46 protein-coding genes and 1 pseudogene (1 of these 47 only partly in view) are annotated in these 45,867 nt (G+C 73.4%); 27 read left to right on the top strand and 20 right to left on the bottom strand.

From position 1 onward, the window contains the following. The first annotated feature begins 1,106 nt into the window (after positions 1 to 1,106). From ACIPXM_RS32190 to ACIPXM_RS32175, 4 genes are all read left to right on the top strand, one after another. Positions 1,107 to 1,814, top strand: a complete 708-nt coding sequence (locus ACIPXM_RS32190) for a hypothetical protein (protein ID WP_401662840.1) — start codon at positions 1,107 to 1,109, stop codon at positions 1,812 to 1,814. After that, complete coding sequence (locus ACIPXM_RS32185) at positions 1,811 to 2,257, top strand: helix-turn-helix domain-containing protein (RefSeq protein WP_401662838.1); 447 nt, start codon at positions 1,811 to 1,813, stop codon at positions 2,255 to 2,257. Before ACIPXM_RS32190 ends, ACIPXM_RS32185 begins: the two co-directional genes overlap by 4 nt. Positions 2,258 to 2,514: 257 nt before the next feature. Next, positions 2,515 to 2,991: a hypothetical protein gene (locus tag ACIPXM_RS32180; protein WP_401662836.1), complete on the top strand. Its 477-nt coding sequence runs from the start codon at positions 2,515 to 2,517 to the stop codon at positions 2,989 to 2,991. 103 nt (positions 2,992 to 3,094) lie between these two features. Next, positions 3,095 to 3,571: a helix-turn-helix transcriptional regulator gene (locus ACIPXM_RS32175; protein WP_401662834.1), complete on the top strand. Its 477-nt coding sequence runs from the start codon at positions 3,095 to 3,097 to the stop codon at positions 3,569 to 3,571. A gap of 23 nt (positions 3,572 to 3,594) precedes the next feature. On the opposite strand, the gene ACIPXM_RS32170 is transcribed toward ACIPXM_RS32175, so the two are convergent. Next, a complete protein-coding gene (locus ACIPXM_RS32170; protein ID WP_401662832.1) occupies positions 3,595 to 4,713 on the bottom strand; it encodes a helix-turn-helix domain-containing protein in 1,119 nt (372 codons plus the stop codon). Positions 4,714 to 4,827: 114 nt separating this feature from the next. On the opposite strand from ACIPXM_RS32170, the gene ACIPXM_RS32165 reads away from it, so the two are divergent. After that, complete coding sequence (locus ACIPXM_RS32165) at positions 4,828 to 5,040, top strand: hypothetical protein (protein ID WP_401662830.1); 213 nt, start codon at positions 4,828 to 4,830, stop codon at positions 5,038 to 5,040. Further along, the gene (locus ACIPXM_RS32160) at positions 5,040 to 5,252 is read left to right on the top strand and encodes a hypothetical protein (protein WP_401662828.1); all 213 of its coding nucleotides are present in this window, start codon (positions 5,040 to 5,042) and stop codon (positions 5,250 to 5,252) included. The genes ACIPXM_RS32165 and ACIPXM_RS32160 overlap by 1 nt, the downstream gene beginning before the upstream one ends. A gap of 224 nt (positions 5,253 to 5,476) precedes the next feature. On the opposite strand, the gene ACIPXM_RS32155 is transcribed toward ACIPXM_RS32160, so the two are convergent. The 4 genes from ACIPXM_RS32155 to ACIPXM_RS32140 all read right to left on the bottom strand — a co-directional run bounded on the left by ACIPXM_RS32155 (position 5,477) and on the right by ACIPXM_RS32140 (position 9,931). Further along, complete coding sequence (locus ACIPXM_RS32155; protein WP_401662826.1) at positions 5,477 to 6,022, bottom strand: NUDIX domain-containing protein; 546 nt, start codon at positions 6,020 to 6,022, stop codon at positions 5,477 to 5,479. Positions 6,023 to 6,099: 77 nt separating this feature from the next. Continuing rightward, on the bottom strand, positions 6,100 to 7,773 hold the full coding sequence (locus ACIPXM_RS32150; RefSeq protein ID WP_401662824.1) for a hypothetical protein: 1,674 nt from the start codon (positions 7,771 to 7,773) through the stop codon (positions 6,100 to 6,102). Then, positions 7,770 to 9,263, bottom strand: coding sequence for a hypothetical protein (locus ACIPXM_RS32145; protein ID WP_401662822.1), 1,494 nt, complete (start codon positions 9,261 to 9,263; stop codon positions 7,770 to 7,772). Before ACIPXM_RS32145 ends, ACIPXM_RS32150 begins: the two co-directional genes overlap by 4 nt. Next, positions 9,260 to 9,931, bottom strand: coding sequence for a hypothetical protein (locus ACIPXM_RS32140; RefSeq protein WP_401662820.1), 672 nt, complete (start codon positions 9,929 to 9,931; stop codon positions 9,260 to 9,262). The genes ACIPXM_RS32145 and ACIPXM_RS32140 overlap by 4 nt, the downstream gene beginning before the upstream one ends. Before the next feature lie 213 nt (positions 9,932 to 10,144). Between ACIPXM_RS32140 and ACIPXM_RS32135 the strand changes: the two genes are divergently transcribed. From ACIPXM_RS32135 to ACIPXM_RS32125, 3 genes and pseudogenes are all read left to right on the top strand, one after another. Then, positions 10,145 to 11,506 carry a transcriptional regulator gene (locus ACIPXM_RS32135; protein ID WP_401662818.1) on the top strand — a complete coding sequence of 454 codons (1,362 nt, stop codon included), beginning with the start codon at positions 10,145 to 10,147 and terminating at the stop codon, positions 11,504 to 11,506. A gap of 314 nt (positions 11,507 to 11,820) precedes the next feature. Continuing rightward, positions 11,821 to 12,711: pseudogene (locus tag ACIPXM_RS32130) on the top strand (RNA polymerase sigma factor); the annotation flags it as partial. Between the two features lie 138 nt (positions 12,712 to 12,849). Continuing rightward, positions 12,850 to 13,140: a DUF4287 domain-containing protein gene (locus ACIPXM_RS32125; RefSeq protein WP_401662816.1), complete on the top strand. Its 291-nt coding sequence runs from the start codon at positions 12,850 to 12,852 to the stop codon at positions 13,138 to 13,140. Between the two features lie 50 nt (positions 13,141 to 13,190). Here ACIPXM_RS32125 and ACIPXM_RS32120 read toward each other — a convergent pair whose 3' ends face one another. From ACIPXM_RS32120 to ACIPXM_RS32080, 9 genes are all read right to left on the bottom strand, one after another. Further along, positions 13,191 to 13,472, bottom strand: coding sequence for a hypothetical protein (locus ACIPXM_RS32120; RefSeq protein WP_401662815.1), 282 nt, complete (start codon positions 13,470 to 13,472; stop codon positions 13,191 to 13,193). After that, positions 13,469 to 14,770, bottom strand: a complete 1,302-nt coding sequence (locus tag ACIPXM_RS32115) for an MFS transporter (protein ID WP_401662813.1) — start codon at positions 14,768 to 14,770, stop codon at positions 13,469 to 13,471. Before ACIPXM_RS32115 ends, ACIPXM_RS32120 begins: the two co-directional genes overlap by 4 nt. A gap of 24 nt (positions 14,771 to 14,794) precedes the next feature. Further along, positions 14,795 to 15,334 carry a carboxymuconolactone decarboxylase family protein gene (locus ACIPXM_RS32110; protein ID WP_401662811.1) on the bottom strand — a complete coding sequence of 180 codons (540 nt, stop codon included), beginning with the start codon at positions 15,332 to 15,334 and terminating at the stop codon, positions 14,795 to 14,797. 134 nt (positions 15,335 to 15,468) lie between these two features. Continuing rightward, positions 15,469 to 16,578, bottom strand: a complete 1,110-nt coding sequence (gene rsgA / locus ACIPXM_RS32105; RefSeq protein ID WP_401662809.1) for a ribosome small subunit-dependent GTPase A — start codon at positions 16,576 to 16,578, stop codon at positions 15,469 to 15,471. Next, positions 16,575 to 17,288 (bottom strand): 2OG-Fe(II) oxygenase, encoded by a 714-nt coding sequence (locus ACIPXM_RS32100; protein ID WP_401662807.1) that lies wholly within the window; start codon positions 17,286 to 17,288, stop codon positions 16,575 to 16,577. Before ACIPXM_RS32100 ends, rsgA begins: the two co-directional genes overlap by 4 nt. Then, positions 17,285 to 18,598: an MFS transporter gene (locus tag ACIPXM_RS32095; RefSeq protein WP_401662805.1), complete on the bottom strand. Its 1,314-nt coding sequence runs from the start codon at positions 18,596 to 18,598 to the stop codon at positions 17,285 to 17,287. The genes ACIPXM_RS32100 and ACIPXM_RS32095 overlap by 4 nt, the downstream gene beginning before the upstream one ends. 8 nt (positions 18,599 to 18,606) lie before the next feature. After that, a complete protein-coding gene (locus tag ACIPXM_RS32090; protein WP_401662803.1) occupies positions 18,607 to 19,824 on the bottom strand; it encodes a JmjC domain-containing protein in 1,218 nt (405 codons plus the stop codon). Then, complete coding sequence (locus ACIPXM_RS32085) at positions 19,821 to 21,269, bottom strand: hypothetical protein (protein ID WP_401662801.1); 1,449 nt, start codon at positions 21,267 to 21,269, stop codon at positions 19,821 to 19,823. The genes ACIPXM_RS32090 and ACIPXM_RS32085 overlap by 4 nt, the downstream gene beginning before the upstream one ends. Positions 21,270 to 21,665: 396 nt before the next feature. Continuing rightward, positions 21,666 to 22,685, bottom strand: a complete 1,020-nt coding sequence (locus tag ACIPXM_RS32080) for a hypothetical protein (RefSeq protein WP_401662799.1) — start codon at positions 22,683 to 22,685, stop codon at positions 21,666 to 21,668. A 110-nt stretch (positions 22,686 to 22,795) separates the two neighbouring features. Between ACIPXM_RS32080 and ACIPXM_RS32075 the strand changes: the two genes are divergently transcribed. The 5 genes from ACIPXM_RS32075 (at position 22,796) to ACIPXM_RS32055 (ending at position 26,694) form a co-directional block, all read left to right on the top strand. After that, positions 22,796 to 23,071: a hypothetical protein gene (locus ACIPXM_RS32075; RefSeq protein ID WP_401662797.1), complete on the top strand. Its 276-nt coding sequence runs from the start codon at positions 22,796 to 22,798 to the stop codon at positions 23,069 to 23,071. 258 nt (positions 23,072 to 23,329) lie between these two features. Further along, on the top strand, positions 23,330 to 23,926 hold the full coding sequence (locus tag ACIPXM_RS32070) for a carboxymuconolactone decarboxylase family protein (RefSeq protein ID WP_401662795.1): 597 nt from the start codon (positions 23,330 to 23,332) through the stop codon (positions 23,924 to 23,926). 126 nt (positions 23,927 to 24,052) lie between these two features. Beyond that, positions 24,053 to 25,063: an oxidoreductase gene (locus ACIPXM_RS32065; RefSeq protein ID WP_401662793.1), complete on the top strand. Its 1,011-nt coding sequence runs from the start codon at positions 24,053 to 24,055 to the stop codon at positions 25,061 to 25,063. Further along, positions 25,060 to 25,392: a hypothetical protein gene (locus ACIPXM_RS32060; RefSeq protein WP_401662791.1), complete on the top strand. Its 333-nt coding sequence runs from the start codon at positions 25,060 to 25,062 to the stop codon at positions 25,390 to 25,392. The genes ACIPXM_RS32065 and ACIPXM_RS32060 overlap by 4 nt, the downstream gene beginning before the upstream one ends. A gap of 255 nt (positions 25,393 to 25,647) precedes the next feature. Beyond that, positions 25,648 to 26,694, top strand: a complete 1,047-nt coding sequence (locus ACIPXM_RS32055; protein ID WP_401662789.1) for a hypothetical protein — start codon at positions 25,648 to 25,650, stop codon at positions 26,692 to 26,694. A gap of 110 nt (positions 26,695 to 26,804) precedes the next feature. Here ACIPXM_RS32055 and ACIPXM_RS32050 read toward each other — a convergent pair whose 3' ends face one another. The 4 genes from ACIPXM_RS32050 to ACIPXM_RS32035 all read right to left on the bottom strand — a co-directional run bounded on the left by ACIPXM_RS32050 (position 26,805) and on the right by ACIPXM_RS32035 (position 29,943). Beyond that, positions 26,805 to 27,188, bottom strand: a complete 384-nt coding sequence (locus ACIPXM_RS32050; protein WP_401662787.1) for a hypothetical protein — start codon at positions 27,186 to 27,188, stop codon at positions 26,805 to 26,807. A gap of 61 nt (positions 27,189 to 27,249) precedes the next feature. Further along, positions 27,250 to 28,473: a methionine adenosyltransferase gene (gene metK, locus ACIPXM_RS32045; RefSeq protein WP_401662785.1), complete on the bottom strand. Its 1,224-nt coding sequence runs from the start codon at positions 28,471 to 28,473 to the stop codon at positions 27,250 to 27,252. Position 28,474: 1 nt separating this feature from the next. Continuing rightward, a complete protein-coding gene (locus tag ACIPXM_RS32040) occupies positions 28,475 to 29,737 on the bottom strand; it encodes an MFS transporter (RefSeq protein ID WP_401662783.1) in 1,263 nt (420 codons plus the stop codon). After that, the gene (locus ACIPXM_RS32035) at positions 29,734 to 29,943 is read right to left on the bottom strand and encodes a 4-oxalocrotonate tautomerase family protein (RefSeq protein WP_401662781.1); all 210 of its coding nucleotides are present in this window, start codon (positions 29,941 to 29,943) and stop codon (positions 29,734 to 29,736) included. Before ACIPXM_RS32035 ends, ACIPXM_RS32040 begins: the two co-directional genes overlap by 4 nt. A 402-nt stretch (positions 29,944 to 30,345) precedes the next feature. On the opposite strand from ACIPXM_RS32035, the gene ACIPXM_RS32030 reads away from it, so the two are divergent. The 13 genes from ACIPXM_RS32030 to ACIPXM_RS31970 all read left to right on the top strand — a co-directional run bounded on the left by ACIPXM_RS32030 (position 30,346) and on the right by ACIPXM_RS31970 (position 44,900). Further along, on the top strand, positions 30,346 to 31,206 hold the full coding sequence (locus ACIPXM_RS32030; RefSeq protein WP_401662779.1) for a TauD/TfdA dioxygenase family protein: 861 nt from the start codon (positions 30,346 to 30,348) through the stop codon (positions 31,204 to 31,206). Further along, complete coding sequence (locus ACIPXM_RS32025) at positions 31,203 to 32,021, top strand: HpcH/HpaI aldolase/citrate lyase family protein (RefSeq protein WP_401662777.1); 819 nt, start codon at positions 31,203 to 31,205, stop codon at positions 32,019 to 32,021. Before ACIPXM_RS32030 ends, ACIPXM_RS32025 begins: the two co-directional genes overlap by 4 nt. A gap of 106 nt (positions 32,022 to 32,127) precedes the next feature. Continuing rightward, positions 32,128 to 33,024, top strand: coding sequence for a PLP-dependent cysteine synthase family protein (locus ACIPXM_RS32020; protein ID WP_401662846.1), 897 nt, complete (start codon positions 32,128 to 32,130; stop codon positions 33,022 to 33,024). A 31-nt stretch (positions 33,025 to 33,055) separates the two neighbouring features. Beyond that, positions 33,056 to 34,897 (top strand): asparagine synthase (glutamine-hydrolyzing), encoded by a 1,842-nt coding sequence (asnB, locus tag ACIPXM_RS32015; protein WP_401662775.1) that lies wholly within the window; start codon positions 33,056 to 33,058, stop codon positions 34,895 to 34,897. Then, positions 34,894 to 35,964, top strand: coding sequence for a PrpF domain-containing protein (locus ACIPXM_RS32010; protein WP_401662772.1), 1,071 nt, complete (start codon positions 34,894 to 34,896; stop codon positions 35,962 to 35,964). Before asnB ends, ACIPXM_RS32010 begins: the two co-directional genes overlap by 4 nt. After that, positions 35,961 to 37,085: an acyl-CoA dehydrogenase family protein gene (locus ACIPXM_RS32005; protein ID WP_401662770.1), complete on the top strand. Its 1,125-nt coding sequence runs from the start codon at positions 35,961 to 35,963 to the stop codon at positions 37,083 to 37,085. The genes ACIPXM_RS32010 and ACIPXM_RS32005 overlap by 4 nt, the downstream gene beginning before the upstream one ends. Beyond that, entirely contained in the window at positions 37,073 to 38,638 is a 1,566-nt protein-coding gene (locus tag ACIPXM_RS32000; RefSeq protein ID WP_401662768.1) for a dihydroorotase family protein, read from the top strand. The genes ACIPXM_RS32005 and ACIPXM_RS32000 overlap by 13 nt, the downstream gene beginning before the upstream one ends. 1 nt (position 38,639) lies before the next feature. Further along, complete coding sequence (locus ACIPXM_RS31995) at positions 38,640 to 40,565, top strand: NAD(P)H-dependent oxidoreductase (RefSeq protein WP_401662766.1); 1,926 nt, start codon at positions 38,640 to 38,642, stop codon at positions 40,563 to 40,565. A 57-nt stretch (positions 40,566 to 40,622) separates the two neighbouring features. Then, positions 40,623 to 40,958 carry a hypothetical protein gene (locus tag ACIPXM_RS31990; RefSeq protein ID WP_401662764.1) on the top strand — a complete coding sequence of 112 codons (336 nt, stop codon included), beginning with the start codon at positions 40,623 to 40,625 and terminating at the stop codon, positions 40,956 to 40,958. A gap of 151 nt (positions 40,959 to 41,109) precedes the next feature. Further along, positions 41,110 to 41,295, top strand: coding sequence for a hypothetical protein (locus tag ACIPXM_RS31985; RefSeq protein WP_401662762.1), 186 nt, complete (start codon positions 41,110 to 41,112; stop codon positions 41,293 to 41,295). Positions 41,296 to 41,434: 139 nt separating this feature from the next. After that, positions 41,435 to 42,412, top strand: coding sequence for a ribonucleotide-diphosphate reductase subunit beta (locus tag ACIPXM_RS31980; protein WP_401662760.1), 978 nt, complete (start codon positions 41,435 to 41,437; stop codon positions 42,410 to 42,412). Between the two features lie 5 nt (positions 42,413 to 42,417). Continuing rightward, complete coding sequence (locus ACIPXM_RS31975) at positions 42,418 to 43,884, top strand: MFS transporter (protein ID WP_401662758.1); 1,467 nt, start codon at positions 42,418 to 42,420, stop codon at positions 43,882 to 43,884. After that, the gene (locus ACIPXM_RS31970) at positions 43,881 to 44,900 is read left to right on the top strand and encodes a hypothetical protein (RefSeq protein WP_401662756.1); all 1,020 of its coding nucleotides are present in this window, start codon (positions 43,881 to 43,883) and stop codon (positions 44,898 to 44,900) included. Before ACIPXM_RS31975 ends, ACIPXM_RS31970 begins: the two co-directional genes overlap by 4 nt. 49 nt (positions 44,901 to 44,949) lie before the next feature. On the opposite strand, the gene ACIPXM_RS31965 is transcribed toward ACIPXM_RS31970, so the two are convergent. Continuing rightward, positions 44,950 to 45,732, bottom strand: a complete 783-nt coding sequence (locus ACIPXM_RS31965) for a glycosyltransferase family 2 protein (RefSeq protein WP_401662754.1) — start codon at positions 45,730 to 45,732, stop codon at positions 44,950 to 44,952. A 25-nt stretch (positions 45,733 to 45,757) separates the two neighbouring features. Next, positions 45,758 to 45,867, bottom strand: partial view of a beta-ketoacyl synthase N-terminal-like domain-containing protein gene (locus ACIPXM_RS31960; protein WP_401662752.1) — the 3' portion only. It continues 1,045 nt past the right edge of the window; only the last 110 of its 1,155 coding nucleotides appear in the window; its start codon lies beyond the right edge, outside the window; the stop codon is at positions 45,758 to 45,760.

Genomic DNA, 45,867 nt, shown 5'->3' with positions numbered 1-45,867 from the left:
GCAGTGCGGCCGGGCCGCGGCGCGGCCCGCAGCGCCGGCGCTGCGCGCCGGCAAGGCTCTTCGCCTACGAGGGGGAAGGAGGGCCTTCGCTGACGCTCCGGCAGCAGCTCTTACCTGTACCGGGCTTCCGCTGCGCTCCAGCCCAGCCCCCTACCCCCACGGGAAAAGTGCAACGGAGGCCGCAGCAACAAGAGGGCCTGGGGGTATCGCGGCTTGGCCCGCCAGCTGAGGCCGCGGTACCCCTACTGGCGGCGACCTCAACCTCGTACAACAGACACACAAACCAAATGCATCATGGCATCTGCTGTGTACGAACTGGGCCCGCCCCCTCAAACCTCCAACACCCCAGCCACAGAACAGCAACCCCCACACACCCGCAGCCAACACCCCGGCGTCCGGAGGCCACCCCAACCACCCACCCACACCAACCACGCCCCCTTCAGCCTGTCCGTCACGGCCCAAGCCACCCGAGACTCAGCACCGCTGCCGCTGTCCACCGGCCCAACACACAAACACCCACCCGCACGCGAAGCGAGCCCAACCACAACACCCACTACAAAAACCCGTCAGGCGCCCCATCAGGCCCGCGAAGCATCGCCCCCGCCTTTCCCCTTTCGATGAGGCATGAAGAAGCGCCTGACGGCCACTCAGGGTCCTTCAGTGGGCCGCTTGTCGGGCAGGGGCACGGCAACAAGGCATCGACTCGCACAGGAAGCCAGCCGGATCACACGGGTCCTGACGGAGAGCCAGACACGGACCCCCGCCTCTTATAGATAGGGGGGACGAAGAAGGTGCAGGTCAAAGACGTGCGACGTGCGAGATGTGTCCCCTCAGCCGGGACATATCTCATCCGATGTGTCCCGGCTGAGGGGACACATCTCCCCTTCTGTGTCAAGCAGAGACGACATCAAAAAGGCTTCATGTCAAGCAGAGGCGACATCTCGACGTACTTCCGTCTCCTCTCAGAGCTCAGGCGATCGACGGCCGAGATATGTCACCCCTGAGGGGACACATCTCGGCCTCATGTCCGGGGAAAGTGACATCAACCTCAAGCAGAGCTGACATGATGCTGCTTGTCACTGGATCAACAGCGTGGGAGCAGCCTCGTGCCGACCCAGCCGAAGCGCCGCCGTACGAACACCACCGATTCACGTCAGCCGAAGCTGCCGTTGGCCGACCCGGCCGATGCCTGGAACAGACCGCTGCAGCCCGTCAAAGACCTAGACGACGTCGCCCGCGCCTACCTCGGGCGCAAGCTCACCCTGGACAGCGAACGCAAGCCGCTTGAGTTCTACGGACCAGCGGCCGAGCCCGGCGCCTTCTCCATGGACAGCCTGGAGTTCTTCTTAATCATCACGCAGTTCTTCCGGGAAGCACTCCCTCTGCGGCTGATCCTCCTCTTGATCGCCTGTCAGAAAGCCGGCGGACGGATCATGCTGACCCAGCACGAGATGGCACACGTCCTGGACGTCGCTCGCAGCAAGGTGAACGAGGCACTGAATCAGGTGATGGGCCACGGGATCGTCTTCCGGGTGCAACGTGGCGTCTACCAGTTCAACCCGCCGTACTCCTACCGGGTAGCAGAGTTCATTCCGGGCACAGAGACCACGACGCCCTCGCAGTACGTCCGGGTCGAACAGCACGAGACCATTGCCAAGATCCGATCGGACGAACGCCTGCCCGAGCTGGTGCGCTTCCCCTCTCTGGAGCAGATGCGTCAGGAGATCCAGCGGCTGCGCGGAGAACGAACGAAAATGCGTGCTGACCGCCGCCAGACGCGGGTACAGCAGGACGAGAAGGAGGCCGAACAATGAACGGACTGCATTTCGCCGCAGTGAACGCGGAAGGCGTCGTCGCGGATCTGAACCTGCTTCCCGCCGCCTACCGCGTGCTGCTGAAGATGCGCGCACACAGCGAGCCCGGCGGACGGATCGAGATCGACCAACACACACTCGCACAGATGCTCGGACTCAGCCGGACAGCGGTGAACACGGCGCTGCGCGATCTGGACCTGGCGCAGTTGGTCAGGAAGAGACGAGCAGGGGTGTACTGGATCAACGCCATGCTCGCCGCCTACAGCTCCCCCCAGGACGCCATCGCCGCCGTCCAGGCCATGCCGAGCCAGGAACGCCTGGACGCACCCGACTTCGTGCAGCGCTACGAGATCGCCGCCGCCGCCTACCAGGACCAGCTCGCCGAGAAGCGCCGTCGCCGAGACGACGTGAAGCGCCGAGAGAACCTCAAAGCCGTCTCCTGACACCCGCGGCGCGATCCGCCGTACTGCCGGAACGACCAAAGCCGGAGAACTGCCCGACCCGGCCTGCGCGCGCAGGGCTCGATAAAGGTCGACCAGCTCTCGCTGTTGGACGCCATCGCCGACAACGAAGACCTCCCGGAAGTCTTCCGGGAGATGCGTAAGCTTCCGAACCCGGACGAGAAGCCGCTTCGGGTGGACAAAGCCCGTGCCCAGGCGCGTGCCACCCACGCCGCACGGTCGGAGAAGGACGGAACCTCATGACGATCGCCGTACACAGCGCAGTCCCCGAGTACGTCTGGACCGCCAACAACGCCCTGGCCTTCATCCCCAGAGGGATGCCGCCCGCCGCGTACCCGATCCTGATCCACCTGCTGGGCCGTCAGGAGCCTGGCGGACGCTGCCTGGTCACCCAGGACACCGTCGCCCAGTTCGTCGGTCTGAGCCGCCCCATGGCCTCCCGCGGCCTGCAGCACCTCGGCTTCGCCCAGATGGTGCGCAAACAAGGAAACGGCATCTACGTGCTCAGCCCCCTCATCGCCGGATACCGCACCCCCGCAGATCAACTCGCCGCGATCGAGGCCATGAACGACGACGACCGCTTCGACCGGCCCGACTTCCAGGAGCGCTACGAGCACCGCGTCACGCAGCACGACGCGAAACGCCAGGAGAAGGCAGCCCGCCGCAGACAGCCGGTGGAACCACCCATCCAGCTCGCCGCACGCCGCAAGCACTGACCATCCGACACCCGGGGTGTCGCCCGCCGCCGTCGCTGTCGTCTTCGACGTACTCCTACGGACACGAGATCACCATCCCTACCGCTAGCAAGGGGGCCACCCGATGAGCGGAACCATCCCCGGATTCCACAATCCGGAGATCTTCGAGGTACTGCCGAACGCGTGCCTGTCACCGACTGCCCGCGACGTCTTCGACGTCCTCACAGCGCGTCAGGAACCGGGCGGCCTGGTCCGTATCCGACAGCAGGAGATCGCCGAACGGCTCGGGCTGACCCAGCCCGTGGTCTCCCGCGCCATCGGCCAACTACGTGACAAGGGAATCATCAGCGAGCGCCAGCGCAGAGGAGCCGTACTCATCCACCCGCTTCTGGCCGGATACGAGTCACTCCCCCACATGGTGAACCACCTCAAGGCCCCCGACACCTTCGTCTGGCCCCTGAACTTTCCCACCAGCGGCATCCGGCCTCCCCGAACCGGTGACGCCCGCACCGGCACCGCCTTCGACCCCGATCCCGACCCCGACGGCGGCGAACACGTCTCCGCACCCGACAGCCGTCCGACGCTCCGACTCGCCGGCTGAAGCGACACACGGCCGACGTGCCGTCAGGCTGCCTCGTCGGTCACGATCTCGGCCATCAGGAGGCGCAGCGTCAGCGAGTGCTTCTCCGGTGGTAGCGCGTCCAGCGCGGACCGTGCGTAGGCGGCTCCGCCGGATCGGTCGCCGGAACGGGCGAGCATCAGGCCGCGGTGCATCTCCAGGTGGGTGGCGAACCGGGGGAGGCTGTCGGGCAGCTCCCGGCGGGCGGCGTCCTGTGCCTCCACCGCCCCTGATTCGTCGCCGAGCCGGGCGGAGAGCAGCGACAGGAAGACGTTCATCCGCCACCACGGCACCGCGTAGTCCGAGGTCTGCTCGTGGGACGCGACCTTGTCGAAGATCCGCCGCCCCTCGTCCGCGAGCCGCCGGGCCGCCTCGTGGTCCCCCCGCAGCGCGGCGGCGTGCGCCTTGCCCATCACCGCGTTCAACAGACCCAGCGACGGCGTGCCGTCGCTGAGGGCGATCGCCTGGTCCGCGAGGAGATCGGCGACACCGAGGGACGCCCCTTCGTAGCCGAGCGCGATGGCGGCCCGGCCACGTACCCACACACGGCTCTGGACGTCCTCGGACCGGTCGGCGGCGTCGGCCGCCATCCGGTACCAGCCCACCGCCTTCGCGCCGTCGCTGCCCGGGAACGTCTTCGCGTACAACGTCATCAGACGGCTCGCGACCGACCACAGTCGAGGGTGGTCGAGCTGCTGCTGTACGGCGACCAGTTCACCCGTGACCCGCCGCTGGATGTCGGCGGCGCCCAGGGACATGTAATCGGCGCCGTAGGCGGCCAGTTTGCCCTCCCACTCCTCCACGGAGGGTCCGCCCCTCAGGCGGGCCGCGAACCCCGAGGCGAGCAGATCCGAGGCCACCACAGGAGCTATGGCCGTGGCCGCGACGTCGGACAGGAACGTACGTCGGTTCACTTCACCTTCAAACACAGCCAGAGGGACATCGAGGACGGCCGAGAGACACGCCAGGTAGTACCGGCCCGGCCGAACACGGCAACGCTCCCAACGGCTCACGTACTCCCGGTCGAGGTTCGTCCCGAACCGGTCGTTGATCGCGTCCGCGAGCCTTCCTTGACTCCAGCCACGCGCGAGCCTCAGCTCCCGGATCAGTTCCCCGACGGCCATGCACCCATCTTGCCCCCACGTCCGGTCACGAAGACCGCACGCAGCTGTCCTCGCGGAACTTGCCCCTCGAAATGCCCCTACCCCAAGGGCCCATGGAGACTCGAAGGTAGGCACATGGCGACGAACAGGCCGAAGACGGCCGAAAACCCCATCAAGGTCGGCAGCCAGGCGGCGGACGCCCTGGCCCAGGCCCTCCGGTCCGCAGGCTTCACCCTCCCGAGTCTGACCGGCGACTACCCCGTCATGGGCTGCCCCATGGTCCAGCTCGGTGGCCTGCGGGCCGACATCGCGATTGAGCTCGCCGAATGGATCCAGGAACGAGCCTGATGGACATCGCGCGACACGGACCGGTGATGACCCTGCGCGTCAGCCGCGACAACGGGCACACCTTCGGCCCCATGGTGACCGTGGACCCCGGCACGCCCCTCCTCGACAACCCGATGGCCTTCCCTCCGTGCGACTGCCCGCTCCACTCAGAAGTTACGAAAACCACCGCCGTCCGTGGCACCGGGCTGTCCGGGGCGGAGAAGGATTCTTGAGCGTGGTCCACCAGCGGCCCGCCCGACGGAGCGTGGTCAGATCGTCCACGCGGAGATCAGCACGTGGGTGATGTCTCCGGACTCATGGACGAGCTGGACGGAGACTGCGTCCGCCAAGCGGTGGCCGTCCTGGTCCTGTAACGCCGGAGTCGTCACCTGGTACGAGCGTCTTCGCGGCACCGTGCCGGGTCGACAGCCCTGTGTCCGCTACCGCCCATCACTCGTCACACCCAGGTGTAGTTGTCGTCGGTGACGGCTTCGAGGGCGGCGTCGGTGACGGCGGCGCGGGGGTCGGTCAGGGCGGCAAGGGCCGGGCCGATGGGCGGGAAGATCGGCAGCTCGGCGGTCTTGCGGTAGTCGATCCACTCGATGACGCCCGTCTCGTGGCTGCAGTCGGGCAGTTCGTCCAGCTCGACCTCCGCGAGGGTGGCCCGGAGCTCAGGGGTGATGTGGAAGCGGTAGATCAGGTGGAGCTTGCGCGGCGGCGGGGTGGGACCGGGGCGGGTGACGCGCTGGTCGACGACCCACATCAGGTCGCCGCCCTCGGCGTGGGTGATGTCGAGGTCGAGTTCCTCGGCGAGTTCGCGGGCGAGGGCCTGGTGGAGGTCTTCGCCGTGTTCGACGTTGCCGCCGGGCGGGGTGTAGTGGGTGGAGTCGGCGCGGTCGCGGCGGATGAGGGCGACGTCGTCGCCGCAGAACACCAGGGCCCCGGTCCGGATCTTGATCCGGGAGAACGGGGCCGCGGCGGGGGTTTCGGGCGTGCTCGTCATGGCGGCAGTATCGCGACCGCCCCGGCGGCCCGGGCGGGCTTTGCCTCTCTTTCACCCGCCCGCCCGGCGCCGGTCGTTCAGGCGGAGGGCAGCCCGGGGAGGGCGAACGCGGCCTTCCCCTCCGCCATGCTGGTGTGCTCGATGAAGCCGTCCGGCAGGGTCAGCACGTGACGGCGCAGGCGGCAGCCGGTGGTCCGCATGACCGGGGAGAGGTGGCAGGGGTCGAGTTCCTCGACGAGCAGGGTCGGGGTGCTCGTGGCCTGGTTCTTCTTCCCTGCAACCGCGATCGGCAGGCGCCCGGTCGGGGTGAGGGGCAGCGGGGTGATCCGCCAGATCGGGCCGCGGACGGTGGACAGGCTCGCCTGGCCGAAGCCGCGTTCCTCTCGCGGGGTCATCGGCTCGCCGTTGGTCCCGGTCAGCCCGCGGAACAGATGCTCGGCCCGGCCCTGGTTGACGATCTGGCCGGTGTCGATGGTGAAGGCGCGGGAGAAGAACAGGCTCGGCGGGCAGCCGGCCCTCTCCAGCGCGGCCGCGTACGCGGCGACCTGCGGATGGGCCTGCTCACGCAGATGGTCGGCCGCCGTGGCGTCGACCGGTTTCAGCTCCTCGGCCCGCGCGGCGAGCGCGTCGAGGACGGCGTCGACGTCCGTGCCGGTGGCGTGCTCGAACTCGTCACGGCGGGCCAGTCCGCGGGCCCGCTTGTGGGCGAGGAGGGTGTTGAGGAAGGGACGGGTGGCGTCGGTGTATCCGGAGTTCGGGCGGATCTCGGTGGCCGGGTAGAGGTGCAGGGCGGTGAACGTGCCGTCCGGGTGGAAATCGGGGTCGGCCGCCCAGTACGGGCCGTCGGCGTTGGAGAAGCGGTGCAGCCGCGCCTCCCGGGCCCGGTGCGGAACGGTCAGGGTGCCGTCGAGCGCGGCCCGCACGGTCGCCGCCGTCGGCTCGGCCCGGTCGGAGGTGACGTGCAGGTACACGGCGCCGGGGCCGGAGTAGACCGGCTGGGTCCGCTCGTCCAGTCGCTCGATCACCGTCTCCGACAACTCGCCGCCGCCGGCATGGCGGGAGATGAGCAGGTGGGGGCCAACGGCGAGGACGTGGTGGCCGTCGATGTGGGTGTCGGTCAGCTCGCCGATGCCGACGAGCGGGGCGAAGCGGAGCTCGCACGCGGCCGTGGCGGCGCCGTGCCCGAGCGCGTCGAGCAGCGGCCGGTAGGTGCGCAGGCCGGCGGCGAGGTCGTCGACGTACGCCTGCCGGTCGGTGCCCGAGCGGCCGGTGAACCCGAGGGTGTACGGGGTGACGGAGAAGCGGACGCCGTCGAAGGAGCCGGCGTGCTCGGCCACCAGGCGCTCGTGCATGGCCACCAGCGGGGCCGAGTGGGAGGAGTAGCCGACGGTGGAGATCCGCAGCTTCACGCCCAGGACGTCGCGGGCGAGCTCGGCGTAACGGTCGAGATGGCGGTAGGAGCCGATGTCGTTGTCCAGGTACGGGAAGACGACACGGGGGCGGTGGATCCGGCCGGAGGCGACGGCCAGGTCCCGCTCGTCGGCGACCTGCCCGAGCGCGGTGAACAGGCCGGTCAGCCCCTCGCGGGTGAGACCCCAGGTGTCGCGGCCGGCAAACTGCGAGCACATGGCGCACCCGTTGAAGCAGCCGACCTGCGGCGCGATGTACTGGACGCGGGTGAAGGCGTCTTCGGGCAGCGCCCGCAGCTGCTCCAGCAGTCCGGGCACCACGGTCGTGGTGGTGGTGGTCATGACGGTGTCACCTCGCTGAGAGTCGGGGCGGGGGTGAGGTGGGCGGCGAGCGCGTCGAGGACGGCGTCGCCGAAGGGGGACAGCTGGTGCGGGGCGGCGAAGGGGGTGCCGGGGCCGGTGGTGAGGGCTTCGGCGGTGCCGAGTTCGGCGCCGGGCAGGCACACGACGTGCTCGGCGGGCAGGTTCGCGAGCAGCACCTCGCCGAGGTCGGCGTTCGCGCACGCCGGGTGGGCGCCGGGCCGCACCCAGGCGAGGCGGCCGTCCTCCACGCGGTAGACGCCGGGCCCGCGCAGCCCGCTGGCCCGGATCGGGCCGGTGCCGCGGTGGCGGAGCTTGAGGTAGTACGGCCCGGGCCCGGGCCGTACGGCGGCCCGGATGGTGGCGTGGTTGAAGACGTCGGCCTCGGGCAGCCAGTCGGGCCGGCCGCTGAGGAGCACGGTGAGGTGGGCGGCGAGGAACGGCGGAAGGCCGCGTAACTGCTGGTTGACCGCGGAGACCTCGGTGGTGCCCTGGTTGCGGCAGTTGATCTCGTTGAACATCACCCGCCCGTCCTCGGTGAGCAGGGCGTCCAGCCCGAACAGGCCCGCCATCCGGTGCTCCGTCCACAGGTGGCGGCCGATCCGGACGGCCGCGTCCACCAGTTCGGCGGCCGCGCGCTCGGGCCAGGGGCGGGACCAGTCGTTCCCGGCGCTCTTGCCCGGCCCGATCCCCGCCGCCGTGACGCCGATGGCCTTGTGCGAGGGCCGGTCCACGTACACCGCCACGCCGCCCGAGGTGTCGGGGACGGACAGGATCGTGGTGTTCGACGACCAGCCCGTGACGAACGCGGCCACCTTGTACGGGCCGGACATGGCCGCCGCCCGCCGGAGATCCTCCTCGCTGTCGACGAAGACGGTTCCCCGGCCGCCGGAGTCCGCCCCGGCCTGCACCACCAGCCGTTCCGATCCCACCTGCCGCCGCAGCTCGGCGAGGGCGGGCAGCGCCCCGTCGACCCGTACGCACGGGATCCGCATCCGCTGCGGCACCCCGGTCTCCTGGAGGAGCGCGTCGAAGGCGGCCTTGTCCTCGATGACGGCCCGCAGCCTGCCGTCGATCGCGGCGACCGTGCCGCCCGGCCCTGCCCAGCGACGCAGGCGGCCGGTGGCGTACCAGGCGGCGATCACCGGCGGCCGATGGAGTTCGGCGAGCTGCCGGACCGCGTCCGCGCCCACGGCCTCCATCCAGGAGTGCCGCTCGGCGGGCCCGCGGCGACCCGTACGGTTCTCGGCGGCCAGGACCGTGCTGGGTGCGGCCGGCTCCCAACCGGGGTAGCAGCCGATCGCGAGGACCGGCCGGGCCGCGGGCAGCGGTCCGGGCCCGGCGTACAGGGTGCGGATCGAGGAGCAGAACCGTTCGGCGGACACCAGCGGCCTGCCGTCGAGCGCGCGGGCCAGGGCGGTTCCGGCGGCCTCGGTGAGCGCGGTGTCGACCGGGCTCATCCAGGCGGTCACGCGGCACGCTCCAGCTCTCCGAGCGCTGCCACCGGTGCGGGCGCCGCGGTGGCCTGGGTGCCGAGAAGGGCGTCGGCGATGGCGGTGGCCATCTCGTGCGGGCTGTGGGCGGAGGTGTCGAAGACGAGGAGCTTCCTGTGGCGGCGGCCCATGCCCCGGGTAAGCATCGCGGTGAAGGTGGCGGCGAACTCGGCGTCCTCGACGCCGCGGATGTCGACGGCGTCCGGTGTCTCCCGTACGCCGAGCCGTACGCGGCGGGCTTCGGCGGGGGCGTGGAGGTAGACGGCGACGTCGAACGGGGCGAACACCCGCGGCCAGCGCAGCGCGAGGACGGCCGCCAGGTAGGGGCCGCCGGCCATACCGAAGGCGACGGTGCGGTCCACGTACCCGTCCTGGACCAGGACGGTGCCCCCGGGCTCGGGAGCGCGGGTCCGCACCAGGAGGGAGTCCAGCACGTAGCCGGCGGTCAGGTAGGCGGTGGTGACGAGCGTGCTGTCGGGCTGCCGTACGAGCGGCAGCTTCTTCAGCAGCCGGCGCGCGGGGTGGCGCTCGGCGAGGAAGCCGCGGTGCACGGTCACGGTACGGCCGCGGGCTTCGAGTTCGGCCGCGAGGGCGGCGGTGAGGGTGGTCTTGCCGGACAGGTCCAGGCCGTCGATGAGGACACGCATCACGTACCTCCGAGAATCCAGTGAGGGGGCCCGCCCTGTTCTCGCGGCGGGGTCCTGTCACGTTCGGGCCGCACCGCCCCGGCCGGGAAGCCGCCGGGTGTTGCTGCGGGTTGCCCCCGGTTGCTCCCCGTTGCCTCACCCCGACGCGCTCTTCCGCCCCGGACCCGAGGGAGCGGAGACTCAGGAGATCTGTTTGGGGGAGGTCGAGCGCCCGTGATCACCACTACCGCCGTACGGCACGCCCATCCGCTGACCACGCTGATGGCCCGGCACGGGCTGACCGCGGCCGCTTACCTCAAGCGGGTGGCCGACCGGCACCAGGCCCTCGGATTCGGCGCAATGGCCCACCGCAAGGAGAAGGCCACCCGGTGGACGCGCGAGGGCGTCACCCCTGAGCGGACCGCGCTGCTGGCCATCGCCAGCCTCCACGGCATCGACTTCGCCGACGTCGACCGCCACGGCTGGCCCGGGTTCCTGCTGCTCGCCCTCGACGACGACAAGGCCGTCCTGGAGTCGCCGTGGACGGTGGCGGGTACGGTCACATCACTGACGGACGTGGGAGGTCCCGTGGACCGGCGCGGCTTTCTGATCGCTTCCACCAGCACGCTGGCCGCTGCCGTCGCGCAGTGGATCACCGCCGAACCGGCTCTCGCCGTCACCGGCCCGGCCCGCCAGGTCGGCGCGGAGGCAGCCGACCTGTTCGACACCCGCCTCGACGCCCTGCGCCACCTCGACGACACCGTCGGCGCCGACCAGGTCTACGACGCCGCCGTCCTGGAGATCCGCCTCATCACCGGCCTCCTCAAAAACGCCTCCTACACCGAGACCACCGGCCGGCGCCTGTTCGCCGCCGGAGCGGAAGCCTCCCGGCTCGCCGGATGGTGCGCGTACGACGCCGGGCGGCACGCCGCCGCCGAACGCCACTTCATCGCCTCCCTGCGCGCCGCCGCCTCCGCGCAGAACCCCACCCTCGGCGCGGTCACCCTCGCCTTCTGGGCCAACCTCCGCTACAACGCCCACGACCCCCACGGAGCCCTCCACCTCCTCGACGGCGCGCTCGCCGACCAGCGCAAGATCTCGTCCCCCAGGGTGATGGCCATGCTCCACGCCCGCGCCGCCCGCGCCCACTCCAAGGCCGGCCAGCCCACTCACGCCTGGCGGCAGATCGACGCCGCGTTCGACGCCTACGGCCGGGCCGACGTCCCCGAGGCGGACCTCGCGTCGATGTACTGGATCAACCACGGCGAACTCCACCAGGTCGCCGCCAGCTCCGCGCTCACCCTGGGCGAGCACCACCGGGCCCTGGAGAACTTCCAGGCCGCCCTCACCCACGAAGACCCCTACGACACCGAACGCGAAACCCGCGGCACCGTCATCTACCAGGCCCGCCAGGCCGAAGCCCACCTCGCGCTCGGCGACATCGACGCCGCCCTCGACATCGGCCACCAGGTCATCGACGCCATGGGCGGCATCGACTCCGCCCGCACCACCGGCACCCTCGCCGACCTCCGCGGCCAGCTCACCGGCCACCAGCACATCCGCGCCGTCGCCGACTTCCTCACCTACGCGTCCTGAACGGCCGGGCGGCTGGTTTCTCCCGCCGGTCTACGGAATCCAGTCGCACGCCATGGTTCCCATGGGACTCGGCCCGGGCGACTGCCCGCTCCACTCAGACACCGCGAAAACCACCGCCGCCCGTGACACCGAGCGGTTGTAAGTTGATCACTGGGGCGCAGGCGGGGGCCGCTGGGCAGGGGCGGAGAAAGATTTCGAAGAAAGTTGTCGTCGGATGTCGAGGGCCCGTCTTCCGCTCCGACTGAGGGGTGACAGCGTGCCGACGGGGCGCGCGGGAACGGGAGGACACCCGAGATGAAGTACGTCGCGATGATCTGACCCTGCGCGCCGTCGGCGGCCTGACCACCGCCCAGATCGCCACTGCCTTCCTGGTCCCCGAGCCGACCATGGCCCAGCGCATCAGCCGCGCCAAGCAGACCCTCAAGACGTCCGGCACCCCCCTCGCCGTCCCCGAGGGCACCGATCTCACCGCGCGGCTGGCCGAGGTGCGGCACGTGCTCTACCTCGTGTTCAACGAGGGATACAGCACCACCGGCGGGACCGACGGCACCGGCCCCGTCGCACCCGAGCTGTCCGACGAGGCGATCCGGCTCACTCGGCTGCTGCACCGCCTGGTCCCCGACGACACCGAGACGGCGGGCCTCCTCGCTCTCATGCTGCTCAGCGACGCGCGCCGCCCCGCCCGCACCGGTCCTTCCGGAGAGCTGGTGGCGCTCGCGGAGCAGGACCACGGCCGGTGGGAACGCCGTGCCATCGCCGAAGGCGTCGACCTCATCAGCCGGACCCTGCCGCTCGGCCGGGTCGGCCCGTACCAGCTCCAGGCCGCCATCGCGGCCGTGCACGACGAGGCCGAGGACACCGACGCCACCGACTGGCCCCAGATCCTCGCCCTGTACGAGATCCTGGAGCGGTTCGGGCCCAACCCGATGGTCACCCTCAACCGCGCGGTGGCCGTCGCCATGGTCCACGGCCCGGCCGCCGGGCTCGACCTGGTCACCGCGCTGGAGAGCGACCCCCGCACCGCCCGCCACCACCGGCTGCTCGCCACCCGCGCCCACCTTCTCGAGCTCCTCGGCGAGCACGACGCCGCGGCCGTCTCGTACCGCGAAGCCGCCCGCCGTACCACCAGCGCCCCCGAACGCCGCCACCTCACCGCCCGCGCGCGCCGCCTGGCGGTGAGGGCTGCCGGACGGCACGCTCCGTAGCCGGAGCGGCCGGGTGGGTGGGGTGACGTGGCTAAGTCGTCGTGAGGGGTGGCGGGGAGACCGGCGCGGGGGGTGGGCGCGTGCAGGCTTGGTGTAGTCGGCCTCCGGCCGGCGCGGATGATGGGAAGCGAGGAGCACATGTCCTTTCAGGCGTACCTGGACAACATCGAGGACAAGACCGGCCTGACCCCCCGACAGTTCATCGAGCTCGCCGAGGCGCGCGGGTTCGTGAGCCCGACGGTGAAGGCGGGCCCTGTCCTGGAGTGGCTCAAGGAGGACTATGGTCTGGGCCGCGGGCACGGGATGGCGCTGGTGCACGTCTTCAAGAACGGCGCGAAGATCTCCGACAAGCACGTCGGCAGCGGCACCGCCCACCACGACGACTCCGACACGCTGTGGCTCGAGGGCAAGAACAACCGGCCTTCCTGACCCGGTCGTGCCACCGGCCCCCCACCTGTGGTGGAGGGCCGGTTTTTCGTTCACGGCCGGGTCAGGAAGCCGTCGCGGGCCCGCCAGGACAGCAGGGACCAGCGGGACCTGGCCGACAGCAGCGAGCCCGTGCTCAGCCACGACGCCGTCGACAGCAGCGAGAGCGCCGAGCCGATCGACCCCGCGGACAGCACGCTCCCGACGGAACCGAACGACAGCACGCTCCCGACCGAACCGATCGACAGGACGCTGCCCACCGACCCGATCGACAGGATCGAGTCCTTCGACCCGACCGACAGGAACGAACCGTGCCCCCGTGTCCGTACCCTCATCGGACCAGGGTCAGGTCGGACCGGTCGAGCGCGGGCGTGCCTTCGCCCTGCGGGCGACGCCGGGCGAGGGCGGCCGCCGGGATCGACATCAGTACGGCGGCCATGACGCCCACGATGAACCAGCCGTTGGCGTTGTGCTCGGCCGAGTACGTCGCCGCCGCCGGGGCCACCCCGCCGAGGACGGCGCTGGTGACGGCGTTCGGCAGGCCCACGCCCAGGGCGCGGTTCGACGGCGGGAAGATGCCGGTGAGCAGCTTCGGCAGCACCGTGGTCGCGCAGACCAGGTAGACCACGCCGGAGCCGTAGGTGAAGAGCAGGCTGGCGAAGGTGCCGGTCATGGTGAGGTACGAGACCGAGCCCGTGACGGCGAACAGGACGCTGGCCACCACCAGGAAGCGGGTGGCGCCGACCCGGTCGGCGAGCATGCCGATGGGCACGTTCAGGACCATCAGCAGCGCCGTGGCGGTCACGATGACCCAGAACATGGTGCCGGGCGGGGCGAGCCGGCCACCGAGCGCCGGGACGACCGCCGTCCACGTACCGCCGACGGCTCCGCTGCCCGCGACGAACAGCACGGCCAGCAGCACCTCGCGGCGGTGGGCGCCGAGGACCTGGCGCAGCGAGCCGCGGTCGCGGCGGGCGCTGGTCTCGCGCTGGAACACCTCGGTCTCGGCGAGGCGGCGGCGCAGCACGAGCAGGACGAGGCCGAGCAGACCGCCGATGAGGAACGGCACCCGCCAGCCCCAGTCGGCCATCACGGCCGGGCCGAGCGCCGCGGTCATCGCGCCGCCGAGCAGCGACGCGGTGAAGGCGCCCGCGCAGGTGGTGAGGGAGAACAGGCTGCCGTACGTGGCCTTGCGGCGTTCGGGAGCGACCTCCATCAGGTACGCCGCCGCCGCGGGCCACTCGCCGCCGTGGGAGATGCCCTGGGCCATCCGGGCCACGAGCAGCAGGATCGGGGCGAACAGACCTATGTGGCTGTACCCCGGGGTGAGGCCGATCAGGAACGAACCGCCCGCCATCAGGGAGACCGCGAGCATCAGGGCCGGGCGGCGGCCGCGGCGGTCGGCGTAGCGGCCGAGCAGGATGCCGCCGAGCGGCCGCATGAGGACGCCGACGCCCAGGACGGCGAAGACGCCGAGGACGGAGGTGAGGCTGTTGCCCGAGGGGAAGAACTGGGCGGCGAACAGCGGGGCGAACAGGCCGTAGCCGAGCCAGTCGAAGGACTCGATGAAGTTGCCGACGACGGTGGCGGTGACCGCGCGGCGATGGGCCTTCTTCGGAGGGTGCGCAGACATGGTGGGCCGTTTCTCGGTCGTCGGTCAGACGGCGGCGGCGTAGCCGTGGGCGGTGATGCGCCGGCCCGCTTCGTCGTAGTAGCCGGGCTCGGTGGGCAGGGCGGTCGCCAGGCCGCTGACGTAGCGGTTGTACATGCAGAACGCGGCGGCGATCAGCACCGTGTCGTGCAGGTGGGTGTCGGTGGCTCCGGCGGCGCGGGCGGCGGCCACCGTCTCGGCGGTCACCGGCACGGCCGCCGTCTGGACCTCGGCGGCGACCCGGAGCAGCGCCCGCACCAGCGGGGTGACGTCGGCGGTGTCGGGGTCGTGCTGGACCGCCTTGACCAGCTCGGTGCCGCCTTCGAGCTGGGCCGCGGCCGCCGCGCCGTGGGTGTCGGCGCAGAAGCGGGTGGCGTTGAGCTCGGAGACGTACGCCGCGATCAGCTCGCGCTCGCCTCGGGTGAGCGGCGAAGGGCCGCGCAGCAGGGTGTCCGCGAGGTCGTTGAGGGGGATGGCCGTGTCGGGGCGGTCGGCCATCAGACCTCGGATGCCCGGGAGGTCGTTGGTGAGGGTGAGGTGCGGCACCGGTGGGTCCTTCGCTGGTCGGGACAGAGGTCGCGGCCTCATCCTGCGCATGCGAGGGCGGTGTTCACCAACTCCTGCTGTGCTGAGTTGAGTTGACTGTGTTGAGTTGATCGGTCCGTCAGTTGACCGGTCCGTCAGCGGCGGTTGCGGCGGGCCTGCTTGCTGACGGCCTTCCACTGGCGGCGGGTGTCGGCCATCTCGGCCGGGTCCTCGCGCCTGCGGCGGTAGGCGATCTCGCCCTGGAGCTTGCGCCAGGTCGTCAGCCGCGCCGGGGGCAGCGCGCCCGTGCGGGCCGCCTCCTCGACCGCGCAGCCGAGGTCGCCGTCGTGGCCGCAGTCGGTGTAACGGCAGTACGGCGCGAGCGCGGCGATGTCCGTGAACACGTCGTCCACCGCCTCGCGGCCCGCCGCCACCTCCAGCGAGCGGATGCCGGGGATGTCGAGCAGCACCCCGCCCGAGGCCAGCAGGTGCAGGCGGCGGGTGGTCGTGGTGTGCCGGCCGCCGGAACGGCCGACGCTCGCGACCGCCTCGCTGGTGCCCTCAAGGGCGTTCAGGAGGGACGTCTTGCCCGCGCCCGACGGGCCGAGCATCACCGCGGTCGTACCGGGCCCCAGGTGCGCGCGGAGCGCGTCGAGGCCCGCGCCGGTCCGCACGCTGACCGGCAGCACCGGGACGCCGGGGCTGAGCAGCGCCGCGCTCGCCGCGTCCTCGGTGCCGCCGTCGTCGGTGGTGTCGCTCTTGGACAGGACGAGGACGGGCTGCGCGCCGCTGTCCCAGGCCATCACGGAGAGCCGTTCGACCATGGGGGCGTTGAGGCCGCCGGCGAGGGGCACCACGATCAGGACCGTGTCGATGTTCGCGGCCAGGACCTGGCGGCCCTGGCCCGCCGAGCCCGCGCGGGTGAGGACCGCGCGGCGGCCCGCGACCGTGACGACCCGGCCGTCGGGGCCCAGTTCCACCCAGTCGCCCGCGACCGGCGTGACCGGCAGGGCGGGGGCGACGTCCGCCGTGTGGGCGGCCAGGGTGCCGTCGGACGCCACCGCCAGCACCTCGCACCGGGCGCCGTGGTGGACCACGACCCGGGCCAGGGCGGTGCCGGGCGCCGGGTGCGGGTCGCCCTCGGCCCAGCCCAGGTGGGTGAGGGTCCGAGGGGCCGACGCGGTCAGGGGGGCGAGCCCTGCCGGGGAGGAGGACGGGGCCGGGTGGGCGGTGCCGGGGCGGGGGGAGGTGAGCGTGTCGGTCACGGGGTGTCCTCGGTGATGAAGCCGGTCCAGGTGCGGCGCAGGCGGTCGCCCGCCGTCGCGTCGACCCGCTGGACGGCGTGCATGGTGTGGGCGCGGAAGACGACGAGACGGTTCGGGCGGGGCAGGATCAGGGCCGGGTGGGTGGCCGAGTCGACCAGGGCGGCGCCGTCGGCGGCGTCGGCGCGGGACTCCTCGTCGATGACGGCCAGGCCGCCGCCCCAGTCGCTGTCCCAGGCCCGGTGGGTGAAGTACACGTACGCGCCGATGCGTCCGGCGCCCGCGTCGTTGTGCCAGCTGAGCCGCGAACCGGCCGGGTAGCCCCACGCGCTGAGCGTCAGCGAGAGCCGGTCGGCGCGGTCCGGTGCCCCGAGCAGCCCCAGGTGCGCGGTGATCTGCTCCTTCACCGCGCGCTGCCAGCGCGGGGTGTCGTGGGCGTTCACGTCGGCGGCGCTCGCGTCGTCGGCGTCCGCGTCGTCGGCGTTCCCGGTGAGCCGCTGCCGGTCCTCGCCGCCCCGGTAGGCGAAGCCGTCGTACACCGGGTCGATCGTGCTCAGGACCGGCTTGAGGCGGATCCCGGCGAACGCCTCGGCGGTGGCCTCGAAGTCGGCGGCGGGCAGCAGGTCGTCGATGACGACGTACCGCTCGCCCACGGTGTGCACGCGCGCCTCGGGGTTCGTGGCCGGTGCGGCGAGAAGACTGGAGAGGTTCATGCGGCGGTTTTCCTTCCGGATCCGGCCAGCCGGGCGGCGGGCACGCACAGCACGACGAGCGCCACGCTGATGCCGAGGAAGACGGTGTCGTAGTGGTCGGCGAACAGCCCGCCGAGGAGCATGCCGACGGGGACACCCGCGGCGTTGACGAAGTTGTCGACCGAGCCGAGGCGGGAGATGTACCGCTCGGGGATCTCGCTCTGGTACGCCGTGTCCCAGACGATCCCGCACGCGGCGGTGGTCAGCGCGCACAGCGCGAACGTGGCGCCGACCACGGCGGTCGGCAGCTGGTCGCGCAGCGTCAGCGCGACGAACTGCAGCACCGCGCCCAGGGTCACGACGACCGAGGCCGCCTTCCACGGGTGCTGCCTGCTGGTCGACATGACCGCGAGGGAGCCGAGCAGCGAACCGACCGCGAGGCAGGTGGCGAGGACCGACCAGGCGCCGGTGCCGCCGAGCGACTCGACGGCGATGACCGGGCCCGCGACGGCCGTCAGGCCGATGCCCAGCGAGACGACGAACCACAGGGCCATGCCGAAGGAGAACCACGGGTAGCGGGCCATGACGGCGAAGCTCGCGCGGAAGCGGGTGTCGGTGGTGTCGGTGCTGTCGGTGCTGTCCGTGGGGTTGGTGGCGTCCGTGGGGTTGGTGGGGGCGGTGACGGGGGTCGGCTCGGTGGCCGCGGTGGCCGTCGTGCGGCGGGCCGGGGTGTGCAGCCGGGCCAGCCGGAGCAGGCACACCAGGTTCACCGTGAACGACACCACGTCCAGCCACAGGATCCACGAGAACCCGACCGTCCCCATCAGCACGCCCGCCAGCACCGGGCCCAGCAGGAAACTGACGTCCGCGACCAGCGACAGCAGCCCGTTCGCCCGCTGCAGCCGGTCCTCCGGGACCAGTTCGGGGGTCAGGCCGATCTGCGCCGGGTTGTACAGCGCGGTGCCCGCCCCGTACAGCGCCGCCGACAGGCACAGGTGCCAGCTCTGCAGTTGCAGCGGGCTGATCACCACGACCGCCAGCGCGCCCTGCGCGGCGAGCCGCAGCACGTCGGCGCCGATCATCACCCGGACCCGGTCGTAGCGGTCGGCGAGCCTGCCGCCGGTCGCGACGAGCAGGAAGCGGGCCGCCCACAGGGACAGCAGCACCCAGGTGAGCCCGGCCGCCGAGTGGGAGATCTGGTAGGCCGCCAGCGCGAACGCGACGGGCACCGGCGCGTCGCCGAGCTTGGAGACGACATGGCCCGTGAAGAACGTCGCGAAGCGGGGCTCGCGGAGCGTCGCGGCCTGGTCCTTGAGGGTGGCGGTGGGCACGGTACGGGTCATCCTTCGCAGATCAGGAAGTCGTGACGGGCGCCGAACGCGAGCAGCGCGCGCAGCTCGGACACGGACAGGTCGCTCTCGGCGGCGAGCCGGTCGAAGGTGAGGGCGCCGCCACGGGCGAGGAGCGCGACGGTGCGCTCCAGGCGGCGGTCGAGGCGGATGCGCCGGCCCATGGTGGTGACGGTCAGGTGCTCGTCGCCCGTGGTCAGGTACGGGGGGAAGCGGCTGGCCCAGCGGATCCGGGTCCCGGCGCCGATCTCGCCGGTCAGCGCGCTGCGGAAGGAGGCGCCCGCGCGGCGGTCGGGGCGGAGGGCGAGGCGGCCCGCGAGGTAGTCGGGGGAGGGCGGGGAGGGCTGGGAGTGGGCGGCGGTGGTCGGGGCCTGGGCCGGGGTGGCGGTGGCCAGCAGGGCCTGGGCGGTGGCCAGTTCCTCCCGTACGTCCGCGAACGGCTCGAATCCGACCGTCAGATGGACCGTGAGCTCCCCCGTCCCCGACACCCGGTGCGCGGTGTCGCGCGGCACCGACAGGCACATGCCCGGGGTGAGGACGCGGTCCAGGCTGCCCGGTGCGAGGTCGCGGGCGCGGGCGCCGACCCGGTTGTCGACCTCCCAGTGCTTGGTGCCGAGGAGCTGCAGGATGAGCGCGTCGTGGTCGTCGCTGTGGACGTCGAACGCCGAGTTCGCGCCCGCCGTGATGTAGCAGTTGACCCAGGCGCGGGCCCGCAGCTGGTACTCGAACGCCTCGCAGAGCAGCATGATCCGCTCGTCGAGGGCTTCGAGGTGGCTGATCACGAGGGTCGCGCCGCGCTCGACGGCGCTGTGCAGGTAGCCGGGGACGAGGGCGGTGTGCAGGATCTCGCCGTCGCCGACCCGGGAGCGCATCCAGCGGCTGCGGTCGACCTGGCGGCCCGATTCGACGAGGCGGAAGTTGGTGGCGAGCGCGCCCGGGCGGGCGAGCGCCGACCACACTCCGGCGAGCAGGGCCTCGCGGGCGGTGCGGGTGGCGTCCTCGGACGGCTCGTGGAGCCGGACGCCGCCGGCTGGTGGGAGCTCGTCGCTGCCGGCGGGGCCCGCGAGGCCGTCGAGGAGGGCTTGGGCGTGGGCGAAGGCGTCGAACGAGGCGGATGCCGCGGGCGCGGTGGCGGGCGCGGTGGCGGGCGCGGGCGGCGCGGGGGCGGGGGCCGCCGCGCGGGCGGCGGGCGCGGTCATCGTGGTCATCGCGCGATCACCGCCCCCGCGGTGTGCAGGTCGCGGGCGATCCGGTCGCGCTCGGGCGCGGGGAGCACCGGCGGGAGCGCGGCGGCGAGTTCGGCGAGCGTGAACGGTGTGTCGGCGGTGGTCGCCTCGGTCAGCCGGTCGAACGCGGCGGCGTCGGCGCCGGGGACCGTGAGGGTACGGCCCCGGGCCACGAGGACGGTGCCCTCGCCGGTGCCGTCCGGGTGGGGCACGGCGGCGAGCACGCCAGGCCGGGCCCAGCGCAGCGGGGCGTCCGGCGCGGGGGCGGTACGCGGCAGGGCGGCGCGGTGCGGTCGGCTGAGGTGGCCGGTGGTGCGCAGGCGCAGCTGGGCCAGGGTCAGTTCGTGGGCGACGCGGGCGAGGAGGGCCGGGCCGGGGGTGCCGGGAGAGCCGGGGGGCGCGGTGGGTGCCGGTTCCGGTGCGAGCGCTGTCGCGGTCGGGGCGGCCGCCGGGGAACCCGTGGTTCCGGGAGCCGGAGCCAAGGAGCCGGCCGCGGCGGGAGCCGGAGCCAAGGAGCCGGCCGCGGCGGGAGCCGGAGCCAAGGAGCCGGCCGCGGCGGGAGCCGGCGTCGGCGAGGCGGGCGGCGTGGGCCGCGGCTGGGTCAGGAGGGATTCCGCCGCCGTCAGGAGCGCTCGGGCCGGGGGGTAGGGCGGGAGGGGAGGCAGCGGCGGGGTCGCGCGCCAGAGGGCCTCGGTGATCAGGGAGCGCGTCTTCGCGGGGTACAGGGTGAGGCCGAGGAACGCCGACGGGCCCAGGTTGCGGAAGACGTGGTACGTGTCCTGCGGGATGCACAGGAAGTCGCCGGGGTGCAGGAGGTAGCGCTCGGCGGTGCCGAGGTGTTCCTCGATGTCGAAGGTGATCCGGCCGAACGACGGGTTCGGGGTGATGCCCGAGGCGTCGAACGGCTGGTCGTGCCAGACGAACACCTCCTTCGGGCTCGGCCCGAGGTGGAAGATGAGCGATGGCTCGGAGTCCTTGTGGATGCCGAACGGGGTCCAGCCGGAGTGCGCGACGAACGTGTACACGTCGGTGCCGGAGAGCAGCTCGTGGACGTCCTCCGCGACGAGTTCGCCGACGATCCGGGCGACCTCGGCGGCCAGCTCCAGGTTCCAGGCGGAGACGTCGTTGACGGCCAGGCACTCCTCGTCGCTCTCGGCCGTGCGGGCCAGCCAGTCGACCGCGCGCTCGTCGTCGGCCAGCGGCGTGGCCACGAAGCGCTGGGTGAGCCGGTAGTCGAACGCGCCGGGGCGGAAGGCCCGCAGGCGCAGTTCGCCCGGGGCGTGCCGGGTGGCCGTGCGCAGGCTGTCGTCGATCAGCCGGGCGAGGTGTCCGGGGTCCGTGATCAGGCCGGGGAGGAAGACGGTGCGGGTGAGGTCCGGGGCGTGGGCCGCCGCGAACGCCTTCCAGCTCTTCGTGTCGATGCTCATCCAACTCACCACTCGTTCGGGGAAAACGGCCGACGCGGCCGGTGCCCTCGCTCGGGACTACCGGCCGCGTTACGGTGCGGGCCTCAGTGGCCGACGTCCTGGCGCGGACCGAACTCGGCCTCGAAGTCGAAGTTGTCGTCCTCGAGGATCTCCATGACCAGGTTCTTGTCGTTCTCCATGAGAAACATTTCCTTTCCGTTTGATTTCTTGGGTTATCAGGGTGCCGTTCCCTCAGCAGTCGGGTGCGGCGGGAGGGGGTAATTCAGTTGGAATCGAGCGGGCCCGTCCGGCAGGGATTCGGTTTGCTTTCCGGTCCGTTCTGGAAATTACTCTGACACGCTTTCAAGAGTGCTGTCAGCACTTTTCGGTGGCACAGAACTGCCTGGCATCGTTGTGTCACACGAGCCCGCTGCGGGCGGCTTCGAGACCGAGCTGGAAACGGCTGTGGGCACCGAACTGCTCGGAGAGCCGCGAGACCAGCCGGCGTTCGCTCCGCAGCGAGATGCCGAGGCGGCGGGCCGCCGCCTCGTCGGTGAGGCCGTCCGCGAGGTGGCGCAGCAGGGCCCGTTCCTGCGGGGTGCAGCCGGACGTGCCGGGCGGGGACGTGCCCGGCAGCGGTTCGGCCGCGTCCCACAGGTGCTGGAACAGCGCCCGCAGGCCCGCGAGGGCGCCCGGTTCGCGCAGCAGCACGACGCCGTCGCCCGGTGCCGCCGGGGCCGTCGGCAGGGCGGCGGCCGAGCCGTCCGCGAGGCTCAGCCGCAGCGGCAGGACCGGCAGGACCCGGATCTCCGCGCCCGCGTCGGCCGCCTCCCGCAGGTCGTCCGCGTGGTCCGTGACGAGGACCCGGACCCGTACGCCACGGCGCACCGTCTCGCGCAGCAGGGCCGGTTCGAGCCGCCACGGGTCCTCGGTGGCAGGGATCTCAGGCCCGGTGTCGGTCCCGGTGTCCGGTGCGGCGGCGACGACGGGGGCGGGGGCCAGGGCGAGGAACTCGTCCGTGGCGCGGGCGGCGAGGTCGGCCTGCGTCCTGCGGACCGCCTCGGCGCCCGCGAAGCGCTCCGTCCCGCCGTCCGACAGCGGATCCCGGTCCAGCGCGGTGTAGTCCGTGAGCAGGTCGGCGACCGCCGCCCGGGTCGCGTCGATCTCCAGCTGGGTGCGGGCCAGTTCCGCCTGCCTGCGTTCCAGCAGCGCGCCGAGGCCCGCCCGGGGCGGCACCAGGAGCCCCTGGCCCGGGGTGTCGTCCGCCGTCGCCGATCGCAGCAGCGCGAGGTCGGCGAGGGTGTCCAGGGCCCGGGTGACGCCCTGCCGGTCGGTGTCCAGTGCGGCGGCCAGCCGGGCCACGCCCCAGGACGGGTGCGCCAGCATCAGCCGGTAGACGGCCTCCGTGCCCGGATCCAGTCCGAGAACCTCCAGCATCAGCAACCCCCCTGCGTCGTGTGCGGGCGCCGGGCACGTGCGTGCCACGGCATGTTCGTGGCCGGTGCCGGCCCTGGGACCGGGCCGGGTCGGTGGGGCACACTCGGTGCGTGCACCTCGTCGAGTTCGCGTTCACCAAGCCGCCGGAGGCGGCCGAGCCGTCCCACGACGCCCTGCTGGCCGCCCTGTGGGCGGCGTGCGGGCCCGACGACGGCGTGGAGCACGTCCGGGTGCACACCAGCCGGGCCGGTGCCCGGGGCGCGGCGTTCCTGCTGGCCCCGAACGGCGCGCACGCCGTGCGGCGGTGCCGCGCGGTGTGCCAGCGGGCCCTGGCGGGTTCGCCGGTGCTGCACGGCTGGCGGCTGGTGCGGCCCGCCGAGGTGTGACGCCGCAGGGCGTACCGGCACGGCGCCGTACGACATGGCCGTACCGGTACGGCCATGTGCCGAAGTCTCCGCGTTCCGCGAGGTGTTCCTTGCCACGCGTTCATTCTTGGACTAGCGGCCGACCGTACGCTTCTCCCTGTGTGCGGAGCTGCGGCGGGGGCGGGCAGGTGAGTACAGCACGCCAGGAGTTGGCCGCCCGCGCCGTGGCTCCCGACGATGAGACGTTCCGTACTCCACAGAGATGACGAGGACCCACCGGTGCCCCACATCGAGATCACCAACGACCTTCCCGGCATCAGCGGCCTGATGGCCCAGCGCCCCGACACGGGCGCGGTGCTGTCCTCGGTCGCCGAGACGCTGCTGCGCAGCGGCGCCTCCCCGCTCTCCCGTGGCGAGCGCGAGCTGATCGCGGCGTACGTGTCGCACCTGAACCGCACCGACTTCTGCGCCGACTCGCACAGCGCGTTCGCCGCCGCGCAGCTCGACGGCGGCGCGGAGCTGGTCGCGTCGGTGCGCGCCGACGTCGCCACCGCGCCGGTCTCCCCGCTGCTCAAGACCCTGCTCGCGGTCGCGGCCGAGGTGCAGGCGAAGGCCGCGCCGGTCTCCGACGAGGCCGTCGCGGCGGCGCGGGCGGCGGGCGCGACCGACACCCATCTGCACGACACGGTGCTGATAGCCGCCGCGTTCTCGATGTTCAACCGGTACGTGAACGGGCTCGCCACCGACGTTCCGGCGGACCCGGCCTACTACGCCTTCGCCGCCGAGCGGATCGTCGAGCACGGGTACGGGTCGGCGAGCGCCGACGCGGGCGCGGACGCGGGTGCGGGTGAGGTCGTAGGCGCGGGCGCGCGCTGACGCTGACGCGGGCGACTGATCGGCGGCCCGTCGGCCGCCGGTCAGTCCCCGTTCCTTCTGCTCCTTCTGCTCCTTCTGCTTCTTCCGTTCGTTCCGTTCGTTCCGTCGGCCGTCCGAGGAGGCGCCATGAGCTGGACCACCGCACACGTTCCCGACCAGAACGGCAGGACCGCGCTGGTCACCGGTGCCTCCGCGGGCATCGGCTTCGAGACCGCCCGGGTGCTCGCCGCCCACGGCGCGCACGTCGTCCTGGCCTGCCGCGACGTCGAACGCGGCCGCGCCGCCGCCGCGCGCATCGACGGCAGCACCGAGGTCGTCCCGCTGGACCTGGCGTCGCTCGCCTCCGTCCGGCGCGCCGCGGACCTCGTCCGCGAACGTCACCGGCGGCTCGATCTGCTGATCGCCAACGCCGGGGTGATGTTCCCCGCGTACCGGCGCACCGAGGACGGTTTCGAGGCCCACCTGGGCGTCAACCACCTCGGGCACTTCGCCCTCACCGGGCTGCTCCTGGACCTGATGACCTCGGTCCCCGGCTCCCGTGTCGTGACCGTCGCGAGCCTCGCGCACCGGGTGGGCTTCGGCCGCCTGGACGAGGCGGCGGCCCGCTCCTCGACCGGGCGGCGGTCCATCACCGCGTACGGGCGGTCGAAGCTGGCGAACCTGCTGTTCGCGCGGGAGTTGCAGCACCGGCTCGCCGTCGCCGGGGCCGCCACCGCCTCGGTCGCCGCGCATCCCGGGCTCTCGCCGACCGCCTTGTGGCACGGCGAGGCGCCCGCCCTGGCCCGGCCGTTGGCCGCCGCCGGGATGCGGTGGCTGGCGCAGCCGGTCGAGGCGGCGGCGCTGCCGTCGCTGCGGGCCGCCGTCGATCCGGCCGTGCACGGGGGCGCGTACCTCGGGCCCTCGGAACGGTTCGGGGGCCGGGGCGCGCCCGAGCTCGCCCGGTCGAGCCGGGCGGCGCGGAGCGGGCCGGGGCGGGCGCGGTTGTGGGCGCTGTCGGAGGAACTGACCGGGGTGCGGTACGTGTGCGCGCCCGCGGTCGCCGAAGGGCCCGTACCCGGGCATGGGCAGGGACACGGGCAGGGACACGGGCAGGCGCCGGTCGGCGCGGTGTGCCCGGTGACGGGCGCGCGGGCATGAGTACGGTGCGGGGCACCGGGCGCGACCCTGGGGTCGCGGAGAGCATCGCGGCCGAGGTCGGCGCCGAGGTCGGCGCGGCGCCGGGCGAGGGTGTCGCGGCCGGGGTGGGCGCGGGCATCGAACGGCCGGAGCGGTTCCGGCCGGTGGCCGCCTGGGCCTGGATGTGGCGCAGCTTCGACTTCGACATGGAGCTGCCGGACGTGACGGGTGCGGCCTGGCGGGCGGAGCCCGCGGCGGCGCCCGGGTCCGGGGCGGCCGACGAGGCCGTGTCGCCCCGGGAGGCGGAGGCCGCCGGGTACGCGCGGTACACCGCGCACGGTCCCTGGTAGCCGTCCCGTACGCACGCCGCGCACGGCTCTGGCGGCGGAGCCCCGGCTCGTACCTCGTGGGCGGCGGCGGACGCAGGGGCGGACTCGGGGGTTCCGCGAGGGGAAAGCGCAATCTCACCGGAGCGACTTGCCCAAGTCGCGCGCGGGCTTCTTCTGGTGTGCTGTTCGTTCCGCCGGGGCGGTCCGGTGGGGTGGGGCGGGCCTAGCGTGGCGCCGCGACATCACCCCACCCCCCTTCTGGAAAGGCGAACCGCCATGGCGCAGACCGCGCAGCGGCCCGCTCCGGTCCGCTCCCGGCCGCAGGAGCGGCCGGACGTGGATTCCGGCTCCTCCCCCACTCGCGACTCCTCCGGCTCTCGCTCGCTCTCTCCGTCGTTCTCCCCTTCCTTCTTCTTCAACGGCCATGTGCCGCGCCGCCGTGCGCTGGTCGTCGCGGTCGCCGCGCTGTTCGGCTTCGCGCTCACCGTGGTCTGGTCGGCCCAGTTCGTCGACAAGACCATCGGCGACACCATCGCGGACACCCTGCTCGGCCACCCGGCCAAGGGCACCCCGATCGCGGGCGCCCTCGCCGGGATCGTGTTCGCGCTGGTCACCGGTATCGCGGGCACGTTCACGGCGTGCAACGTGGCCGTGTTCAGCGCGCTCGCCCCGCTGACCGGGGCGCAGGCCACCTCCCGCCGGGGCCGGATGGCCGCCGCGCTGCGGCCGCTCAGCCGGCTCGCGCTCGGCGCGGTCGTGGTGTCGGCGGTGTACGGCATGGTGGTGGGCGTGCTCGGGACGGGCATGCCGCAGTTCGACGAGAGCCAGGGCGCCGGGTTCTCCGGGCGGCTGATCCAGGCGATGGTGGTCTACGGGCTGCTGGGCCTGGTCATGACCTATCTCGGGCTCGCCGCGCTCGGTGTGGTGCGCGACCCGCTGGCCGGGCTGACCCGGGTGCTGCCGGACGCGCCGATGCTGTTCATGGGCGGGCTGATCGGCGCCTTCCTGATCGGGCGGCCGTTCCCGCTGTTCCGGCAGCTGTTCCGGGACGCCGCCGAGAGCCACAACTCGCTGTACGCGGGTCTGGAGTTCGCGCTGCAGAGCCTCGGCAACATCGTCGTGATGGGCCTGATGTTCCTGCTGGTCACCGGCTTCTTCGGGGACCGGCTGCACCGGTGGCTGACCCGGCGGCCGAGCCGCGCGTCGGCGCTGATGGCGGCGGCGTTCATCGCGGCCGGGATCTTCCTCGTCCTCTACTGGGACGTGCGGATGCTGGCCCGGCGCGACCTGATCTGGTACCCGCTGGCGCCCTGGGCCGCCTGAGCCCTCGTCGTACGCGAAGGGGCCCGGCCGGATTCCTCCGGCCGGGCCCCTTCGCGGTGGCGGTTCGCGGTCGCGAGGTCGGTTCGTGGTCGCGGTGTCGGTGCGCGGGGTCAGGCGGCGAGCGCGCCGGTGTCCGACGCGATGGCGCCGACCAGTTCGCCCGCCGCGTCGACGATGTCGAGCGAGGTGAGCTCGGGGTCGTCGAGGACCGGCACGAGGTCGGCGAGCAGCTGGGCGAAGCGGCCGTCGTTCTCGTACGTCATCGCCAGGTCGCCCTCCCACAGGGCGGCGCGGATGCGGCGGGCGGTGAGCATGCCGTCGCCCGCCGTGGAGGCGAGGAGCAGTTCGGCGACCCGGCTCTCCAGCGGGGTCGGCGCCCAGGTGCCGGTGCGGTGGTCGGAGATGAGCTCCTCGACGCGGCCGCGGGCGCGGTCGGTCGCCGCGGGCTCCAGGAAGAGAGGGTTGCTGAGGTGGGCGGGAACGGGGGCGGCCATGGTGGTCCTCTCGTCGGTCGGGTGGAGGGCAGGTGGGGCGAGTGGGCGGGGCGGGGCCGCGTCAGGCCAGGCCGGCGGCGGTGCGCAGGGCCGCGGCGCGGTCGGTGCGCTCCCAGGTGAAGTCGGGCAGCTCGCGGCCGAAGTGGCCGTAGGCGGCGGTCTGGGCGTACAGCGGGCGCTTCAGGTCGAGGTCGCGGACGATCGCGGCCGGGCGGAGGTCGAAGACCTCGGTGATGGCCTGCTCGATGAGGTGCAGCGGGATCTCCTCGGTGCCGAAGGTCTCGACGAAGAGGCCCACCGGCTCGGCCTTGCCGATGGCGTAGGCGACCTGGACCTCGCAGCGCGAGGCGAGGCCCGCGGCGACGACGTTCTTCGCGACCCAGCGCATCGCGTACGCGGCCGAACGGTCCACCTTGGAGGGGTCCTTGCCGGAGAACGCGCCGCCGCCGTGCCGGGCCATGCCGCCGTACGTGTCGATGATGATCTTCCGGCCGGTGAGGCCCGCGTCGCCCATCGGGCCGCCGATCTCGAACCGCCCGGTCGGGTTGACCAGCAGCCGGTAGCCGTCGGTGTCGAGGGTGATGCCGTCCTCGACGAGCTGCTTCAGGACGTGCTCGACCACGTGCTGCTGGATGTCCGGGGTGAGGAGCGTGTCGAGGTCGATGTCCGAGGCGTGCTGCGAGGAGACCACGACGGTGTCCAGGCGGACCGCGCGCTCGCCGTCGTACTCGATGGTGACCTGGGTCTTCCCGTCCGGGCGCAGGTAGGGCACGGTGCCGTTCTTGCGGACCTCGGTCAGGCGCCGGGACAGCCGGTGGGCCAGTTCGATGGGGAGCGGCATCAGGTTCGGGGTCTCGTCCGACGCGTAGCCGAACATCAGGCCCTGGTCGCCCGCGCCCTGCGCGTCGAGCGCGTCCTCGGTGCCTTCCACCCGGGACTCGTACGCCGTGTCCACGCCCTGCGCGATGTCCGGCGACTGCGCGCCGATCGACACCGAGACACCGCACGAGGCGCCGTCGAAGCCCTTCGCCGACGAGTCGTAGCCGATGTCCAGGATCGCCTCGCGGACCAGCTGCGCGATCGGCACGTACGCGGTGGTGGTGACCTCGCCCGCGATGTGCACCTGACCGGTGGTGATCAGGGTCTCCACGGCCACCCGGGCGTGCGGGTCCTGCGCGAGCAGGGCGTCCAGGATCGTGTCGCTGATCCGGTCGGCGATCTTGTCGGGGTGCCCCTCGGTGACGGACTCCGAGGTGAACAGTCGTCTGGTCGCGGTACGCGTCATGTCAGGCAGCCTTCACAAGGTTCTTCTCGGCCTCGCGGGTGGTGCGCACCCCGAGGAGGGACCGGTACAGGAGCAGCGCGGCGACTCCCGCGGTGGCGTAGAGCAGGCTCATGCCGACCGCGGGGACGAACGCGCCCAGGGTGACGCAGAGCGCGGCGACCAGCAGGCCGACGCGCGCGTTGAGGGCGTAGGCGGCCATGTACTTGGTGCGGGCCTCGGGGTCGATCAGGTCGGCGAGCAGCGCCTGGCGGACCGGGACGCTGGCGATCTCGCCGACGGTGAGCAGCACGGCGGCGGCGATCAGCACCCAGCCGGAGTTGCTGACGGCCCAGACCATGTAGCCGACGATGAAGACGACGATGCCGCCGTACAGCCGGGTGCGTTCGCCGACCCGTCCGAGCAGGGTCTTGGCGGCGAGGATGAGGGCGGCGACCAGGGCGGCGTTGACCGCGCGCAGGACGCCGAGGATCGCCGTGCCGTCGACGTCGAGGCCCCAGGAGCCGAGCGTGAGCAGGGTCTGGCGGGGGAACTCGTCGGCGAGCCGGACGGCGATGTAGTAGCCGATCTGCATCTCGACGGCCGCGATCAGCGCGGCGGCGGCGAGCTGGCGCAGGAAGACCCGGTCGCGGGCGACGGCGAGGTAGCCGCGGACCATGGCGGCCGGGCCCGAGCCGCCGGGGGCGCCGGTGGTCGGCGCGGTCTCGCTGATCCACCGCCACATCACGGCCGTGGTCAGCAGGCAGAGCACGGCGGCGCCGGTCAGCAGCTGGAGGAAGTGCCCGTCGTACAGGAAGCCGCCGATCAGCGCGCCGACGGTGAAGGCCAGGTTGATCGACCAGTAGTTGATCGTGTAGACCAGCGGCCGGTTCTCCGGGGTGGAGACGTCCACCATCATCGCGTCGGCCGCCGGGGTGGCCAGCTGTGAGCAGCAGGTGTTCAGCAGGAACAGGGCGAAGGTCGCCGGGCCCGAGGTCCACCAGGGCGAGTTGGCGAGGGCGAGCAGCGCGAAGGTGAGGGTGGCGCCGAGTTCGCCGGCCACCATGACGGGGCGGCGGCCGTGCACGTCGGCGAGGTGGCCGCCGAGGAAGTTGGCCGCGATGCCCGCGGCCGCCACGGACACCGTGAGGAGGCCCGCGACGGCGGCGCCGTACAGGCTCGCGAGGTGGATGACGAGCAGCGGCATCAGCATGACCGAGAGCAGCCGCTGGACGAAGCCGACGCCGAGCCGCAGCCGGATGTTGGGGTGCAGGGAGCTCAGGTTCATCGCAGGCTCCGCGGCGGCCTGACGATCTCGTCGGCGAGCCGGCCGCCCTTGCCCCAGTGGTCGGGGTCCACGTCCCTGACGATGACGGTGACGGCGTCGTCGGCGCAGCCGGAGACCCGGGTCACGACGTCGGTGATGCCCGCCACGAGTTCTCTGCGGCTGTCTCGGTCATTGCCCTGCCACCAGTTGACGGTGATCACCGGCATGTCAGCGGTCCTTTTCTGCAGAAGACGTGCGAGGAATCGCGGAAGACGTCGCGGAAGACTTTCCCGGGCGCGGGCACAGGCGCGGCGGCTCGAGAATCTCCCGCCGTCGGCGGGTCGGCAAGCAGCACCGCGTACAGGGGCACGACTTGAACAAGTCGCGGTTTTTCCCGGCCCCTTTTCCCCTGGTCGCAAACATCGAGTTGGTGAAGTCGCGACGCAATTCCGGGACTTCTTGCCGTCGATTTCCGGCCCGTGGTGTGATCAGCGCCGTCCTGCCCGGCCGGTCCCGTCCGACCGCCGCCGGGTGTTCTCCCGTGACGGGCGGCCGGTCGCGCCCGATGCCCGCGCGGCCCCGCCCGTCACGGGAGCGCTGGGCTCCCTACCCGCTCGGAAGGAATGCCGGTGTCCCTCTTCGACATACGCAGGATCGGCGGCAGGATCGGCGCGGAGGTGATCGGGGTCGATCTCTCCACGGAGCTCTCGGACGCCGACTTCCGGCAGATCCACGACGCGTTCCTGCGGTACAAGGTGCTGTTCTTCCGGGACCAGGACATCACCGACGCGGACCAGCTCGCCTTCGCCGCGAGGTTCGGCCCGCTCACCGACCCGCACCCGATGATGCGGACGGTCGACGGCACGCCCCAGGTCATCCCGGTCGACGGAGAGGATCAGCGTGCCGACCACTGGCACACCGACATCAGCTTCACCACCGCCCCGTCGCTGGGCACGAGTCTGCGGAGCATGGTGCTGCCCCCGTACGGCGGGGACACGATGGTCGCGAACGCGGCCGCGGGGTACCAGGACCTGCCGGCGGAGCTCCGGGAGATAGCGGACCGGCTGTGGGCGGTGCACACCAACCACGCGGAGCAGCCGCGGCTCGGCACCGAGCGCGGCGAGAAGGTCAGGGAGGCGTTCCTGTCCCGGCGCTTCGAGGCCGCGCACCCGGTGGTGCGGGTGCACCCGGAGTCCGGTGAACCGAGCCTGTTCCTCGGCGGGTTCGCGCAGTGGCTGGTCGGCATGACCCCGCGCGAGTCGCGGCCGATCATCGATGTGCTGCAGTCGTACGTGCGGCGCCCGGAGAACACCGCGCGGTGGACCTGGCGCCCCGGCGACGTGCTGATCTTCGACAACCGCAGCACCCAGCACTACGCGGTCAACGACTACGACCGGCACACGCGGGTGCTGCACCGGGTGTCGATCGACGGTGACGTGCCGGTCGGCCTGGACGGCAAGCGCAGCTACGCCCTGCGGGAGGGCGAGTGAGCACCCCGGCCCCGACCCCTGCCGAAGCCGTGGCCGCCCCCGCCCCCGAGGAGTTCGCCGCCCGGCTGCGCGGCCGGCAGCCGCTGGTCGGCTACTGGATCGCCCTGGACAACCCGGCCGGGACCGAGCGGATCGCCGGTCTCGGCTACGACTACATCGGCGTGGACGGGCAGCACGGCGTGCTGCACCAGCCCGGCTGGCAGAGCGCGATGCTGGCGGTCGACGCCCGCGGCCGGTCCGCCGGGGTGATCCGGGTGCCGTCGCCGGACCCGGTCGCCATCGGCATCGCCCTGGACACCGGGGCGCGCGGCGTGATCGTGCCCATGGTGGAGAGCGCCGAGCAGACCAGGACCGTGGTGCGGGCCTGCCGGCACCATCCGGCGGGCACCCGCAGCCTGGGTGGGCCGGTGCGGGCCGAGGTGCGGCTCGGTTCGGTGCCCGCCGAGATCGACGAGCGGGTCGCCTGCATCGTGATGATCGAGACGGCGGCCGCGCTGGACGACCTGGAGGCGATCTGCGCCACCGAGGGCCTGGACGCGGTGTACGTCGGTCCGGCCGATCTGTCGGCCGCGCTCGGCGCCCGCTTCTTCGGCGACCCGGCCGCCACCGAGGCCCTGGAAGCGGCCCTGGTACGGATCAAGGACGCGGCCCTGCGCAACGGCATCGCCTGCGGCATCCATGTCCTGGACGGCGAGAACGCCGCGAAGCGGCTCGCCGAGGGCTTCACCTTCGCCACCGTCTCCAGCGACATCACCCACCTTCAGCAGGCCGCCGCCGCCCATCTGGCCGCGGCGCGCGGCCTCGGCGCGGTCTGAGCCCCGGAACGGGAGAGGGACGACCGTGACGACCCTGACGACGACAACGCTCGGCGCACCGGCGGAGGCGACGGCGACCACGGCGACGACGGTGACGGCCGGGTCGATGGACGACCTGATCGGCCGGACGCCGCTGCTGCACGTGCCGTTGCCCGGCCTCGGCGCCTCGGTGCGGCTGCTGGCCAAGCTGGAGGCGGCCAACCCGCTGTCCAGCGTGAAGGACCGGCCCGCGCTGTTCATGATGCGGGCGGCCGAGGAGGCGGGCCTGCTGCCGCCGACCGGCGGCACCGTCATCGAGTGCTCGTCGGGCAGCACCGGCATCTCGCTGGCCGCGCTGTGCGCCCGGCGCGGCCACCGCTGCGTCATCGTGATGCCCGACAACGCCACCGAGGAACGCCGGCTGATCCTGCGGGAGCTGGGCGCCGAGGTGCACCTCGTACCGGCCGGGGACGGCCTGATGGCCGCCTGGGCGTACGCCGAGGAGCTCCAGCGGACCGTGCCCGGCTCGTGGGTGCCGCACCAGGACCGCAATCCGGCCAACCCGGCGGCGCACTACGCGACCACCGGGCCGGAGATCTGGCAGGCCCTCGGCGACGACATCGACGTGCTGGTGTGCGGGGTCGGCACCGGCGGCACGCTGACCGGCACCGCCCGCTATCTGAAGGAGCGCACCGCGCTGCACGTGGTGGCCGTCGAACCGGCCCGCAGCGCCGTCATGTCCGGCGGCGAGGCCGGGCCGCACGGCATCCCCGGCATCGGCGCCGGTTACGTCTCCGACATCACCGACCTGTCGCTGGTGGACGAGGTCGTCGCGGTCTCCGACGAGGCCGCCGCCACCACCACCCGCGAGATCAACCGCGTCACGGGCGTGCCCGTCGGCATCTCCTCCGGAGCCGCCGCCTGGGCCGCCCGCACCGTCACCGCCCGGTCCCGCTGGGCGGGCGCGACGGTCGTCACCGTCTTCCCCGACAGCGGGGAGCGCTATCTGTCGACGGCCCGCTGATCCGTCGTCTCCTCACGAAAGACAGGCAGACATGTGCCGGATCTTCGGTCACTTCAACGCGGCGGCCACGCCGCACGAGATGCGTGCCGTCGCCGCCCTCCAGCGGCACGGGGGCCCGGACGCCACCGGGACCGCGCGGGCGCCCGGCTGGGGGCTCGGGAACAACCGGCTCGCCGTCGTCGACCTGGACGGCGGCGAGCAGCCGTACGGTCTGAGCGGTCAGGTCCGGGTGGTGTTCAACGGCGAGATCTACAACCACGAGGAACTGCGCGCCCGGCTGGTGGCGCTCGGCCACGACATCCCCGACCGCTGTGACGGCTCGGTGCTGCCCGCGCTGTACCTGGAGTACGGCGAGGCGTTCACCGACCACCTCGACGGCATGTACGCGGTGGCCCTGGTCGACGAGCGCGGCCCGGTGCCGCGGCTGCTGCTGGCCACCGACCACATCGGGATGAAGCCGCTGTACCTGCGCTGGGACGCGGCGGAGCGTTCGCTGCGCTTCTCCTCCGAACTGCCCGCGCTGCTCGGCTTCGGCGGCACCGGCGCCCGGGTGCGGGAGTCCGCGCTCGACGCGTACCTGGCGACCAGGACGCCGTTCGGCACCCGGACCGTGTACGAGGACGTCGAGGTCATGGAGCCCGGCACCACCTGGGTGTGCGAGCTGGGCGGCACGCCCCGGGTGCGGCGGCGGGCCGCCGACCTGATCGAGGGCGGGCTGCCGGACGGCTTCACCGCCGCCCGCCGGGTGCGGCACACGCTGCGCGCCGAGGTGGGGCGGCTGCTGGTGGCGGACGTGCCGGTGGCCCTGATCACCTCGGGCGGTCTGGACTCCAGCCTGGTGACGGCGCTCGCGGCCGAACGCGGCCCGGTCGACACCTTCAACATCGCCTACCGGGGGGCCTGGCCGTTCGACGAACGGCACTTCGCCCGGGAGGTCGCCGAGCGCGCCGGGGCGACCCACCACCAGGTGGAGATCGACCCCGCCGACTTCCCCGCGCTCCTCGAGGACACGGTGTGGCACCTGGGCCAGCCGAACGCGGACCCGATCGCGCTGAGCACGTACGCGCTGTTCCGGGCCGTCCGCGAGGCCGGGTTCACGGTGGCGCTGACCGGTGACGCCGCCGACGAGGTGTTCGGCGGCTACGAGCGGATGCGGGTGGCGGCCGAGCGGGCCGCCGCCGGCGCGGACTGGTCGGCGGGCTATCTGGACGCGCTGTCCGCCGCGCCCGCCGCGCTGCGCGACCGCCTCTACACCGCCGACTACCGGGCCCATGTGGCGGCCGATCCCGCGCTGCCCGGGCCGGTCCTGGACGGGCTGCTGCACGGCCCCGGCACGGTCCTCGACCGGATCACCCGGTTCGAGCTGGAGCAGCGGCTGCCCGCGTACCACCTGCGCCGGGTCGACCACCTGAGCATGGCGTCGTCGGTGGAGGCGCGGGTGCCGTTCTGCCAGCGGTCGGTGGTGGCGCTCGGCCGGGCCCTGACGGACCACCAGCGGATCCAGGGCGGGCAGGTCAAGCGGACGCTGTACGCGGCGGCCGCCGGACTGCTGCCGGAGCGGGTGCTCACCCGCCCCAAGCAGCCGTTCACGCTGCCGGTGACGGCGATGCTGCGGCCGGGGACCACGCTGTGGGAGCACGCCCGGGACCTGCTGGCGCACGACCGGCTCGCGGAGCGCGGCCAGTTGGACGGCGCGGCGGTCGACGCGCTGTTCGCGGCGCAGGCCGAGCGGCCGGACGACGGAGCCGCGCTGGCCCTGTGGGCGCTGCTCGCGTACGAGGTGTGGCACGAGCAGTTCCGGCGTTCGACGGCGCTGCCCGGCCGGACGGCGGCCGGTCCCGGCGGGACGAGAACCCTGGCGGTGGCGGCGTGATCGGCCACCTGGCGTACGCGGCGGGCAGCCCCTGCCCCACGTTCGTGCTGGACGCGGCGCGGCTGCCGAGGGACGACGACGCGCTGTTCGCGCACCTCACCGAGGCCCGCCGCTATCTGGTGTCGGCGGGCGGCGCGCACGTACTGAAGATCGCCCTGGTGGAGCCGTCCGCGCACCCGATGTTCGATCTGGACTACCGGTTCGTGCAGGCGCTGCCCGGCGCGCCCGACCGGTTCGACCTGCGGGGCTCGTGCGGTCATTCGATCCTGTCGGCGGTGGTGGCGGCGGCCCGTTCGGGGATGCTGCCGCGGCTGGTGCCGGGGGCGCGGATCCGGGTCCAGGTGCTCAACAACGGCGACAGCGTGGTGTGCGAGGTCGACCGGGTGGAGCGGGACGGGGCCGCGTTCACGGTGACGTTCGTGCAGTCGGCGCCGGTGCCGTTCGGCGAGCTGCTGCCGGCCGGGGCGCCCCGTACCCCGCTGGTGGCGGGCGCCGACCGGACCGAGGTGTCGCTGGTGGCGAGCGCCAACGCGTACGCCTTCGTGGACGCCCGTGAGCTGGGGGTGCCCGATCAGGCGGCGCTGTTCGGCGCGGGCGGTGAACTCCTCGGCAGGCTTGAGGCGTTGCGCGAGGCGGCGGCCGACCGGCTGGGCTGGCCGCGCGACGGCGCCTTCCCCAAGATCGCGGCGGTGCTGCCCGCCGAGGGCGGCGGGATCGCGGCGCGGGCCGTGACGGTGCCGGGCTGGCATCCGTCGATCGCGCTGACCGGGGTGGTGTGCCTGGGTACGGCGGTGCGCATCCCGGGCACGGTGCCGTGGCGGATCGCCCGCGAGAACGGGGCCGACACCGGGCTCCTGGAGATCGCGACGACGGGCGGCCGGACGGCCGTCACGGCGGTCACGACGGCGCCCGGCCCGGCCGGCGCTGCCGACGGCGAGGGCGCCCTGCTGTGGGCGACCGTCGCGCGCAAGAGCGTCACCTTCCAGGGGTCGTTCGTCCTGACGCCCCTGAGCCATCTGCAATTCGAGGAGGTCGCCCAATGCCTGGCGTTGTCGGGGGCGGCATGAGACCGCTGTTGACGGCCGAGCTGCGCGCCCGGTTGTCCGAATCCGCCGACAAGACCGACCCGGCGGGTGAGCCGGACCGTCAGGTGCTGGCGGAGCTGCGCGCGAGCGGTCTGCTCGGTACGGCCGTGCCGGTCCGGCACGGCGGCACGGGCGGGGACGCGGCGGCGGTCAACCGGGTCGTCGCGGAGATCGCCGCCGTCAATCCGTCGGTGGCGATCGTCGCGTTCCAGCATTTCGCCGTGAGCGCCCGGATCGCCGAGTGGGGCACCGAGGAGCAGCGGTCGCGCTGGCTGCCGCGGCTCGCGGACGGCGGGCTGCTCGCGGCCTCGGCGTGGAGCGAGACGGGCGCGGGCGCCGCGAAGCAGAACCTGTCGAGCACCGGGACGCGGCTCGCGGACGGCGGCTGGCGGCTCGACGGCGCGAAGGCGTTCGCGACCGGTGCCGGGGTGGCCGACCTGTATCTGGTGCTCGTACGGACGGCGGACGCCGAACCCGCCCCGGACGCCGAACCCGCTTCGGCCGGGTACGGGGCGGACGGGCAGACCTTCTTCCTGGTGGGGGCGGACGCCCCCGGGGTGGTCCCGGACCTCGGTCCCGGCCGCGGCCTCGCCGGGATGCGGGGCAGCGCGACCGGCCTGGTCGGGCTGCGGGGCTGTGTCGTCCCGGACACCGACCGGCTGGGTCCGGCCGGTGGCGCCGCCTCGGTGATCGCCGGGGTGCGCGAGTCGGGGGCGAGCCTCGGCGCGGTGTCGGTGGGCATCGCCCAGGGCGCGTTCGACGTGGCCGTACGGCACGCGGAGCAGCACGGGCTGCTCGCGCTGCCGACCGTGCGGCACCGGCTGGTGGACCTGGCGACCCGGGTCGAGACGGCGCGGGCCGTGGTGGACCGGGCGGGGGCGCGTACCTCGGCCGATCCTGGCCTGACGACGCTGCACAGCAAGCTGCACGCGAGCGTGGCCGCCGAGGAGGTCTGCCTCGACGTGGCGCGGATGCTCGGCTCGGCCGGGTACCGCGAGGGGGCCCGGATCGGGCGGCTGCTGGCCGACGCCCGGGGCATCGCCTTCATGGGTCCGACCAACGACCTGTGCCGGGACCTGGTGGCGGCGTCATGGACCGGCTGAGCGCGGTGCGCGGACTCGGGGTGGCCGAACTCGCGGTGCCCGATCCCGGAGTGCCTGATCTCGCGGTGCCCGAGCTCGTGGTGAGCGGGCGGCGGCTGGTGACGCCGGAGGGGGTGCGGCCGGGGCACGTGCTGGTGTCCGGCGGGCGGATCACCGCCGTGACCGACACCGACACGGCACCGGCGCACGTCGAGCGGATCGACGCGGGCGACCACTACGTGCTGCCCGGTCTGATCGACTCCCATGTGCACTTCCGCACCCCCGGTCTGACGTACAAGGAGGACTGGGAGCACGGCAGCCGGGCGGCGGTGCGCGGCGGGGTGACCACCGTGATGGACATGCCGAACACGGTGCCGCCGACGCTCGACCCGGCGGCCGTGGCCGACAAGGCCCTGCTGGTGGCGGGCCGTTCGCTGGTGGACCTGCGCTTCCACATCGGGCTCGACCCGGCCAGGCCCGAGCTGCTCGCCGACCTCGACCCGGCGGTGGCGACCAGCGCGAAGGTGTTCATGGCGGGCCATCACACGGCGCCGACCGTGGTGCGCGACCCGGTGGTCCTGGAGCGGGCGTTCGCCGCGGCCGCCGAGGGCGGGGTCCAGCTGGTCCTGCACGCCGAGGACGACGGGCTGTTCGCGCTGCTCGACGCCTGGTGGGGCGAGCCGGGCAGCTATCTGGAGTACGAGCGGCGCCGCCCGCGCTCCGGCGGCATCGTCGCCGTCGCGAAGGTCGTCGAACTGGCCCGGCGGTACGGGACCCGGGCGCACATCCTGCACCTGTCCAGCGCCGAGGAGGCCGACCTGGTGTGCGCGGCGCAGGCCGCCGGATATCCGGTGACCTTCGAGGTGACCGGCCACCATCTGTCGTTCACCGACCAGGACACCCGCAGGCTGGGGGCGCGCACCCGGCTCTCGCCGTCGATCCGCGGCGAGCGGGACCAGGAGCGGCTGTGGCGGGCGCTCGGCGCCGGGCAGGCCGCGACGCTGGGCAGCGACCACGCGCCGCACACCGTGGCGGACAAGACCCGTTCGGTCGCCGACTCGCCGCCGGGGCTGCCCGGCGTGCAGGAGTTGGCCGTCGCGGTGTGGACCGGGATGCGGCGCCGCCGGCCGGACGAGGACCCGGACGTGGCGATGGCCCGGCTCGTGCGGTATCTCGCCGAGGGGCCCGCCGAGCTGTTCCGGCTGCCCGGCAAGGGCCGGATCGCGCCGGGCGCCGACGCCGACCTGGTGCTCTTCGCGCCGGACACGCCGTGGATGTTCTCGGCGCACGACGTGGAGAGCAAGTGCGGCTGGTCGGCCTACGAGGGCTGGACGTTCACCGGCCGGGTGGAGCGCACGCTGCGGGCCGGACGGACCGTGTGGGACGCCGCTTCGGGCACCTTCGGCGCGTACGACGGGCGGCTGCTCGGGGCGGCCCCGGCGGCCGGGGACACCGGTCGCGGGACCACCGGCGGCCGCGGTACCGGCCGGTCGCCGGACGGGGGCGCGGACGACCGGTCCGCGCCCGCCTGGGACACGACACCGGCGGCGGCGTTCGCCGCGCGGGAGGGATGACATGACCAGGAGACGGTCCGTGGTGGTCGCGGGCGGCGGCATCGGAGGACTCGCGGCGGCCGCGGGCATGGCCGCGCGCGGCCTCGACGTGACCGTCGTCGAACGGGCCGGCCGGATCGGCGCCGGTGGCTCCGGGCTCGTCCTGTACCCGAACGGGGTGCGGGCGGTCGACGCGCTCAGCGCGCGGCTCGGTGCCGGACTCCGGGCGGTCGGCCACGTCAGCGGGCCGGACGAGGTGCGGGTGCTGATGGACTCCGCGGGCACCGTCCTCGCCCGGGAGCGGGTGGGGGGCGCCGCCGGGCACCAGGACACGCCCCAGATCCCGGTGCTGCGCGCCGCCCTGCACCGGCTGCTGCTCGACGAGGCGCTCGGCGCGGGCGCGTCGGTGCGGCTGGCGACCGCCGTGACGGACTACGCCGACGGGCCCGGGCACGTCACCGTCCAGCTGTCGGACGACACCACCGTCGAGTGCGACGCGCTGATCGGCGCCGACGGCATCCACTCGGCGGTCCGGGCCCGCATGCTGGGCGACGAGCCGCCGGTCTACCGCGGCTACACCTCGGTGCGCGGCCGGACCGGCGGTTCGCCGCTCGGCGGCCGCGGCCACGTCGTCAACGGGCGCGGCATCCAGCTGTTCGTGGCGCCGGTCGGCGCGGACGACCTGTACTGGGCCGCCAAGATCAGCGCGCCGCCGGGGGTGTGGCCCGCGAAGGGCCGGGACGGTGCCAGGGCGGCGCTGCTCGACGCCATCGCCGACTGGTACCCGCCGATCGTCGACCTGGTGCGGGACGCCGTCCCCGAGGACGTCGTCGTCACCGACATCCACGACCGCGATCCGGTCGAGCGCTGGACCGACGGCCGGGTGGCGCTGCTCGGCGACGCCGCCCATCCGATGGTCCCGGCGCTCGGCCAGGGCGCCAACATGGCCCTGGAGGACGCCCTGGTGCTGGCAGAGGCGCTGGCCTCGGACGCCGCGGTGCCCGACGCGCTCGCCGACTACGCCCGCGAACGGACCGCGCGCACCGCGGCGGTCGTCCTCGCCTCCCGCCGCCAGGGCTCCGTCGACCAGGGCGCCGACCGGGCCGGTGCGGAGCGGCGCAACGCCCGGATCGCGGCCGCGGGCCGCAAGGACGCGGAGCTCCCCGACCTGCTGGCCTGGCAGCCGCGCCGCCCCCCGGCGGCGCCCGGCGGCCCGGCGGCGCCCGGCGGCCCGGCGGCGCCCGACGGCCCGGCGGCGCCCGGCAAGGCGGCCGCACCGGACACCGCCGCCGGGATCGCGCTGATCGGCCACGTCACGCAAGCCACACCGAGAGCTCCGAGACCCCAGAAAGGGGACACCGCCATGGGGGCACCACGCGTCGTCGTGATCAGCGGATCGCTGCGCCCGGGATCCACCTGCGACCAGGTCGCCGACTGGTGCGCGCAGCGGTGCGCCGAACAGGGCGCGGCTGTCCGGGTGTTCACCGGATCCGAGATCGACTTCCCCGCCTACCGGCCGGGACTCGGCGGCACGCACGCCGCCGTCGCGGGCTTCCTCGGCGAACTGCGCGGCGCCGACGGGGTGATCCTGGTGTCGCCCACGTACCACGCCACCGTCTCCGGCCTGTTGAAGAACGCCCTCGACTACGTCAACGACATCGGCGGTCCGGTGCCCTATTTGGAGGGCCGGGCGATCGGCACGGTCGCGGTCGGCGCGGCCGCCCAGGGCGCGGTGTCGACGCTGACCACCCTGCGCACCATCGGGCACGCGCTGCGGGGCTGGCCGACGCCGGTCGGGGTGGCCGTGTCGGGGGTGCCCGCGCAGCCGTCGGCCGACGCCGAACCGGGCCCGGAGGCCGTCCGGCTGGCCGAGATGGTGTCCCAGGTGCTGTGGCTGGGCGGGGCGCGTGCCGCCCGGCGTCCGGCCCCGCTGGGCGCCGTCGCCTGACCCGGGGGCGCGCCCCCGTACCCGCCCCGTACCCGTCCACGAGGAGAGAAGAAACGCATGTCCGCACCGTCCTGCGCCTACCACGTCCTGCCCGCCCCGCTCGGGCCCGTGTGGCGCGACGCCAACATCCGCTCCGGTCCTTCCCTGGACAGCCCGGTGATCGACCTGGTGTTCCCGGACGCCTCGGTGGACCACGGGGCCGAGGGCTGGGTCCTCGGCGACGAGGTCGTCGAGGATCTGCACCGGGACGGGGTGATCACCAGCTCGGTCTGGTTCCGGCTGTCCTCGGGCGGCTGGTCGAGCGCCGTGAACTTCGAGCCGGTGCTCGTCGCCGAGCTCCTCGACGACGCCGTCCGGCTGGACCCGCACCCGGCCGCCGGGGTCGCGTCCTAGGGGGTGTCCGGCGGATCGGAGCAGTTCAGAGCAGTTCAGAAGATGCGTCGTCACCTGGCGCGCTGACAGCATCCCTGCAGGGCAGGGGGCGTTCGGCCCTCCACCCTTCGCCGCGGGCCGTGGCCCGCCCGACGAGAAGGGAGTGCGATTCGTGGCTACCGCACTCAGCACGGAGATCCAGCAGCTCATCGTCGAGGAGACCGGCTCCGCCGCTCCGAGCACCGACGACGCCGCCGCGTTCGAGTCCTGGCTGGACGGCATCAAGGGTTCCCACGAGGAGCTCTACGCCGGTGTCGCCGCCGAGATCGAGGCGTTCATCATGGGCAAGGCTGCCTGACTCTCCGTCAGCGCAACGATCCTGCCGGCCGGTCACCGGGCCCGCCCGGGGCACCGGCCGGCGGATCGCGCGGCGGCGGCCGACGACGGCCGGCCCGCCCGCGCACGGCACCACACGTACGAGGGGAAGGACGCCGGCGGTGCGCTGGACCACGCTGCTGTTCGACGAGGCGGACCTGGACGAGCTGACCCGGCTGGACCCGGAGGCACTGCTCGGCGGTGCCGGGGACACCCTGGAGCGGCGCTTCGACCCCCGTGAGCTCTACCGCCGCTGGGAACGCCAGCAGTGGGCCGCGTCGGACATCGATCTGGAGCGCGACCACCGCCACTGGCACGGCCTGCTCGGCCCCCGTACCAAGGACTCGCTGTCCGCCTTCCTCACCAGCTTCCTCGTCGGCGAGTACACCGGCCTCGACCTGATGAGCCCGATCCTGGCCGCCTGCCCGGACGAGGAGTACCTCGTCTACCTCGGCACGCAGGCCGCCGACGAGTCCCGGCACACCGTCTTCGTCAGCCGGGTCGCCGAGGAACTCCTCGGCCTCGACGGCTCGCTGCGCGGCCAGCTGATCGACGCCTGGTCGACGCTCGGCCCGGCGAACCGCGCCGTGCACACCCTGGAGAACACGATCCTGCGCGAGCTGAACTCCTCGCCGCGCGACTACGCCCGCTGGCTGCGGGCCGTCACCTTCTTCCACCTGATCACCGAGGGCGTGCTCGCCCTGCACGGCCAGCGCGGGCTGGTCCGCGGCCTCCAGCGGATCCCGCTGCTGCCCGGTCTGAAGGCCGGGTTCACCGCGATGACCCGGGACGAGTCCCGGCACGTGAGCTTCGGGCTGCACGCGCTGCGGCGCGGCGCGAAGGAAGGCCACGCCGACGCCATCAACGAGGTGATCGAGACCGGGATGCCGCTCGCGGCCGTCGTCGGGCTCTCCCCCGGCGGGCCCCCGGAGCGCGGTGCCGCCGCGGCCGCCGCGGCGAAGGACCTGCTCGCCACCATCGCCGTACGGCTGCGGCAGCTCGACCTCCCCCAGGACTTCGCCGAGCACGTGCTCGGCAGATGCCGGGCGGCCCAGGACGCCGCCCTGCGCACCCCCGTGGCCGCCGCCCCGAACAGGTGAGGGACATGACTGACGACACCTCGACGACGAAGGCATCCCGCGGCAGCTTCGCCCGGGTGCTGCGCCATCCCGGCGCCGCCCGGCTGGTCTCCTCGCTGTTCGTCCTGGAGACCGGCTCCGCGATGACGACCGTGGGCCTGCCGCTGCTGGTGATGCAGCGGTACGGGCTCGGCCTCGAGGTCGGTCTCACGCTCGCCGCCCGGTTCCTGCCGAACATCCTGCTCGGGGCGCTCGCCGGACAGATCGTCGACCGGAACGACCCGCGCCGGGTGGCGATGCTCGCCGCGCTCGGCAGCGGCCTCGCGGTCGCGCTGTTCCCGCTGACCACGGCGATGTGGCAGGTGCAGCTGCTCGCCATGGCCGTCGGCGTCGGCTACATGTTCGGCTTCCCCGCCACCATGGCGCTGCGCCCCCGGGTGATCCCGGAGGGCAGCGAACTGGAGGGCAACGGGCTGATCGTGACGGCGGAGCGGATCCCCAAGCTGCTCGGGCCCGCGCTCGCGGGGCCGATCGCCGCCGCCGCGGGCATCGGCTGGCTGTTCTGCGCCGAGGCCGCCACCGCGCTGGCCGCGGCGGTGCTGCTGACCCGGCTGCCCGGGGCGGCGCCCACGACGGACCCGGCGCACCCGACGGACCCGGCCGATGCCGTCACCGAAACCGCCGATGCCGCCGGGAGGCGGTCGCCGGTCGTCCTGGTGGGCCGCTGGCTGGCCGCCTGGGCCCGCGCCCTGGCGACCGGGGCGCGCGATCTGACCGGGATGGTGCGCGGCGACGGGCGGCTGTCCTCGCTGACGGTGACCGCGTTCACGTACATGGTGGCGCTCGGCCTCGGCCGTACCTTCCTCGCCGCGTACTCGCTGGAGGAGTTCGCCGGGGTCCCGGCGATGCTCGGGTACCTGCTGGCCGCGATGGGCCTCGGCGGCGCGCTCGGCGCGCTGGCGGCCGTCGCCTTCCGGTCCTGGAACCAGGGCTGGGTCTACATCCTCGGCAACGCCCTCGAAGGGCTCTGCTGGATCGCGCTGCTCGTGACCGGCGACTGGTACGTGGCGCTCGGGCTGCTGTTCGCGGCGGGCGTCTTCGAGTCGATCGCCTCGGTGGTCTACTTCGCCGAGGTGCAGAAGCGGCTGCCGGGCCGGCTCCAGGGCCGCTACTACGCCACCCTGGTCCCGCTCTCCGACGTGTTCCTGGTCGGCGGCACCGTGCTCGGCGGCGTTCTCGTCGGCCGGGCCGGGGTCGCCTGGAGCGCCGTCCTCGTCGGTCTCGCGATGGCCGTGCCGGTGCTGCTCCTGGTCACCCGGCTGGTGCCGGAGCGCCCGGTCGCCGGGCAGGGCGCCGAGCCGGTGGCCCCGGACGTGAGCGCCGAGGTGACCGCCGAGGTGAGCGAGCCGGAGCCGGTGACGGGACCGGAGCCGGGACCGGAGCCGGAGTCGGATCCGGAGCCGGAGCCGGTGCGGGAGAAGACCGCGGCATGACCGACGGCTCCTTCCCGTACCTGAGTCCCTCGCTCGACGCCGTCGAGGGCTACGCCCACGCGCGGATCTCCTGCTGGGTGCACTGTCTGCGCGACAGCCTGTACGCCGTCGGGTTCCGCGACACCGCCCGGGCGCTCGCGCAGCCGGTGAACTTCGCCGTCGAGCGCACCGAGGACGGCGAACTCCTCACCCTGTACGGCGGCCTGGACACCGCGTACGAAGCGCCGCGCTTCCAGCGGGGCGTCACCGCGCGCTGGGAGACCTCACCCCTCGATCCCGGCCGCGCCCTCGACCTGGTGGCGCGCGAGCTGGCCCGCGGGCACGCCGTCCCGGTGTCGCCCGACCTGTCGGGGCTGCGGCACAGCGAGTTCTACCGGGTGCCGTGGTCCGGCTACCCGCACACCTTCCTGGTCCACCGGCTCGGCCCCGACACGGCCCTGGCCGCCGACCGCAACACCCGCAGGAACAGCGGCTTCACCGACAACCGGGGCACCGTCCCGCTCGACGAGCTGCGCCGCGGTCTGGCCGGGGCGCCGGTGCTGGTGTGGGACACCGGCGCGGCCCACGACGGCTGGCAGGACGAGCGGCACGCGCTGCTCGCCGGGTCGGTGCGCAACATGACCGAACCCGCCTCGCCGGACGAGGGCCTGGCCGGGCTGCGGACCCTGCCCGACGTCCTGGCCGGTCTCGCGGAGCATCCGAGCCGCTCGTCGGTGCTGCGGATGCGGGTGTCGGGGCCGCTCCAGCGGCAGGTCGCGGGCGACCGCCAGCTGCTCGCCGCGGTCCTCGGCCAGGACCTGGACCAGCGGGCCAGGGGCGGCCGGGAGGCCGTGGTCGCGGCGGAGGCCGCCGAGCTGCTGCACGCCGCGTCCGACGGGTACGCCGAACTGGCCCGGCTGGTCTTCCTGCTGGGCCGCTCCTGGTCGCGGGAGAACCTCCGGCTGTGCCGGGAGCGGGCCGGGCGGGTGCACGAGCTGGACGCCCGGGCCGTGGACCGGCTCGCCCGGCTGCTCTGACACCCGCGCGACGGGAGCTCTCGGATCGATTGTTCTCGGACGATTGTTCTCAGACGAGCGCGGCCGCGTTGGAGAAGCCGCCCATGTAGTAGTCCACGGTGGCCCGTTCGCTGCACACCGTGCCGACGCCCTGCCGCAGCAGCTCCTGGCAGAACGCCATGTCCTCGGTGGTCTCCAGGATCCGCTGCCACACCGTGAACGCGGTGGGGAACGGGATCCGCGCGTGCGTCTCGCGGCGCACCAGCAGTTCGTTGGTGTCGACCCGGCTCAGCATCCGGCCGTCGACCACCCGCATCCGGTCGCGGACCACGGGCGAGCCGGGCACGAAGACGCCGTGCCCGGCCAGCGACCGGTAGGACGCCGCCCGCTGGCGCGGGATCGGGTGCCAGGGGTCCTCGCCGTCCGGCACGTAGTCGGCGCCGTCGGCGGTGCGCAGCCGCCGCCAGCTGTGCGCGACCCCGGCGTCGGGGTCCGCTTCGAGCAGGTCGACCAGGGACCGCAGATGGCTGGGGGCGTAGGCGTTGTCGTCGTCGAGGTGGGCGACGTAGGGCGTACGGGCCAGGGCGATGCCGAGGTTGCGCAGGTGGGAGAGGCGGGCCGGCAGGTACGTGTGGGGCGGGCGGCGGTCGTCGTCCGGCCCGATGTTGACGAACCGGGCGTGCGGGAACCGGGCCGCCAGGTCCGCCCGGTGCGCGGGGTCGGCGAGCCAGGGGCAGTCGTCGCCGATGACCACGTGGGCGGCGGTCAGCCCTTCCTGGGCGGCGACCGAACGCAGCGCCCGGACCAGCAGCTGTGGCCGTCCCTTGGTCGGGGTGACGACGGTGACGGTCATGGGTCCTCCTCGGACGGTCGGTGGTTCAGCGGCCGACGGCGGACAGCACCAGGGCGGCGTTGTTGCCGCTGAAGCCGAAGCTGTTGACCAGGACGTGCTCGGCGGTGCCGACCCGGTACGGCTCCGCGACGGCGA

The sequence above is a fragment of the Streptomyces sp. NPDC090025 genome (assembly GCF_044748125.1).
Lineage (GTDB): Bacteria > Actinomycetota > Actinomycetes > Streptomycetales > Streptomycetaceae > Streptomyces.
The sequence above is the reverse complement of the archived record's forward strand: the minus strand, read 5'-3'. Positions and strand labels throughout refer to the sequence as shown.

Excerpts from the sequence above, each read along its gene's own strand:
- ACIPXM_RS32185 (WP_401662838.1), top strand. The coding sequence starts at position 1,811 with ATGAACGGACTGCATTTCGCCGCAGTGAACGCGGAAGGCGTCGTCGCG.
- ACIPXM_RS32180 (WP_401662836.1), top strand. The coding sequence starts at position 2,515 with ATGACGATCGCCGTACACAGCGCAGTCCCCGAGTACGTCTGGACCGCC.
- ACIPXM_RS32175 (WP_401662834.1), top strand. The coding sequence starts at position 3,095 with ATGAGCGGAACCATCCCCGGATTCCACAATCCGGAGATCTTCGAGGTA.
- ACIPXM_RS32170 (WP_401662832.1), bottom strand. The coding sequence starts at position 4,713 with ATGGCCGTCGGGGAACTGATCCGGGAGCTGAGGCTCGCGCGTGGCTGG.
- ACIPXM_RS32165 (WP_401662830.1), top strand. The coding sequence starts at position 4,828 with ATGGCGACGAACAGGCCGAAGACGGCCGAAAACCCCATCAAGGTCGGC.
- ACIPXM_RS32160 (WP_401662828.1), top strand. The coding sequence starts at position 5,040 with ATGGACATCGCGCGACACGGACCGGTGATGACCCTGCGCGTCAGCCGC.
- ACIPXM_RS32155 (WP_401662826.1), bottom strand. The coding sequence starts at position 6,022 with ATGACGAGCACGCCCGAAACCCCCGCCGCGGCCCCGTTCTCCCGGATC.
- ACIPXM_RS32150 (WP_401662824.1), bottom strand. The coding sequence starts at position 7,773 with ATGACCACCACCACCACGACCGTGGTGCCCGGACTGCTGGAGCAGCTG.
- ACIPXM_RS32140 (WP_401662820.1), bottom strand. The coding sequence starts at position 9,931 with ATGCGTGTCCTCATCGACGGCCTGGACCTGTCCGGCAAGACCACCCTC.
- ACIPXM_RS32125 (WP_401662816.1), top strand. The coding sequence starts at position 12,850 with ATGTCCTTTCAGGCGTACCTGGACAACATCGAGGACAAGACCGGCCTG.
- ACIPXM_RS32120 (WP_401662815.1), bottom strand. The coding sequence starts at position 13,472 with ATGAGGGTACGGACACGGGGGCACGGTTCGTTCCTGTCGGTCGGGTCG.
- ACIPXM_RS32115 (WP_401662813.1), bottom strand. The coding sequence starts at position 14,770 with ATGTCTGCGCACCCTCCGAAGAAGGCCCATCGCCGCGCGGTCACCGCC.
- ACIPXM_RS32100 (WP_401662807.1), bottom strand. The coding sequence starts at position 17,288 with ATGAACCTCTCCAGTCTTCTCGCCGCACCGGCCACGAACCCCGAGGCG.
- ACIPXM_RS32090 (WP_401662803.1), bottom strand. The coding sequence starts at position 19,824 with ATGACCACGATGACCGCGCCCGCCGCCCGCGCGGCGGCCCCCGCCCCC.
- ACIPXM_RS32085 (WP_401662801.1), bottom strand. The coding sequence starts at position 21,269 with ATGAGCATCGACACGAAGAGCTGGAAGGCGTTCGCGGCGGCCCACGCC.
- ACIPXM_RS32080 (WP_401662799.1), bottom strand. The coding sequence starts at position 22,685 with ATGCTGGAGGTTCTCGGACTGGATCCGGGCACGGAGGCCGTCTACCGG.
- ACIPXM_RS32065 (WP_401662793.1), top strand. The coding sequence starts at position 24,053 with ATGAGCTGGACCACCGCACACGTTCCCGACCAGAACGGCAGGACCGCG.
- ACIPXM_RS32060 (WP_401662791.1), top strand. The coding sequence starts at position 25,060 with ATGAGTACGGTGCGGGGCACCGGGCGCGACCCTGGGGTCGCGGAGAGC.
- ACIPXM_RS32055 (WP_401662789.1), top strand. The coding sequence starts at position 25,648 with ATGGCGCAGACCGCGCAGCGGCCCGCTCCGGTCCGCTCCCGGCCGCAG.
- ACIPXM_RS32050 (WP_401662787.1), bottom strand. The coding sequence starts at position 27,188 with ATGGCCGCCCCCGTTCCCGCCCACCTCAGCAACCCTCTCTTCCTGGAG.
- metK (WP_401662785.1), bottom strand. The coding sequence starts at position 28,473 with ATGACGCGTACCGCGACCAGACGACTGTTCACCTCGGAGTCCGTCACC.
- ACIPXM_RS32040 (WP_401662783.1), bottom strand. The coding sequence starts at position 29,737 with ATGAACCTGAGCTCCCTGCACCCCAACATCCGGCTGCGGCTCGGCGTC.
- ACIPXM_RS32035 (WP_401662781.1), bottom strand. The coding sequence starts at position 29,943 with ATGCCGGTGATCACCGTCAACTGGTGGCAGGGCAATGACCGAGACAGC.
- ACIPXM_RS32020 (WP_401662846.1), top strand. The coding sequence starts at position 32,128 with ATGGACGACCTGATCGGCCGGACGCCGCTGCTGCACGTGCCGTTGCCC.
- asnB (WP_401662775.1), top strand. The coding sequence starts at position 33,056 with ATGTGCCGGATCTTCGGTCACTTCAACGCGGCGGCCACGCCGCACGAG.
- ACIPXM_RS32005 (WP_401662770.1), top strand. The coding sequence starts at position 35,961 with ATGAGACCGCTGTTGACGGCCGAGCTGCGCGCCCGGTTGTCCGAATCC.
- ACIPXM_RS32000 (WP_401662768.1), top strand. The coding sequence starts at position 37,073 with ATGGACCGGCTGAGCGCGGTGCGCGGACTCGGGGTGGCCGAACTCGCG.
- ACIPXM_RS31995 (WP_401662766.1), top strand. The coding sequence starts at position 38,640 with ATGACCAGGAGACGGTCCGTGGTGGTCGCGGGCGGCGGCATCGGAGGA.
- ACIPXM_RS31990 (WP_401662764.1), top strand. The coding sequence starts at position 40,623 with ATGTCCGCACCGTCCTGCGCCTACCACGTCCTGCCCGCCCCGCTCGGG.
- ACIPXM_RS31975 (WP_401662758.1), top strand. The coding sequence starts at position 42,418 with ATGACTGACGACACCTCGACGACGAAGGCATCCCGCGGCAGCTTCGCC.
- ACIPXM_RS31970 (WP_401662756.1), top strand. The coding sequence starts at position 43,881 with ATGACCGACGGCTCCTTCCCGTACCTGAGTCCCTCGCTCGACGCCGTC.
- ACIPXM_RS31965 (WP_401662754.1), bottom strand. The coding sequence starts at position 45,732 with ATGACCGTCACCGTCGTCACCCCGACCAAGGGACGGCCACAGCTGCTG.